Source organism: Shewanella sp. 10N.286.51.B8 (assembly GCF_041469325.1).
GTDB lineage: Bacteria > Pseudomonadota > Gammaproteobacteria > Enterobacterales > Shewanellaceae > Shewanella.
Map to the genome: position 1 here is coordinate 88,028 of NZ_JBFRKG010000025.1, position 49,181 is coordinate 137,208.

The following is a 49,181-nucleotide window of genomic DNA, read 5'->3' on the forward strand; positions in this document are numbered from 1 at the left end:
GCAATCAGAAACAAATGGGCGGCATTACTGCCGCTGCAATACCTTATTGATATCAAAGCTGAACACTTGATTGCCATTGCAAACAAAACGTCATAAATCTTTTGAGTAGTGGGCTTTGGTATTTGTCTTTATGTACCAGCAGCCAAAAGCTGCGCGGCATTTCAATTGGTTGTTTGAGTAAACTAACTCGACCACTTTCTATAGCATATTGCGCGGCTAAGGTGGATAAGCAACCTAAGCCCAGCCCTGCTGAGACACTGCTAATTAACGCCTCTGTGGTATTAAGCTCAAAGGCCAGTTGCCAGTGTTTAAGTTGTGGTGCCAGCGTATTGATAAAGCATTCTCGCGATCCGGAACCTGGCTCTCTTAACACCCAATCATGATTGTCTAAATCGTTAATAGTTACCTTTTCAAGCTTAGCTAGAGGGTGCTCAGAAGCACTAATAACACACATGTTATCGGCACTGAAGGGCACAGAGAGGAGATCAGGGTGGTAATTATCTCGTTCAATTAAGGCGACATCTAGTTCAAAATCAAGCAGTTTTTGGCAAATAGTAGCGGAGTTTGAAATGAATAAACTTTGGCTGAAGTGTTGCTGTTGCTGGCGAAACTGGCTCAGTAAATAAGGGCTAACATGGTTGCCTATGGTGTCACTACTACCAAGCCTGAGTTTACCGCTATTGGCGTGCTCATCATCAAAGAGGGTATTGATTTGCTGGGCGCGATCCAGTAATTCATCGGCCAAAGGCAGCAGTTTTTGACCTTCTTGATTAAGGATAAGTCGATTATTTACGCGATCAAATAGTGGCTGTCCTAAGTGTTTTTCAAGCTCTGCTAGCGCCATGCTTACCGCCGCTTTTGATAAGTATAGTTTTTCAGCTGCTGCAGTTAAGGTGTTGTGCTGAGTAATAGCGTTAAATACATTGAGCTGCCGCAAAGATATCAGTATCGCCATGGTGTTATCATCCCCGCTTTTCATGGTTATCATTAGCGCTGACTTAGGTTTAACGCCAGTTTGCTTTTATTGTCAGTTGTTTTGTTGATGGCCTAATTATACGTTCAATTAAACTTAACGCATGTTTTAAATAATTGGATATATCTGAACAATTAGCAAGAGTAATATCAACTCAAGCTAAAAAGTTGAAACTCTTTTATTGCAATCTCTTTGATTGCTAACAAAGGGGTTTATCCGAGAGTTAAGTTGAGGCCACCATGATAAACATCGCTAAAGCTAAATTAATGACCGCTCCAACCCCTATGGCAGGCTTAGCATTGGCGATTGCTAGCTTAGGTTGGTGCTGGGAGAATCTCGCCGATTTTCAGGGTTATGGTCAATGGGGCAGCGCTGCTATTGCGAGCCTATTATTACTGGTGTTAACGCTGAAGTTTTTATTGCTGTCTCATACCTTAAAGGCAGATTTAGCGCACCCTGTGGTTGGCAGTGTAGTACCGACCTTTGCCATGGCCACCATGGTAGTATCTAACTCAGTTGGGCATTTTTACCCTCAAGTCGGTGATGCTTTATGGTTATTTGCAGTAGGGCTTCATATCGTATTTTTGATTAGCTTTTTATATCACCGCGCTAAAGCATTTGAGCTACATCATATGGTGCCAAGTTGGTTTGTGCCGCCGGTGGGGATTATCGTGGCCGATGTGTCTTTTTCAGGTAACCCGCAATTGACATTAATCGCCCATATCGCCTTGGTATTTGGCATGCTTGCCTATGCCTTGATGCTGCCGGTGATGATTTATCGTTTGATATTTACCCATGAAGTGCCTGATGCGGCTAAACCGACCATGGCAATTTTAGCGGCGCCAGCAAGCTTATCACTAGCGGGTTATTTAACGGTAACGGCTACGCCATCACCCATTATCATTGCCTTACTATTTGGCATTGCAGTGCTGATGACCAGTATTATTTATTTAGCCTTCTTTAAGTTACTAACCCTCCCTTTTAGCCCTGGCTATGCCGCGTTTACTTTCCCTATGGTCATAGGCGCGACAGCATTATTTAAAATGATCAGCTGGATGCAAAGCATTAATATGGCTGAGCAATACATTCAGCAAGTGCGGATACTGGCTATTATAGAATTATCGATAGCCACCGTGGTAGTGGTGTATGTGGCCGCGTGCTATTTACACTTTTACCAACCCCGAAGGGCAAAATCCGCGCAAGTTTAGCGCGGCTTAATGGTTAATGTGTGCTCAATAGTTTGTGGCAATAATGGCGTAGCTTGATTATTAACATATTGCTGATAGCCACTACGATAATAAGGCGATAACGGGTGGCCAGATTGCCCACCAGGAATGCTCATGATGGCATCTTGCTCATTGCCCGGTTGTACAATAAATCGCTGTGAGGCGCCAAATGAGGCACCTTGCACCGCTGGCATAAAGCTGTCGCCATAACCTTGTGCAGCAGGCATATCTAACCAATGGCTCAGTAAGGGCATCTGTTTTGAAAATGGGTGCTTAATGTCGAGCTTATTTACCTCACCCCAGCGTAAATCAGCTAGCTGACTATCTTGACTGTGCTGTTTAAGTAAGGCGGTTTTAGCCTGTTTGTAGGCGCTGATGGCAAATTCATCCCAACTTTGGAATTGCTTAGGTAGCCAGCTTTTAGGCTGCTGATTGATCAGTTGCCACATAGGCGTTTCTAAATAGCGCTTAATCACAGCTAAGCTGCTGCCTTGGCTTGTTAGATTAGTTTCAATCGGCGCAAAGCTTTGATCTATCATGGCGGCGCGAAAATGTTTTACTAAGCTATAGCCCACCGAGTCTGCACAGGCACAATCGCCCCATTGATTGATGAACTTAACATCTTCAGCGAACCGTTTGGGTTGTTGGCTTAGCAGATTAAGTAGGTATTGCTGCCAAGGCTGTAAAAATCGTGCTTGATTATCTAGCTGCAAATTAAAAAAATCAGTTTCAGTAAATTGCTCTTGCTCATGTAATCTGTCCCGAATTTGCGTAGCGCGGGCCCCAAGAGCATAGCCGCCATCACCGAATTGGGCTAAATCTTGGGTGGAGAGCACCCGTGAATTAGCGGTCCAAATACGATGGCTGAGTGGGTTAATGACACTTGGGACATTGGGTTGGGGTTGCTGCCAAGCTTGGGTTTGCACTTCAGTTGCTGTTTGAGCGACATTGGCAGGATTACTACGACTTGGTAGCGCGCCAGCTATCTTCCAGCCCGCGTTACCTTGGCTGTCTGCTAACAACATATTTTGTGCTGGAATACCGATACTGCCGGCTAATGCCATGGCTTGATCGACTGTGGTTGTTTGCTCTAGTTCAATTAAGCCCATATTAACCGCATAGTCTTGATGGGCGACCCATGATAGTGCGTAGTTTTTATCATTAACGGTTTTTACCGGGCCATATTCACTGACTTGTACTGTATGCATCACTTCTGAGCTGGGCAGTTTAATCGGCTCATATTCAAGCGCTATTTCAGTGTTGGCGTCAATTTCAACCCAGTCAGCGGTGTCCACATAACTGTTGGTAAATCCCCAAGCGAGCTTGCCATTAGAGCCCACAACAATGGCTGGCGCGCCGGGTAATGAGACGCCAGTTATTTGCGCCGATGGATTGGTATTATTTGGGACATTATTGGTTTTAGCATCGCTAATGCTGGGGTAATTTAATTGCGCTCGATACCAGATAATAGGTACGGCAAACGATAAGTGCATATCATCAGATAACATTGCCCGGCCAGACTTGGTAAGCTCTCCGGTCACTGCCCAGTTATTGCTGCCGACCTCTAATGGGGCGGTGGTTGTGCTGCTGTTTGCTTGAGCCAAAAGCTGGGGCTCAAGTGTTGGGATATCGCCGTCAAAGTAGGGGATTTGGCTATCATCAAGAGCTGCCTGATGGTGGCTTGTTTGGGTTAAAAATGCCAGCATATCGGGGCCAAAGGTCTGTTTTATTTGGGTTAAGGCCATATCTCGCTTAATGGTATTGCCTTGTAAATCAAGATACATACTAAATATGACCAATAAGCTGTCGGTTTCATGCCATGGTTGAGGACTTGATTGGGTGAGTAGGTATTCAAATGAGGACAGAGTTTGCGCCTTCAGTGCGGCATTTACCCCTTTAGTGTAAACCCTAAGGGTTTGCTTTTCTTTTGTGGTTAAGCCATCAAATATCATTTGTGCCCGTTTGCGTAGCTGATGAAAGCGGCGGTTTTTATCGCGCTCAAGTGCCTTTTCACCAAATATTTCAGCCAGTTCACCTGCGGCATTGCGTCGTAATAAGTCCATTTGAAAAAAGCGGTCTTGGCTGTGGGCATAGCCAAGGGCATAAGAGGCATCAAGGCGGTTGCTGGCGCTGATAATCGCCGTGCCGAGTTCATCACGTTCAATGGTGACAGGCGCTGTTATATCTTGGCTATTAAAGCTTGTATTTAAGCTGGGCATACTTAGGCGCAATACACTATAAATGGCTAATAACACCAGCATGAACAGTACGACTAGGCTGGTGAGCGTGTATTTGGTGACGTTAGATTGCAGCACCTTGGTAAAGCTAATAGACATGGTTATGACCCTAAAGAATATTCGAGTCTATGATAACCAAGGTTACTAGTTTGTTAACAGCATTTTGTTGCTTATAGCAAAATAACTTAACGTTATAAAATAGCGTTTATAAATTAGGGTTAGTTAATCATTGCTGATTAATTTTGGCTTTAAATTTAGCGCGAGTTTCTTGATTGGCTTTACTGTACCAATAATCGAGCATTTCAGTGATTTCTGCCTGATCTTGAGCAATTGTCTTAGGTGTCATCGCTGTCGGAGCTAATGCTGGCGCAGCCGCGACAGTGGCAGGTGCTGCTGTGGTCGTTGACGCAGGAGTTATCGTTGCTGTCGAGGTTATTGTTGGTGCTGCAGTTAACGCTGGCTTAGTCGCGAGATTGGCGTTGTCGACACTTAGCGGCGTAAAGCTCATGGCGGCAGGTTTATTGCTAAGGTTGTACTGGCTGAGCTCAAGCTCAAAATCGCGGCCTAATTGCAGCCCATCTTTTAGGAGTAAATCTTGTATAAACTCCACAGGTAGACCTTGGCTATTGGTAAGGGTTAATTGGGGCGATTTATTAAAGCTATTGGCGGCATTTCGATTGCGTATGCTTGGCAGTTTAAGGCGATAGGTATCATTACTGGCGCTAAACTTTACGATCACCGCTTCAGATTTAAATTGCGTTTGCATGCCGCTATCACGGTAATTAACCTGATAGCGAAATAGCAGCTGATTGTCACCTTCAACCAAAGTCACTTCATCAGTATCCAATTGTTGGCCATTCAATAGCAATACATCAACACTACTAGGAATATCTAATACGCTAGCGGCAAAGCTTGCAGGGCTGGTGATGACGACGAGGAGTCCGATGATAAGTGGATGTAATTTCATGGTGTTCTCATTATGGCTAGAAGTGGGTATGGTCACTATTGGCATTGAATGATGCTGAGCGAGCAGTGACTATTTGTTCAAAACAATGCTTAATCGTTCCATTAAGTTATAGCAAAGCTCGCCTGAGTTACAACTTAGGCATAACTAACTTTTAGGAATTTGATAATCAAAAAACTTGCGATGTTCAGGGCCTGCTAAGTTGGTGTTCACTTTATTAGGGTGCTTATATTCGCCCCAGCTTGCCACATGGGTGCCAACATTAAGCTGTGGAAACTCAGCAGTGGGGCTGTCATGTATACCAATGAAGTTGAGTAAAGTTTGCAGGCTATTGTTATCGCTAAGTTTTATCGATAGAAAGTCATCTCGATGCTTAAAGTAATGGTAAACAGCTTGTTGATGCGCAAGGTAGCAAGCTTTTAAACGCGCTTCATCTAGCAGATTATCAGCGTCTAACGGGCCAAAAGTTTGTTTGAAACAGCGCTTAAGGATCGGATGGAAGGTGCCGGTTTTATCGGCAAGGTTTGGCCTCATTTTTGTGAGCAGCATTTGTATTGACGCAACCCAAGTGTCGATAGGTCGGTCGATGTAGACAAATTTGGCATCGGGAAATAACTGATCTAACTGTGGGTAATCACAAAAACAGGGCACATCTGAAACCACATCGGCCACTTCAAAAGCGCGTTTGGTTAAACCGATATGGGCGACTTTTAATCCCTGTTCAAGTAAGGCAGCACTCACGCTGGTGGTGCCAGTTCTGGGCAAACCAATGATAAACACTTTGGACATGATTGCTCTCGATTAATACTCAAGAAACAATGATGTTAGGCTTGGGTATGGTGAGTTAAATGTGCGCCGAAAACGCAATAAACTAAGGTGGCTCCTTAGGTGCGGTACAAAATTTTTATCACATGCCAACCGAACTTGGTTTTAACTAAATGGGGGGTAATAAGCTCACCAGTAAAACAGACTCTATCGAATTGTGGTACCATTTGACCTTTTTTAAATTCACCTAAGTTACCGCCACTTTTTCCTGAAGGGCACGATGAATGTTTTCTTGCTAGCACATCAAATTTAGCGCCATTATCAAGTTGCTTGATTAAGTCTTCTGCTTGGGTTTTGTGTTTAACTAATATGTGCAGTGCTGCAGCGGTTCTGGCCATGGGGACTCTCCAATCAATAATGGCCAGATTATACCTTGTTTAATGGCAAAATTTGAATCGAATTTAATCGCCCGAGTTTGACTCTGATTTTTAGTTGAATTGATGGTATAACAGCTAGCTTAGTCCCTTTAAAACAGATGAGTGATACATGCCTCAACGACTCAGCAGCCCGTTAGTGGATCAGCCATTAGCCCGTAAGCAAGTGCAATTGTTTTACGTTTACGACCCTATGTGCAGTTGGTGCTGGGGATATCGCCCCACTTGGCTGGCATTAGCTGAGCAAATCAAGCTGCAGTTGCCTCAGGTGCAACTGACATACCTGTTAGGCGGCTTAGCCCCAGACTCCGATGTGCCAATGCCACTAGAAATGCAGCAATTTTTAGCTAACACCTGGCAAAAAATAGCGACGCAGCTAGGAACCCAATTTAATTTTGATTTTTGGCGTCAATGCAAGCCAAGGCGTTCGACTTATCCCGCCTGTCGGGCTTGCCTTGTGGCAAGGCACTATGGTTTAGAGCAGCAAATGCTGTTTGCCATTCAACAAGGCTATTATTTGCAGGCGCAAAACCCCTCAGATGACAGCACACTCATTGCATTCGCAAGCCAACTGGGTATTGATGAAGCAGACTTTAGGGCGAAATTAACCTCCAGTGCCACGCAGCAGCAATTACTGTCTGAGCTTAATGTTGCTCAGTCTTTACCTAATGAGGGTTTTCCGTCACTGGTATTGGCGATTGATCAGCAAAGCTATTGTGTTCCATTGGATTATAAAGACGTTAATGTCAGTCTAAAAGCGATTAACAAGCTGTTAGCTGAGTAACTATCAGTTATTTTTGGTTAATGACAGGCACAAAAAAACCAGTTGCAAGGCAACTGGTTTTTATTGCTCTTTATAGAGCGCTTACACTTGATTAACTAGTTTGACCAAATCTGGATTATGGACAATCTACATCAAGACTAAGTTAGTTATTCTACTGTGTGACAATCAGCACAATCAGTAATAGTTAGATCTGATGTGTGTAAATCAGTATCTAATTCGTGATGGTCAGTAAAACCATGACAATCATCACAAGTTGCGATGGTTGCTTCCATTTCTGTATGCTCTTCAACATTAATAGTATTGTGACAATCAACACAATCAACAGCAAAAGCAGAACCTGCAAACATAAGTGCAGCAATCATAGATAAATATTTCATAGTAACTCCATCATCAGTTAAGGGGCTTAATCGCCCATGCTAAGAACCTAAGTTGGCCTTAACAAACTGCGCATACTCAATGAACCAATATCTTAATGAAAATAAATCCGTTACTTTAAAACTAAGAACACTGAAAATTGGATAGCACATTTTTTAAATTAGTCTTTGTAATACAGCCTAAACTGCCTTACTCGAAGACTATCTTATCGATTTATGTTAATTGAAACTTAAAATTGCCCTTAAAGCTACAGTTTTGCATTTTCTAGCTTAGTTAATTCTCAAGGTTGTGATCTGCTTAATAAAATTCTAGAAAATTAAAATGTGTTAACCCTATCCGAGTTCAGAATTAACAGGGGGAATTTTTTGGAGAAAGCGGCTTAATCATTTAGGCGCGACAGATCTTAATCCATTTATCTGGTAGTGGATTAAGTAATGGCTGGAGCTGCGAAACATCGTGATAAAGCCAGTTGTTAATCTCGGTAGACGGAATAAACAATGGCATGCGGTGGTGATACTGAGCGCATTTATCATTAGGGTTAATGGTAAGTGTAACCAGTTGATTTTCTTCAGGGTACAGTATGCCAGCCATAAACAATGGCTTATTAGCTGCGTGACTGAAGCGATACTTTTGTTTTTTAGTCTGGCGTTCATCGCGCCACTCAAACCAAGCACTACAAGGGATGATACAGCGCTGCTGTTTAAAGGCATTGGCAAAGGTTGCTTTGTCGGCCGCGGTTTCTCCTTGGGCATTAATAATGATTTTTTTAGACCAATTAGGTTTTATCCCCCAAAGGCTATTTATGACAGTTAAAGGCGGAATATTTGCCGAGTGACTTATTGTTGCAATTGCAGTGCTACTAGGGTCTGCGGCATTTATTGATGGGGTTGTTTCAGGGCAAGTACGAGTGATGCAGGTAACAGTATCTGTTGGGCGTAAATCAAGGTTTGTTTGTATCGACAGTGGCATATCAAACAAGTCATCAAGTGTTTGCTTCATGCCATCAAATAGCATTTCAATTCTGCCACACATCATTTCGGCCCCTTTTTATTTCCATTCACTTAAAGTAGCATTTTTTCCCATGAGTTTGACTAATGATTTGTGTCGAGTAGCTTTGAAAATTTGCTTAAATAGCATTCTCGACTTTAAAAATTCAAACGAGCGTATAAATTTTTTAAAAATTTTTTGCTTCAGCGCACACGTGTAAGTTTATGAAATGCTGGTATTATTTTTTAAATGTTACTTTGTCGTTGTAATTATTGGGTTTATTTTTAATTAGAATGTTTGATCTAATTTAATTTTTGTGACGTAATGCACACTATTAGTCTGGTCTGATGAGTGTAAAACTATGAGCTTAAGAACAACATTTAAAAAAGTATTGCCAAGTATTTCGACGACAGAACAAGAAGCGTTAGATGCCGGAGATGTTTGGTTAGAAGGGTCTATTTATCAGGGCATTCCTGATTTTGCCGCCTTACGTGACATTCCTGGGGCAACGCTGTCAGCTGATGAGCAAGCTTTCCTCGATGGCCCGGTGCAAACATTAATCGAAATGGTTGATGATTTTGAGATTCAAAATGGTAAACACTTACCAGACAATATTCTTACTTACTTAAAAGAGAACAAATTCTTCTCTTTAATTATTCCTAAGTCTTACGGTGGACTTGAGTTTAGCCCTTATGCTAACTCAACTATCGTAGCGACCATTGCTGCTAAAAGTTCTGCGGTTGCTGTTACGGTCATGGTGCCTAACTCTTTAGGTCCTGGCGAGTTATTAATGCACTACGGTTTAGATAGCCAACGTGACTTTTGGTTGCCTCGTTTAGCTAACGGCCAAGAAATTCCATGTTTTGCGTTAACAAGCCCTGAAGCGGGTTCTGATGCTGGTGGTATTCCTGATATTGGTACCGTCACCATGGGTGAGTATCAAGGCGAGCAAGTACTGGGTTTATCAGTAACTTGGGATAAGCGTTATATCACCTTAGCGCCAATCGCTACGGTACTCGGTTTAGCGTTTAAAGTTGAAGATCCACAAGGTTTATTAGGTGGCAAAGAACAGCTTGGTATTACTTGTGCGCTTATTCCTAAGGCGCACCCTGGTGTGCAATTAGGTAACCGTCATGATCCTATGGGCTGTCGTTTTTATAACGGTACTACCCGTGGTGAGAATGTGTTTATTCCAATGGACTTTATTATTGGTGGTCAAAGCAACATAGGTCGCGGCTGGCAAATGCTGGTTAGCTGTTTAGGCGCAGGTCGGGGTATTTCTCTGCCGGCTTTAGGTGTTTCAGTTAGCCAATGTTCATTTAAGTCTTCTGCTGAATATGCCGCTGTGCGTGAACAGTTTGGTTTATCAATTGGTAAGTTTGAAGGTATTCAAGAAAAGCTTGCAGATATTGCCGGTAAAACTTACTTGCAAGAGGCGATGCGAGTGCTAACCACTGAAGGATTAGGTTTAGGCTTAAAACCTTCTGTAGTAACAGCTATTGCTAAGTATCACATGACAGAGCTTGGACGTGATGTTCTTGATTCTGCTATGGATATTCAAGCTGGTAAAGCGATTCAACGTGGACCACAAAATACCTTAGCATCAGGTTATGTGGCGCAACCTATTGCAATTACCGTTGAAGGTGCCAACATTCTAACCCGTAACTTGATGATTTTTGGTCAAGGGGTGATGCGTTGTCATCCTCACTTACAAAGTATGGTTGAATCAATTCATAGTGATGCAAGTGATGCTGATAAAACCTTTAACCGTATTTTCAGACAAACCGTAGGTTACAGTGTTGGTAATAGTTTACGCGCATTCAAATTAGGCGTATTGCCATTTACTGCTCCAGCTTCATCTGCATTGCCTGAAGTTATTGGTTACGAAAAATCAGTACACAAGCTTGCATCTAAACTGGCTGTTTATGCTGACTTCTCGTTGCTTGTATTAGGCGGCAAGCTTAAACAGGCTGAAATGATCTCAGCACGTTTAGGTGATGTAATGAGTTACCTTTATGCGGCGATGGCATCGATTCGTTTTTACGAGCAAAAAGTGTCAGCAGATGAGCGCACGCAAGCTAAGCCATACTTTGATTACGCAACTCGTTGGGCGCTATGTAAAGCTGAAGAAGCACTACTAGGCTTCCTAGAGAACTTCCCATCTAAGCCGACTCGTCAGTTCATGCGTTTAATCACCATGACTTACTCAGCTAAAATGCCAAAAGTGAATGATGATTTGGTCAGAGAGCTTGCCCATCAAGCCCAGCTTGATACCACATTTAAAAAGCAGTTAACTCATTTAATTAAGCCTGTTGCTGGTGATGGTAACTACATTAATGAGCAAGCTTACTTAGCTAAAATGGCATGTTTACCTATGCTAGCTAAAGTGAAAAAGGCCCTTAAACAGCGTGTATTTAAAGCTGGGGTTCGTTTCTCGTTAACACTGGATGCCGCGCTTGAAGCTAAGGTTATTACAGCCGATGAGCATAAGCAGCTGCAAGATTACAACTTAAAGCGTGAACGTGCGATCCGAGTTGATGAGTTTGATTTTGATATGAACATAATTACCGATAAAGCGGATTTAAAAATCGCTAACTAATATCGCTAAAATCAGCCTTGTTTAGGATGTTAAAAGCCGCTTTTAAGCGGCTTTTTTGCGTTTAGGGCTTATGTTGGCAAGATTAATGTTTGATTAATTGTCGATTAAATTGTAACCGGCTCACAATTTTGTATTAAAGCTGTATTTTAAGCGCGTCTTAATCATCAAAGTTTGATCTTAGTTCGTTTTTTGCTCAGCGCTAGGGCGTATAAATTAATGATGGTCACTAACTTTGTGGAGGAATAATGACTCGTGCTTATAACAGCAAATTGGCGTTAATACTCAAGGTGACTTTTATTTGCTTGCTGCCCAGTGTTGGTCATGGTGCTGAGGCCATTGTGGGCGGCGTTGTGGGTTATGCCGATTATAGCGCTTCTTCTGTGGGGCTTTCTGATACTCAAGAAAGTGGCATTAATTACCAATATCGAAGTAGCATTAAACTTAACCCCAGTAATCGACTCTATGGCGCTTATTCCTATAACTCTGATGATATGAATCAACATGAAGGGATTTTAGTGTCCTATGACAAACTATTTTCTATTGACGATGCACATCATATCAATTGGTTTATTGGGGCATCGGCGGGATTAAGTGGTAACCAAATTCAACTCACCAATTTAGATAGCAGTTATCAAGACAGCAGTAGCAGTTACGTTTTTGGTGGTCAAACAGGGCTATTGTTTGATTTAGGCCATGACTTTAGTTCTGAACTTGGTTTTCGCTATTTAAAACATAACTTCAGTTCCAGTGCTGGTAACGACAACAGTTTGTCATTGTCCCTAAATGATAGCGAGCAAGTGTATTTTGGCATTGATTTTCGTTTCTAGTCCTAGGGAAAATTTACGCTTGAAAAAGTTGGATAGAAAAAAGCCCGCTCAATACTCAATTGTTCGGGCTTTTTTATGTGGTGAAATCAACTTAGCAAGGTATTAGCTATTACTTTATCATTAAATAACGGGATTAATTTGCTGCTGAAGATGTGAATAGCTTGTAAACACGCCTGTGGTTAGGCATGTTAATACTCAGGAAATTAACTCATAAGAAGCAGGGAATTATGACAAGGTTTAATTCAAGACTCACAAATGCGCTTTCTAACAAAAAGCCTTATCAAAAAGCCTATAAACTGGGATTGCTGGTGAGTTTATGCAGCACACCATTTGCGCTTCAAGCAGCAGACTTTACCGTTATCCATGCCGGGGAGTTACTTGCTGTTGCAGGTGAAAAGCCGACAACTAAGCAATCGATAGTGATTAAAGATGGTCAAATCAGCGCCATTAATAGTGGCTATATTGAGCTTCCATCCAGCCAAATAACTGAAGCAGATACCCTTGAATATATTGACCTCAAAGACAGCTTTGTCATGGCGGGTTTAATGGATATGCACGTGCATTTACAAGGGGAGTTAGGGCCCAATAATGACAGCGAAGCATTACGCATGTCAGATGCCGATGTGGCAATGAAAAGTGCTTATTTTGCAAATAAAACACTGTTAGCTGGTTTTACCACAGTAAGAGATTTAGGCGCCAAGCCTGAGCAGATTTATGCGCTTCGTGATGCGGTTAACAAAGGCTGGTTGGCAGGCCCTCGAATTATTGCCTCAGGCGGCGTCTCTGTCACTGGTGGTCATGGTGATGTGGATGGGAAAAGCCCTGACTTACTGGATATGCTAACCTCTAAAACCATTTGTGATGGTCCCTTTGATTGCCGCCGTGCTACGCGTCGAGCGATAAAATATGGCGCTGATGTGATTAAGATTACCTCTACAGGTGGCGTGTTGTCAGATACCAATACTGGCACAGGCCAGCAGATGGCCAATGACGAGTTAAAAGAAGTCATTGATGCAGCGCATGCATTAGGGCGTAAAGTCGCCAGCCATGCCCATGCGGCTGAAGGGATTAATGCGGCTCTGAGAGCAGGTGTTGATAGCATTGAACATGGCAGTTACGCCAATAAAGAATCGATTAAGCTATTTAAAAAGTCAGGGGCTTACTTAGTGCCAACCCTGTTAGCGGGTGACACTGTGGTTCAAATGGCTAAAAGTGATGGCAACTTTATGTCTGAAGCAATTAAAGCCAAAGCGATTAGGGTCGGTCATGATATGCAAAACAACTTTGGTAATGCCTATAAAGCGGGGGTTAACATTGCTTTTGGTACAGATAGCGGCGTATCACGCCACGGCGATAACGCGAAAGAGGCTGTGCTGATGAGTCAGGCGGGGATGAGCAATCAAGATATCTTAGTCAGCGCGACCATTAACGCTGCTGACCTTATTGATATGAGCGATACTCTAGGCACGCTAGCACAAGGTAAGCATGCTGACATTATTGCAATGAAAGCGAGCCCCCTTGAAAGTATTGATGCCTTACTTGATGTTCATTTTGTCATGAAATCAGGTAAAGTACATAAGCAATAACCTTGGCTAATCATTATCACCAAGGCTCCCGAAGGAGCCTTTTTAATGGATGGTTAATTTAGTCAACCCAATGCAGTACATCACGAATAATCGACCATCGCGGCACTGGTGTGGTTGCGCCTTTTCCTAGCATCCAATAATCATAAAATTGTTGCTGGTGGCCATCGACTCGGCGCAGTTTTTGCCAGTTATTAATGTAGTTTAATAGTGACTGATTAGTTTGTGCGACAGCATAAGCCACAGGATAGCGATTTTTACCTTCTAAAATAGCAATGCCGTAACCTGGGAAGAATAATGTCCAAGCTGAACCTGCTTCAGCGCTGATCACCACCGCATCGTATTTGGGCTCTTTTTGCCTAAAGAAATCTTTATAACCGTCAATTTTAACAAAATTAATATGAGGCAGTTTTTTCTTGGCATCGGCAATTTTATCATCATGTTCAACATAGGCGATGGTGGTATTTTCCATTTCGAGAATGGACTCATCAGTTTTGAAGCTATTAACCCGATGATCTTGAGTGGCAATGGCGATGTTAAGCTCTAGCACTGGTTCGCCATAACTAAGCCTGTCCATTTGTTTGATATCCATTGACAGCCCCGACATGGCGACATCAAAATAGCCAGCCTGTAATGACGCTGCGAGCTTATCTTTTTTGAACGGGATAAACTCTACCTCGACTTTCAAGTCCTCCGCCAACTTAGTGGCCATTGCAATATCAAAGCCCACTAACTGGCCGGCATTATTGTAGTAACTAAAAGGCACATTACTGGGAATGTAACCGACTCTTAGTAAGCCACGTTGGCGAATGGAATGGACGCTGGCGATTGCTTGAGTGGGCGTTTTACCGATTTCAGGGTATTGGCGAGTCACTTTCGTGGGCACTTTGTCAGCCACTTTCATGTTGGCGATCACCTCACTGGTGATATCAGGGCTATGTATAAATAATCCCATACCTATGCGGCAAACAACAATGGTGACCGCGGTACTGGCTAAAAGCCCAACCGACATTTTAATTAATTGCGGTGGTCGAATTTTCAGTGTCCCTTGGAATAAGCACACGGTTAATAACGTAAGGACAAACAGGTTCATCACAGCTGCAATAGAGTTGAACTTGCCTGTGATAAAGCCTGACATGACAAATAGTTGGAATAAGTCTGAAGGTAGTTGCACTAAGTCCAACATAAAAGGAATTGCGACATACACACTACCAAATAATGATAATAAGCCACTGACAGACAACGACGGCATAGCGCTGATATCAACAGGGGTGCCATTAAACCAACCCGCAAAGTACACAAATAAGATAACGGTTAATTTACCAATATTGGGGAAGGTAAATGCAATTGGCACCAAAATCTCAATTAAGGTGACGCCATCTTCAGTTAAGTTATTATGCTCACGCATAATTTGCTTACACTCAGCAATAATCACCGGAATAACAATAAAGATATTACCGGTTGCAAAGGCGGTGACCAAACTGGCTTTACTGATATTAATCGTCTGCCTATAAGTAATTGGCGTTAACGACGAGACAATCCAAGGTAGCACTGCGAATGTGAGTAATAAACACAGGGTAAAATAGCTAATAAGATAAACCTGCATACTGGCAAACTCATCCACTCCCATAGTGCCTGCTGCCGATGCTGACATGGCAAAAATACCAATAGGCAACACTTTAACTAAGCCTTGGGTTATCCGAGAAAAGGCTTCAGTGATGGTATGCATAAAGGTTAATACCAGTTTTTTATTATCACCCTCCATACCGATCAACGCTAAGCCTAAGGCGATACTAAATACCACCATCGCAGGGACATAGCCTGCTGCCATTGACTCAAACGGGTTTGAAGGAATATACAGTTTAAAATAATTAATCGGCTGGGCAGGTTCGATAATACTGGTACTGAAAAATGAGGCAGATTCAATAAACGGAAAAGACAGTGGCATTAAAGCGGTGAGTGCTAGGCCGACTAACCATAGCAGTAACATGATGGCGCCAGCGCGGCTAAAAATTAATATGGCAGTGCTTTTTTGCAGCTTGCCTATCCCGCCAACTAGCGACACCACAATGTAAGGTAATACGGTCATTTGCATTAATAAGATAACGCCATTACCTATCGTGCTAAGCCAGCCAACAGACTCGCCAAAAAATAGTCCCACAGCAAAGCCGACAAACATAGCCACTAGCATTTGGGTTGAACTGGTCATCGCAAGTAATTTTTTAAACACGGTTATGTTCCATCTATTATCTGGACTTGAGGGTAAACTCACATCAACCATTAGCAGGCTAATGTTTTGATAATGCTACAAAGTTGTTGCTCAAGTTTAATATTAACAGTGTTAGTTTGGATTAGGGATAATTTAAATATAAATGTTCTAGATAATTTGTCGTTTTACGGCTATAGGGTAATAAAAAGCCACTGTGAATACAGTGGCTTGAAAGTGCATTGGGAATTTGAATCGCTATTAAAGCGGTTTTAATTTGCCTTTAGCGTCATTAATACATTGATAGCCTTTACCTTGCATAAAATCAGCGAGTTCAGCTTCAATACGCTCAAAGCAAGCTTCGCCTTCTTTTCAAAACTGGTGGCTATTTGTATAGCATCAGCACCCGCGAGCAAGTATTCAAAGGTATCATTAAAGCGGTTTTAATTTGCCTTTAGCGTCATTAATACACTGGTAACCTTTACCGCGCATGAAGTCAGCGAGTTCTGTTTCAATACGCTTAAAGCAAGCTTCACCTTCTTTTTCAAAACAGGTCGCGATTTGTACCGCATCAGCACCGGCGAGTAGGTATTCAAAGGCATCGATTCCGGTTTTTATCCCGCCAACGCCAATGATTTGTACGTCATCATCCAGCAGTTCACGAAAGGCGCGCACATTGGCTAAACCGACAGGTTTAATATAATCACCACACAAACCACCAAAGCCGCCTTTAGGCTTGATTATGGGTTGCTCAGTGTACGGGTCGATAACTAAAGTGTTGCCGATTGAGTTAATGCAGGTGATAAATTTTACTGGATATTTTTTGATGACATTGGCTGCTGCCACAAAATGTGACATATCAAAATAAGGCGCCAGTTTAATCCCAATTGGTTTATTGCCTAGCGCTGTTAGGGCAGCGAGTGCTTTGTCAGTTTGTTCAAAGTCATAGGCGACCTGCGCTTTACCGGGGATATTAGGGCAAGAGAAGTTAACTTCAATTAGGTCAACATCACTGTTTTGAAAGGCGCTGACCATTTCAATATTATCTTCAATGCTAAAGCCTGAAATGCTTACAACAACAGGTTTACCTAATGCTTTTAATTGAGGCACCATTGCTAAATAAGCTTTATAACCTAAATTGGGTAAGCCCATCGATTGAATCGAACCTAATGGTAAATCTTTATAGCGTGGCTCAGGATTGCCTTCGCGCGCTTCCATGGTACAAGATTTAGTGACCACAGCAGCCGAATGAGATTGGGCAATCGTGTGCAGTTCATCCCAAGTGGTGCACTTGGGGCCAGAGGCATTCATTAAGTAACTGTCTAAGCTAATACCAGCAATTTCAGTGGATAAATCGATTTTCATGAAGCGTCCTCTTGGTGGAATAAACAATAAAAAAGCATGTGTAAATTGCGAGGTAGTTTATGCAGCGGGACAATAGAGGTATTGATTAAAAACAATAAATATGACAAATGTGTGATTATTTTTTAAGAGTGTTAACTAGAGCGCATAAATGCTGCTGTTCTTTATGCGCTGTTCTTTATACCACCGAGTAAGGCGGCGATGAACTGTTGCTGTTAATCGCCACTTACGTTTATAGCTATTTTAATTTGTAAATGACCTCAACACGCTCCTCGACACTGACTTGACCGTATTGATAGCTTTCGGCCGTGTCACTTTGCATTGCCGCCATACGCATCATCACAGGTTGTACCGACTGCTGAGTTAAGTAGCTGATTTTCCAAACACCATCGAGCTCACGTTCAAAACCTTGGGCCAGTGATTTAGCTTTTTGCTTGGCATCTTTAATGGCTGCTTGTCTTGCTTTTTCGACCGCTGCAGTTTCGTTTGATGATTTCAAACTGATATTTTGCACTTGATTAATGCCTTCTTCTAATGCGGAATCTAAAATGTCATTAAGCTTAGGCAGCTGCTTGATGGTAACAATCACTTGTCTGTTAGCGCGGTAACCCACTAACTCTTTAGGTTGTTTCGAAGGGTAATGGTATTGCGGTTGGATGCTCAAATTAGCGCTAGATATCGCATTTTTATCGACTCCAGCATCCTTGAGTCGCTTGATGAATTTAGCGACGGCTTGATCAACAGCGACTTTAGCTTGCTTGGCATCATCTTTAGTTAGGCTGACTTGAACTGAAATTACCGCCATATCAGGGGCTATTTTTAAATGGCTCGTACCAACCGTTTCAAGATGTGGGAAATTATAGTCAGCAGCAATAGCATTTTGAGACAGTGAGCCAAATAGTAATCCTGTTGCTAGCAAACCATTCATTAAGGTTGTTTTTATAATGCGATGTGTTGATGTTGTCATGTCGTGCTCCAAACAATAAATGAGGTTGGTAGTAACCTTGTTATAGCTATAAACGAGAGCAAATTTGAAAAGGGTTAATTTATTGAATTTTATTTTTGACGCGATAAAACCTAATTATGAAAAGTCAGTTTTTACTAAGCACTTTTTAGGCGTTTAATGCAAAATATGGGCGTAAAAAAGCCTAGTTAAATTAATCGCTAGGCTTTTAGGTTAGGCATATCGACAATGATTGCGGCGTTATTCTACTCGCTCACCATCAACCCAAGTTTCCAGCACCTTAGTTTTCCAAATATCTTCAGGGTTAATAGCGAAAATATCTTTATCAATCAGAATAAAATCTGCTTTGTGCTTAGGGGCAAGTTGGCCAATCATTTGCTCTTGATGGGCGGCAAAAGCGGCGTGGGTGGTAAATGTGGCTAGGGCTTCGGTTAAATTCATACTTTCGCGGCGATACCAGCCATCAACAGGTTGGTTGTCGTGATCTTGACGAGTTACCGAGGCATGTAAGCCATAAAAAGGATTTGGTGACTCAATAGGGAAGTCAGAACCTGCGGCGATAATCGCATCGGCTGATAGTAACTTACGCCAAGCATATGCACCTTTTATGCGGGCATTGCCAATTCTATCTAATGCCATATTTTTATCACTGGTTGCATGAGTTGCTTGCATTGATGCAATGACATTGAGTTGAGCAAAACGCGGGATATCACTGAGTTGTAAAACTTGGGCATGTTCTATGCGATGGCGTAAATGACGGCTGTTACTTGTGGCAATATTCGCTTGGTAATGATCCAATACTATTTTATTGGCATGATCGCCAATGGCGTGAGTATTGACCTGAAAGCCTGCATCCATCGCCTGTTGTATGGTATCGCCGAGATCTTTTTTTGAATAAAGTAATAAACCTTTGTGGCCAGCTAAATCGCTATAGTCTTCAATTAACGCAGCGCCGCGACTACCAAGGGCGCCGTCGGCAGAAATTTTCACACTGCTGATGTGTAACTTATCTGAGCCTAATGCCATCGGACCTGCTTGCATCATCTTGTTAAATTCAGGATCTTCAGCATCTATCATGGCGTAAACGCGAATTGGCAGTTTATTGGCATCATTAAGCGCTTTATAAGCTGCGATAGTGTCACTGCCAATACCAGCATCATGGACACTTGTTAACCCCTGCTTAGCCAGCGAAGTAAGGGCTGTTAGCAGTACTTCTTGTTGCTCGTCGATAGAAGGTTGTGGGATTTTAGCGGTAATAAGACTCATGGCATTATCAATAAATACCCCTGTCGGCTGGCCATCAGCATATTTGATAATTTCACCACCTTCAGGGCTGATGGTGGCAGAAGTAATACCGGCTATTTTCATCGCAGCGCTATTTGCCCAGCCAGCATGACCATCAATGCGGATTAACCATACTGGGGTATCGGGAAATACTTTATCCAGTGAAGCTGCAACGGGGAAGTTTTGTTGTGGCCATAACACTTGGTTCCAGCCGCGTCCTTGTATCCATTGCATTGTTGGTTGTAATTGCCTAAATGCTACAACAGTTTCAACGGCTTGTTGTTCAGTCACGCTGCCACGTAACTGGGCTCGCATCAGGCTTAATCCATAGCTTAAAACATGACCATGCGCATCGATAAGGCCTGGTAGTAAGGTTTTGCCTTGTCCATCAATTCTTACAATACTGGTGTTAGTACTGTAGGGAAGATGTTCATTTTCAAGGTAGATTTTTTCAATGACATCGCCGTTAAATTGTAATGCCTTAAACTCAACTAATTTACCATTACTGACAGTGTAGCCATTGATATTATTGATAAGTTTACTTTGGGCAAGGCTTGTTAACGGGGGAAGGCAAAGGCAAGTAAGTAATAGTAATTTATAGTTCTTAAGCATGATTAAACCGGTCCATGTTCTTATTATTTGTGTTTTTAGCGTATCTTAAATACAAAATGCCACACTGTTACCAAAATGTTAACTGCTTTGTTTTGAAAAGAGACCTTTGATTCTAGGGCTGTAGCACTTTGGTGGTTAATATTCATCTCGAAAGCGCAATGCTCCCTCTTTATTTAGTAGGCCGTTGGCTAAACCTTGAATATCGATGGTTGCGATGAACTGGTATACTTTAAATTATGTAATAGGTTAATATATAACAATATTTATATTAATTAACCTTATCGGTTTCAGTGAATTCCAACGCCAATGTCTTTTATGGCAAAGAGCTTCGAGAACTGAATAAAATGAATCGAATGTGATTTTGACAACTGTTTGGGTGTGCTATGGATTATGTTGCTTTATTTTTGGTGCTGGTTGGAAGCATCGGGCTGGTGTTATCGTTACGCCCAGCTTATGCCATCTGTGCTTATTCTCAGTTTAGTAATAAAGGCTGGTTGACGCTGTTATTGTTAATTGGATTATTTATTGTCAGTTACCTCAGTTATTTATCTTTATTATTTAGCTCTACCAGTGAGATTGATTTTATACAATTAGTAGTGGCTGGTATTTTCTTCGCTGGCGGCGGGTTTGTGTACTTGGTGACGAACCTAAGTAAGCAAACAATTATGGATATTGATGTGTTATTGCAGCAAAAGCACCATCAAGCGAACCATGATTTGTTAACCACATTAGCCAATCGTCAGCACTTTTATCGCCATATGGATCAAATGTTAGCGCTAAAAAGTGAAGGTTTTTATTGCTTAATGTTAGACATTAACAATTTTAAAATGATTAATGACACGTTTGGGCACCCAGAAGGGGACCGAATTTTAACAGTGATTGCCCAGCGGATCTTGCAAGTCGTACCTGAAAATAGCTTAACGGCCCGTATTGGCGGTGATGAATTTGCGATTATTATTCCTGATACCGCCACTCTGAATATTTCTGATGTGGCGAAAGATATTGAAACTGCACTATTAATTGACATTCCTTGTGCTGGACATTTGATTGTCATTGCCGCCAGTATTGGAATTTCTCAGTATCCAGAGGATGGGCAAGATAGCAAAACCTTAATTAAGTATGCCGATATCGCCATGTATCACGCAAAAAAGAATGAAATGCCCCATCAGTATTATCAATCTCATCTACCGACAACCACACTACCTGAATCTGTTTTAGATGTTGAAAAGAGTTAAGGGATCATTATTCTTAAAACTAGAATCGCGAGTGGTGAATATCGCTCATTCTGAAGAACCTAGGGCTCCTATTAACCAGATATGTATTTACCAAGGTTTTTAAATTATTGCGGTTTTTTGTTGTTAAGGCTTTAATTGGATTAAATCTACCCGCTCAAGCTGATTTGCTCTCACATTGTGGTTAATGAACTGCTATTCTAGTGACGAGATCATTGATAGAGAATTACTATGGAAAAATCAGCTTTTTTAGATGCCATGGGCGTAACCCGTTGGCGCAGCGCTGATAGCCAAGGCAAGCCGTATTTAATTATTCATGATGACGGTGATGATATTAGCCAGCATAGTTTGGTTAAAAGCGTGTTGTCGCTATTACATATTGATGAGTCACAATGTGAGTTTGATACTGAAATGGTCAAAGGCATGCAGGTGATTTGGGATATGCGCAAAATGCGCGTCCGTCCACGAGTGGCTTGGATTATTACCGATCCTATTGAGGCGTTATTGCAAGGCCATCAAGGTAAGAGAGACCTGTGGCAACAGCTTGGTTTGCAGCTTGATAAAACGGCTTCGATTGATACAGATAAGTCAGCTTAGAATTTAGTTACTGACATTGACGATATAAAACAGTGATTATTTAAAGCTTCGATTATTTAAAGCTTCGATTATTTAAAGCTTCGATTATTCAAACTTCCACTATTGAAGAAACCTTATGACTTCAGCTTCTCCTCAAACAAGTTTAACAATTTCGTTATTATCTCCTGAAAACACAGCTGCAATGTTTGAAATTGAGTCTGCTGCACATTCTCACCCTTGGAGTTTAGCAAGCTTAGAAGACTGTTTTGGCCGCTTATATCGCGTTTATGGAGTCTTTGATAAAGATGAGCTTATTGGTTTTGCCATTGTGCAGCAAATTGTCGATGAGCTGACGTTATTAGATATTTGTATTGCGCCGAATCAACAAGGAAAGGGTCTAGGAAAGCAGCTACTTAATCATGTTATCTATGATGCTAAAGTGAAACAGGCAGTGGTGGTGATGTTGGAGGTTCGACAGTCTAATCTTGCTGCAATTGGCTTGTATAATACATTAGGTTTTGTTGAAGCAGGTCGCCGCACGGGTTATTACCCAAGCGTAACTGGCCGTGAAGATGCTATCTTGATGGATTACAGGTTATTGCCAGAATAAATGACTGAATGAATCATATGCTGAGTAAATTAATATTGTTAAACCAATAAAGAGCGTTAAATGAGAGAGTCGTTAAGAGCCAAAATAATCCAAGTGTGCGATAAAAAAATTGCCGCCAAAGGCGATAATGTTGGTTTATCATTTTATGCCTTTTTTGCCAATAAGAACGATGACCCGATATTATTGATGGAAGCTGCGACTTGGTGGATTGAAACTCATCAACTTGATCATTTCGTTAAAGCCCATGTGATTAAAGCAATGGTTCAAGCTGGTAAGTAATACTATTAATAACAGACATTAAAAACGGCGCTCTAGGCGCCGTTTTAGTCTCTTAGGAAGCAAATAAAGCTTACTTCACTTCTTTACCTTGCGCTTGTAAATCCGCATGGTAGCTTGAACGTACAAGCGGGCCACAGGCTGCATGGGTAAAGCCAATCTCGTCAGCTAATGCTTTTAGCTCATCAAACTCTGCTGGTGGCACGTAACGCTCAACCGGTAAGTGGAACTTACTTGGTTGTAAGTATTGACCTAAGGTTAACATCTCGACGTTATGAGCACGTAAATCACGTAATACATCGGCGATTTCTTCGTTTGACTCCCCTAAGCCCATCATTAAACCTGACTTAGTTGGAACATCAGGGTGACGGTCTTTAAAGCGTTTTAGTAAATCCAATGACCACTGGTAATTTGCCCCTGGACGCGCTTTACGGTAATGCATTGGCGCTGTTTCAAGGTTGTGGTTGAACACATCTGGTGGCTCAGTGGCTAAAATATCTAAAGCGGCGTCAATACGGCCACGGAAATCAGGCACTAAAATTTCAATTTTAATTTCAGGATTTAAGATGCGGATTTCACGAATACAATCAGCAAAGTGCTGTGCGCCGCCGTCACGTAAATCATCACGATCTACAGAGGTGATCACCACATATTTAAGCTTCATATCTTGAATGGTTTGCGCGAGTTTCTTAGGCTCAGCTGCATCAGGCTTTAGTGGACGGCCGTGGGCAACATCACAAAAAGGGCAACGACGAGTACAAATCGCCCCTAAGATCATAAAGGTGGCAGTACCGTGGTTAAAGCATTCAGCAAGGTTAGGGCATGAGGCTTCTTCACATACTGAGTGCAAACCGTTTTTACGCAGTGCTGATTTTATATCAGTAATTCGCTGGTTTGATGCAGGGAGTTTTACTCTTAACCAATCTGGTTTACGCAACATGGTTTCACGTTCAGATGGAACCACTTTAACAGGGATACGCGCGACTTTTTCAGCATCACGCAATTTAACACCGGGTTGTAATCTTTCAGGCCTATTCATTTTATTCTGCTAATCCTTGATGATGTACAAGTTCTTGGTAGCCTAATACTTGGCTTAATGTTTGAATCAGTTTGTCGCCAGCTTCAGTCACGGTTTGTGGGCCGCCTAAGGCTTTGCATTGCACCATTTCAAGTCCGGCATAACCACAAGGATTAATGCGCAGAAATGGTGCTAAATCCATATCGACGTTGAGGGCAAGGCCATGAAAAGAGCAGCCTTTACGAATGCGTAACCCTAATGACGCGAGTTTTCGCTCGTCAACATAGACACCGGGTGCATCTGCTTTGGCGTAAGCATTGACATCGTACATGGCGAGCATATCAACGATGCTTTGCTCGATATTATTCACTAATTGTCTCACACCGAGTTTACTTCTTTTTATGTCAATGAGTGGATAGACAACCAGTTGGCCGGGGCCGTGATAAGTGACTTGTCCGCCGCGATCCACTTGGATCACTGGGATATCGCCAGGATTGAGAATGTGTTCACTTTTGCCTGCTTGGCCTTGGGTGAATACCGGTGAATGTTCAACTATCCATAGCTCGTCGTTGCTGTCACTGTCGCGATTGTCAGTGTAACTTTGCATGGCATGCCAGACCGACTCGTAATCTTGGCGGCCAAGATGCCTGATATGTAACGTCTGAGTTTGCAAGGGCAAGCTCTCCCTCAAAAAAGTTGGCTTATTATACGCACCTATCACTGAAATAACATCAAAGTGATAGGTGGATCACGTTTTATACCATTTTGAGCGGTGTTAAAGTACGCGGTTTACACCTTCAATTGCAGCAAGATCTGTATAAACTTGCTCAATATGTTCTTTACTGGTAACAGTAATACGAATTGATACTGCGTAGTAGGTGCCTTTGCTTGATGCTTTGACTGTTGGCGCATAATCGCCAGGTGCGAGTTTTTGCGCTACAGCAACGATGCGATCAGCTAAGGTATCGTCAGCATTACCGATGACTTTGAATGGGCATGAATTTGGAAAATCCATTAGTTCGCCAAAGTTTGTTTCTAACATGTGTTTGCTCTCTACGGTTGAATGCGCCTGTTTGTAGATATTACAGCAGGTACAGTTGAAGCTGTTATCACTTCTATATGGGGTAATTATACTGTAATACAAGTCTGCGAGCAGCGTTTGATGGTCATTTTTACTGCGCCATTGTAATTTATTACCTAAGGCGTTAGTTTTGCGCTGCTGCTTCGATAACAATAAAGCCACCCGAAGGTGGCTTTATTGTAGATATCAGTTTGTTTAACTGACCATTTTACTAATTATTTAGAAAATAGCTTAGCTTATTATTCACCAAACCAGCCTTCAAACATTTGCTTGAAGTAATCCATCAATTTGCTAAACCAGCTGCCTTCATTGACTTCATTTAAAGTGACTAATGGGAATTGAGCTATGTCTTTGCCATCTAATTGGAAGAAAACACGGCCAACAGTTTCGCCTTTCGCTAACGGCGCCGTTAGTGGCTTAGTTAGCTCAAAGTTTGCTTGTAAGTTTTTAGCTTGACCGCGATTAATGGTAATAGGCGTGTCGGTAACGACACCTAAATCAACCGTTTCACGATCACCATACCAGATTTTTTGGGTAACAAAGGTGTCGCCAGCTTTATATGGGGTAATGGTTTCAAAGAAACGGAAACCGTAGTTAAGCAGCTTTTTGCTTTCAGCTTTACGGGCTGACTCGCTGTTAGTACCCATCACCACGGTAATGAGACGCATACCGTCATTGGTTGCTGAAGACACTAAGTTGTAACCCGCACCTGATGTATGGCCAGTTTTGATGCCGTCAACATTAAGGCTGTTATCCCACAATAGGCCGTTACGGTTATATTGTTTAATGCCGTTAAAGGTGAAAGATTTTTCTGAATAAACACGGTATTCATCTGGCACATCACGAATTAACGCTGCGCCTAGCAATGCCATATCATAGGCGGTGGTTTTGTGATTATCAGAATCTAAACCATGTGAGTTTTCAAAGTAACTTTGGGTCATGCCCAGTTGCTTTGACCATGAGTTCATTAAGTCAACAAAGCCATCTTCGGTGCCGGCGATATGTTCTGCCATTGCCACACAGGCATCGTTACCTGATTGAATAATAATGCCGCGGTTTAAATCTTCGACCGTGACAGTTTTACCCACTTCAATAAACATTTTTGACGAATCTGGGAAGTTTTTAGACCAAGCTTTTTTACTGATGGTTACTTCATCATCTAAAGAAATATTACCGACTTTAACTTCATGACCAATAACATAACTGGTCATCATTTTAGTTAAGCTAGCAGGGTTAAGTGATTCATAGGCATTGCTTTCAGCAATCACGCGCCCTGAATTGTAATCCATTAGAACATAAGCTTTAGCGGCGACAGTCGGCGCATTAGGCATAACCATAGGTGCATTAGCTGCGTTGGCTGCTTGAGATGAAAAAGATACCGCAGAAAGCAACAGCAAAGATTTTAGGGGAGTGTTAACAATATTCATCATTAAATTGGCACATCTCTGGTCAATGTAGAAGGTGACGTCGTTTAGGGTTTATTTTTAACTTACCGTGTTTGATGTGCTAGTGAAAGCACCAACAAACGCATTTATCAAAAATAGCATAAAAACCAAGCAAGATTATTACTTTAAAGCATCTTTAGTAGGTTTAAATGAATAAACGACATAATTAAAAACATTATATCATTAGTCGCTGACAATTTGACATTAAGCTTCATTAACATAAATAAACTGTCAGGCAGGTTAATTTATTATTTTTCAAAAACTGGTTATTTTTTAGGGTACATCATATAGCTATTAGGGTGGCCATCTTGTTTTAGCTGCACTAATACTTTATTCGCTAAATAACGCTGTCCAATTGGTCCGAGTTGCAGGCGATAAAAGCCATTAGCCGCTTCAACTTTTGCCGGCACTTGGTACTTTTGTTCAAGCTCTTTTGCCAGCACATTAATCCGCAGCAGATCTTTAGAGGCCACCACTTGAATAAAATGCACGCTGGAGTCTTTTAGTTCATCTAGTGCCATTGATTCTGGTGACTCAATATGAATGGCTTCAATGCTGACTTTAGCGGTGCCTTGCTGCAACATACCAATTTTGTAGGCCGCTGCGTAGGATAAATCAATGATGCGCCCTTCATGGAATGGGCCACGATCATTGACTCTGACAATCACTTGTTTGTTATTAGCCTCATTAGTGACTCGCACATAACTTGGTAATGGCAAGGTTTTATGGGCTGCTGACATGGAGTACATATCATAGGTTTCGCCGTTTGATGTTAGGTGACCATGAAACTTTGACCCATACCAAGAGGCGCCGCCCGTTTGTTTAAAACCTTTCGCGCTCGACATCACCTGATATGACTTGCCGCGCACAGTATAGTTTTGCTGGTTTCCTTGGCGACTATAGGGCTCATACTTTGGGTGGGCATCTTCAACCTTACTGACATCGGGGGCACTTTTAGGGGCGCGATCATCTTTGAGCTGATAGCGGTCATCTTGGCTAGTTGGCGTCGGTGAACTTGAACACGCAGCCAATGCACCGCACAACCCAACCACGGCGAGACTAATGAGTGACTTTTTTAGCATGTCATATTTAATGTGACAGTTTATTTGACCGTTCATGTGAGTGCGCATCTTATTTGTTGTCATGTGCAGGGGCTGCACCTGAGTGGTACGCAGCTGCTAATTGCTGGCTAAATTGATATACCGCCATGGCATATAGTGGGCTGCGATTGTAGCGGGTAATCACATAAAAGTTATTAAGCCCTAACCAGTAGTCTGTTGCTTTGGGTTGCTCAAGTTTGATCAGTAATGCAGATTGCGAAGCATCAATATCTTTGGCAACCGCTAGGGATAAACTTGGGGTCAAGATATCAGCCACAGTTTGTGTCGGCTTGCCTTTAAGCCATACCTTGGCTTTAGGCGCGGTTTCAACGGTGTGATTTAATTTAAGGGCAACAGGTGCGCCTTTTTTCCAGCCGTGTTGGTGGAAATAATTAGCAACACTACCAATAGCATCCGGCTTACTATTCAATAGATCTCGGCGGCCATCACCGCTGAAATCAACCGCGTAGTGACGATAGCTTGAAGGAATAAACTGGCCATAACCCATAGCGCCAGCGTAAGAGCCTTTAAGGTTGTCATTATCTAATTGCTCTTCTTTAATTAATGACATCAGGTTGCCAAATTCTTTCCTGAAAAAGGTGGCTCTAGGAGGATAGTAAAAGCCTAATGTATACAGCGCATCTTGTACTTTATAGTTACCCATGTAGCCGCCGTAGTAGGTTTCGATACCGATAATGGCAACAATGATTTGCGGGTCAACTTGGAATTTTTCTGAGGCCTGCTTGATGGTTTCAGCATTTTGTTGCCAAAAGGCTAAGCCTTTTTCTAAACGGGAGTCAGTTAAAAAGATGGGATAGTATTGGTGCCAAGGTTTGGCTTCCCAAGGTTTGGAAATAGCATCAAGTACGGCTTGATTATGATTAGCAGATGATAGGAATTGCTGAACTTCTTGTTCGGTAAAGCCCTTGCTCACTTGTTCAGTGATAAAAGCCTGTTTTAGTGCGCTGACTTCTTGCTCTGTTGGCGGCGTTGGCGCCGCAAAAAGTGTTGTTGAACTGAGAAGTAATGCCAGCGCTGTTGCGATTTTAGTTGTTATTTGCATTTAAGGTCCTGTGTAATTGGACTACCGCTAAGTGATGTCAATTCAGCTGTGCGGCAGTTTTCCTTATTAAGTTATTTCATTAGGTTTGGCTGGGATTACCTATCCACAAAGCGTCTATGGGTTTGAATACTCATCAGAATGCCAAAACCTATCATCAATGTCATCATCGAGGTGCCGCCATAACTGATTAAAGGTAAGGGCACTCCCACAACAGGTAAGATGCCAGATACCATACCAATATTGACGAAAATATAAACAAAGAAGGTTAAGGTAATACTGCCTGCCAGTAAGCGAGCAAAGGAGGTTTGCGCTCGCGATGCGATCACCAAGCCGCGGCCGATGATATACATATACAGGGCAAGTAACAGTAAACTGCCGATCAGGCCAAACTCTTCACCGATAACAGCAAAGATAAAGTCGGTATGGCGCTCTGGTAAAAACTCAAGTTGTGATTGTGAGCCTTGCAGCCAGCCTTTACCCCATAGACCACCTGAGCCAATGGCGATTTTCGATTGAATAATATGATAACCCGCGCCGAGAGGGTCGCGCTCAGGATCAAACAAGGTCATCACCCTAGTGCGCTGATAGTCGTGCATTAAGAAGTACCACAGTACCGGTAAAAAGGCTAAAACCGCGGTCACACAACTGCCGACAATTACCCAGCTCATGCCTGATAAAAACAGCACAAAAATCCCCGAAGCGGCGACCAAAATTGAGGTGCCTAAATCAGGTTGCTTAGCAATCAGTAACGTAGGAATTAGCAGAATAACCAAACCACCGGCTAAATAACGTTTTTTCGGTGGTAGCGGAAATTTACTGATGTACCACGCCATAGTAATAGGGAAGGCGAGTTTGATAAGTTCTGATGGCTGAAACTCCATAAAGCCTAAGTTTAGCCAGCGCTGTGCGCCCTTATTAATGGTGCCAAAAAAGTGTACCCCTAGCAGTAGGATGATACCTGCCACGTAAATGGGTAAAGCCCAGCGCCTGAGAATTTCAGGGTTTATTTGGGCAAAGATAAACATGACAAATAATGACAAGCCAAAGCGGGTTAATTGCCTTTCCATCATGGCAAAGTCTTCACCGCTGGCAGAATAAATCACAAACAAGCCAAAAATCATTAGCGCGAGTAGGCCCAACAATAACGGTAAGTCTATGTGTAGTTTTTGCCAAATAGTCTGTTTGTGTGGGTGGTGTGAGGTATTCATTGTTCCACCATCCATTGATCTCGTAACATGTATTCATCCAATAGCGCCCGGGCGACAGGTCCAGCATTGACTCCGCCCCAGCCAGCATTTTCAATAACCACCGCGAGAACAATCTTAGGGTTTTCATAAGGCGCGTAGGCAATAATTAAGGCGTTATCTCGTAAAAACTCTGACACGGTATCAGCATCGTATTTTTCATCTTGGGCAACACTAAATACCTGCGCAGTACCGGTTTTCATTGCTGCGGTATATTTGGCATCAGTAAAGCGAGACTTATCAGCCGTTTTTCGCATCGCTTCGTTAATGATTTCCCAGTTATTATCATCGTTTAATTTTATTGGTTCACGCTCATCAATCGGGGTATCGATTTTAGCGGTGTCATCTTTAAATGATTTTAATAAATGCGGCGTATAACGGGTGCCGTGATTGGCTAAAATGGTGGCGGCATTAGCAAGCTGTAATGGTGTAGAGGTCCAGTAGCCTTGACCAATACCCACCGAAATCGTATCACCAATATACCAAGGCTGATTGTAACGCATGCGCTTCCAATCTTTTGATGGCATGATGCCGTTGGCTTCTTCGTAGATATCAATGCCACTTGATTCGCCAAAACCAAATTGGTTCATGAAATCAGCAATCTTATCGACACCGACTTTATAGGCTAAGTCATAAAAGAAGGTATCACAGGAGTCCATGATGGCACTGTATACATCAACCCAGCCGTGGCCCCAGCGTTTCCAGTCGCGGTATTTACGTTCGACATTGGGGATTTGCCAAAAGCCTGGATCCCAGATGCGGGTTTTTTCGCTAATGGCTTTTTGTTCTAAGCCCAGTAGTGCAATATGCGGTTTTACTGTTGATGCTGGTGAGTATTGGCCTTGGGTTGCACGGTTGATAAGAGGGCGTGATTTATCGTTTAGTAGTGCGTTATACGCCTTGCTGCTAATACCGTGAACAAATAAATTAGGGTCATAACTTGGGCTTGATACCATCGCAAGTACGCCGCCATCTTGTGGATCGATTGCAACCACTGAGCCGCGGCGACCATCTAATAGTTCCATAGCTTTTTGCTGTAGTTTTAAATCTAAGGTGAGGTAAATATCTTGCCCAGGCGTTGGCGGGGTCACCTTCAAGGTGCGGATCACGCGGCCACGGTTATTCACTTCTTCTTCAAGGTGACCAGGGGTGCCTAATAATAGGCTCTCATAGAACTTTTCAATCCCCTGTTTGCCAATATCATTAGTGGCGGCGTAATTTTTCCAGGTACCCGATTTTTCAAGAGATGCGCGATCACGGGTGTTAATTTTACCCACATAACCCAATACGTGAGTCATCAAATCTTCATAGGGGTAATGGCGTTTAAGGCCTGCTTCGACTCTAAAACCGGGGAATTGATGTTGGTTAACACTGAATGCGGCAACTTGCTCTTCAGTTAATCGGCTTTTGATGGTTAATGGTTTAAAGCGGCGATGATAACGTAATCTTTCAGTGATACTTTCACGCTCTTCTTCAGTAAGGGCAATAACCTCATTGAGTTTATCTAGGGTCGCAGTAATATCTTTAGACTTTTCTGGGATGACTTCTAGGGTATAAAACGGCTGGTTTTCAGCAAGCAGTTGGCCGTTACGGTCGTAGATTAAGCCGCGACTCGGGGCTACGGGCACAACGCGGATACGGTTGTCATTAGAGCGGGTTTCATAATCAGTGTATGAGACAACTTGCAGTTGATAAAGGTTAGACAGTAAAACACTGATGAGAATAAACACGCACAGGAAAGTGAACAAAGCACGACGTTTGAATAGCGACGCCTCGGCAGCGTGGTCGTGCATGGCAATGCGCTTTTTTGGCGACACTTAAGCTTTCTCCGATGAGATTCAGGCTAATAAATTCAGATTTGTTATATTAGCTGAATTAGCTTTGCTTTTACCAGAGCCTTGACCAATAAGGTTTACTCTCTATGGTAGGGGTGGTTGTTATTTATACTCCATGCTCGATAAAGGCTTTCGGCAACCAGTACTCGAACTAATGGATGGGGCAAAGTGAGGGCGGATAAACACCAGCTTTGGCTTGCAGCAGCTTTGCATGCTGGCGCAAGACCTTCAGGACCGCCAATCAATAAACTGACATCACGGCCATCAAGCTGCCATTTGCTGAGTTGCTCGGCAAGTTGTGGGGTTTCCCAGTTCTTACCAGGCAAGTCTAGGCTTACAATGTGATTGCCTTTGGGTACTGCTGCTAGCATTAGTTCGCCTTCTTTTTGAAGAATGCGTGCTATATCAGCATTTTTACCGCGCTTTCCTGCGGGGATCTCAATCAACTCTAACGCCATATCACGAGGAAAACGACGTTGGTATTCTTCAAATCCGCGGGTTACCCAATCTGGCATCTTGGTGCCAACAGCAATCAGTTGTAACTTCATTATGCGTTGTTTTCAGACCATAGTTTTTCTAGATCATAAAACTCACGTGTTTGGTCTTGCATTACATGTAAGATTACGCCACCTAGATCAACCAGTACCCATTCACTGCTCTCACGACCTTCAACACCTAATGGTTGTAAGCCTGCAGTTTTAGATTCAACGATCATATTTTCCGCAATTGCGCGAACGTGTGTTTTTGATGTGCCAGAGCAAATAACCATAAAATCAGTGATTTGTGATTGTTCTGCAACGTCTAATACCACAACGTCTTTGGCTTTCAGGTCATCGATTTTATCGATAACAAAATCTTTTAATTCCGTGCTCTGCACGTCACTTACCTCGATATATAAAAATAACGGGGCATTATACGCAAAATACCTATGCGAGCGCAATTGAAGCTGAAATTGATTTTAACAGCAGCGATTTTTGAGTCGGGAATTACGAGGGGTTAACGGTAAAGTTGATGTTGTAAAATATAGGCTTGGATGCACGCTGGGAGTTTTTTATTTAATGAGCCTTTTGCTAATTTCAAAGAGCCATCAGCGGAAAAATGAGTGCTTTGTGCGAGTAGTTTAGTGCTTTGGGTGGGTAAGTGAGTTTCGTTAGCCATTAACTGAGTCAGCTGCGCCCTTATTTCAGTAGAGGAGATATCTTGCAAGGTCACTTCAACTGGGAATATATTGCCAACTTTAGCCTCAATCGACTCAGCTTGCTGACAATCTACTTGCTTTTGTTTAAGCAGTTGCATCATCGGATGGTCATGGCTCGCTGACCAACCAGGGCGGCGACAAACCACCAAATGGCACAGGGCAAATAATTGCTGCCATTGATACCATGACGCTAGCTGAATAAAAGAGTCTGTGCCCATTATGAAATAAAATTGATGCTGGGGATAACGCTGGGTTAATAACTCAAGAGTGGTCACAGTGTAAGATGGACTATCACGATTAATTTCGATATCACACACTTCAAGCTCATCATATTGCTGACAAACTAACTCAGCCATAGCTAAGCGTTGCTCACTGCTAACTTTAGTGGTTTGTTTGTGAGGCGGGATATGATTAGGCATTAGCCAAATTTTGTCTAAATTGAGCTGTTGTTTTACTTCAATGGCAGGTTTGATATGACCATAATGAATGGGATCAAAGGTGCCGCCTAAAATCCCAATCTTCATGTTTGCAGTTCTATATGGGCTAATCGTCTGTGGGCATTAGGATCAAATAACAGACTTAAATGGCTGATAGCGGTCCAATCTTCTACCCCATGCTGCTTGAGGTTGCGCTCAATTTTTGAGGCAAAGGCTAGCATGTGTTCGATTTGACTGAGGCTCAGTCGGGTTAATGCCGCTTGATAAAAGGGTTTACGCTTATCCCAAATACGATGTTTAGACCATAAACTATTCAGTTGCTCGCCTTGCTCTACTGCAGATTTTAAACTGAGTAATACATTTAACTCTTTAAACAATGCCCACATTAGAATTGGCATCGCAGTGCCTTCAGCATTAAGCTGTACCAACATATGCTGGGCATGTTTTTGGTGGTTTCCTAGTAGCGCATCGGTTAACTGAAACACAGTAAAGCGCGACTGATCTTCAAAATAATCGTTTAAATGATCGCTGTGGATTGGCTTATCAGGGCTGAGTAATTGCAATAATTGCAAGGCTTGCTCAGCAGCCAACAAATTACCTTCAAACAAGTTAAACAGCATGGCTTTGGCGTCCATCTGCACCTGTAACTTGTAAAAATGAATGCGATTATCTAACCAGCGCTGGAACTGTTTCCCTTCAGGGGTAGCGCAAGGTAAATAAATACCGTCGTTATCAAGGGATTTAAACCATTTGCTTTTGGTTTCAGCAGATATCTTTGGCCCATGGATAATCAGAATAATATCCGGATTAGGATTTTGCATCATGGCTGTTAACGCTGCCGAACCTTCGGTGCCAGGTTTTGCTTGGGGAAGCGTCAACTCGATGATGCGGCGACTGGCAAATAAACTCATTGATTGCCACTCTTGTTGCAAATCATTCCAGCTAAAGCTGTTGTCTTGAGTTAAATGTACCCGCTCTTCAAAACCTTGTTTTTTAGCCGCGCTGAGAATTTGTGCTTTGCAGTTTTCAATTAACCATGGGTCGTCACCAAAGAGTAAATAACAACCATGGAGTGTTTTGAGATGCTGATTTAATTGATCTGGGTAAACCCGCATCAATTCACCTCGATTGAGGCCAGAGTTTGGATAATATTATCAGCCGCTTGAATACGCATTTCTTTGACTAACATTTCCATTTCTCGGCTTTTTGCTAGTGCTGTACGCGGATCGTCTTGATAATCACGGCGAATTTCAGATACGAATCGCTGTGGCTCGCTGCCTGGGAACATAACAGTGTAATTAACCACATAAATAAGCTCATACTCAGCTACGTTACCCGTAGGATATAAAGACAGGGTAGCACGCTCTAGTGAGTCATTGATGAGGCTTAAAGTGGGTGTTTCATCTGATGCGGGTACTGTTGCCACACGGTGAATACGTAAGCGTTCATTAACTAGACGGGTCAGTTCACTGTATTGGTCATTGGAACGCAGGTGCAATTCTTCAAGTTCGGCAGGAATTGAATAGCTACGTTGTAATTTAAAGCCGCAACCAGCACTGGTCATAATGACGAGCGCCAACAAGGCCAAGTTAATGCGTTTAATTAGCATCACTGTTTTTGGCATCCTTTAACTGTACATGCATAAGATGGGTATTAGGTTACATCTTTAACTTTATGAAGGCGACGAATGACGAGGCTAATTGCTTGTCATTTGTCACCTTCAAGCTATCGTTACTTATAAATGATTAATTAGCAACGATGTTTAGCAGTTTGCCTGGTACATAAATCACTTTGCGTACGGTGACGCCATCAGTGAATTTTTGTACGTTTTCATCAGCTAAACCTAGGGCTTCTACTTCTTCTTTAGCAGCATCTGCAGCTACTGTGATTTTAGCACGCAGCTTACCGTTAACTTGCACGATAATCAGTTTGCTGTCTTCAACTAGTGCTGACTCATCAACTGTTGGCCATAGGCTATCTTCGATATCAGTTTGGTTACCTAAGGCTGTCCACATGCTGAAACAAGTATGTGGGATGATTGGGTAAAGCAAACGTGTTACTGCTGATAATGCTTCTTGCATCAGGGCTCTGTCTTGCTCATTAGCAGACGGGGCTTTTTGCAACTTGTTCATCAGTTCCATGATAGCGGCAATGGCGGTATTGAACATTTGACGGCGTTCAACATCATCACTGACTTTAGCAATGGTTTTATGTAATTCACGACGAAGTGCTTTTTGATTGTTATCAAGTGCTTTAGGGTCAAGTTCAACCACATCACCTTGAGCGATATGATCATGAGCTGTTTTCCAGAAACGCTTAATGAATCGATGTGCGCCTTCAACGCTTGATTCTTGCCACTCAAGGGTTAACTCAGGTGGGGCTGCAAACATCATGAATAAACGCACGGTGTCAGCACCGTATTTATCAACCATTTCTTGTGGGTCGATACCGTTATTCTTAGACTTAGACATCTTGCTCATGCCGGTATAAACCAGTTCATGACCTTCACTGTCTACCGCTTTTACTACACGGCCTTTATCGTCAGTTTCTTGTACTGTAACGTCAGATGGTGAAACCCAAACGCGGGCGCCTTTCTCGTTGTTATAGTAATAAGCATCAGCCAATACCATACCTTGAGTCAGTAAGCGTTTGGCTGGCTCATCAGAGTCAACTAAACCAATATCACGTAGCAACTTGTGGAAGAAGCGGAAGTATAGCAAATGCATACAAGCATGCTCGATACCGCCAATATATTGATCCACTGGTAACCAGTAGTTTGCTTTAGCAGGATCAAGCATTTGATCTGCATGGGGGCTACAGTAACGGGCGTAATACCAAGATGATTCCATAAAGGTATCAAAGGTATCAGTTTCACGCAGTGCTGGCTGGCCATTTACCGTGGTTTTAGCCCACTCTTTGTCAGCTTTTATCGGGCTTTGAATACCATCCATTACCACATCTTCAGGTAATACAACCGGCAGTTGCTCAGCTGGTGTTGGCATTACGGTGCCATCTTCAAGCGTAACCATAGGGATAGGAGCGCCCCAGTAGCGTTGACGCGATACCCCCCAGTCACGCAGACGGAAGTTCACTTGACGCTTACCTTTACCTTCAGCAGTCAGTTTGGCATCAATAGCATCGAATGCAGCTTGGAACTCTAAACCGTCAAACTCACCTGAATTAAATAGCACGCCTTTATCAGTAAAGGCAGCTTCACTGATATCCACATCGCTATCAGCAGGCTTGATCACAGCTTCAATGGTTAAACCGTATTTTTTAGCAAACTCATAATCACGTTGGTCATGGGCTGGAACTGACATTACTGCGCCAGTACCGTAGTTCATTAATACAAAGTTACCGACCCAAATAGGCACTTCTTTGCCGGTTAATGGGTGGATTGCATTAAGACCGGTCGCAACGCCTTTCTTTTCCATTGCAGCCATAGCCGCTTCGGTAGTATCAACGTTTTTACATTCTTCAATGAATGCAGCAAGCTCAGGGTTATTCTTTGCTGCAGCTTCAGCAAGAGGGTGACCACTGGCAATTGCAACATAGGTTACGCCCATCACGGTATCAGGACGAGTGGTATAGATATCAAAGCTATCGTCACTGCCAGCAACACCGAAAGTCATTTCAATCCCTTCACTGCGGCCAATCCAGTTACGTTGCATCGCCTTAACTTGCTCAGGCCATTCATCTAACTTATCGATATCGTTTAATAGCTCTTCAGCGTAATCGGTGATTTTAATGAACCACTGAGGGATTTCTTTTTGAACCACCTCAGTGTCACAACGCCAACAGCAACCGTCTTGTACTTGCTCGTTAGCCAGTACTGTTTCATCGTTTGGACACCAGTTAACTGAGGCGGTCTTTTTGTAGACTAAGCCTTTTTCAAATAACTGGGTGAAGAACCATTGTTCCCACTGGTAATACTCAGGGGTGCAAGTCGCGATTTCACGACTCCAATCATAACCAAAGCCTAATAGCTTAAGTTGGTTCTTCATGTAGTCGATATTTTCATAAGTCCATGGCGCAGGCGCAGTCTTATTATTGATTGCGGCATTCTCTGCAGGTAGACCAAATGAGTCCCAACCGATAGGTTGTAACACATTTTTACCTTGCAAACGTTGGTAACGAGCAACAACATCACCTATGGTGTAGTTACGCACGTGTCCCATGTGAAGTCGGCCTGATGGATAAGGGAACATAGAGAGACAGTAAAATTTCTCTTTGTTTGCATCTTCAGTTACTTCGAAGGTTTTTTTGTCTTCCCAGTGCTTTTGCACCAAGGCTTCAATTTCTGAGGGATTATATTGCTCTTGCATCACTCTATTCCGGCCAATGCCGCCCATTGTTTGATCTAGCGCTAAAAAGCGCGAGTAAGATCTGCATAGAATAAACTAGAAGTGATGCATTAAAAAGGTTCAGATGAAGGAGTATTTACTATGAGTGGACGAAGTTCAGCGTTATTAGCACTATATAAGACGCTTTTTGAGCAAGTTAAGAAACAATATGATGAAGATAACTCATTGACGGCAAAGAGCCTTTTTGCTTCTGTGACCCAGTGTAAAGATTATTTGCAATTAAAGTCAGCCGCCGATGCCGAGGAGCTTGCTTTAGCAGAAGATTTTTTAAAGCGTGACATCGCCAGCTACATAAAAGAGGAAAATGCCGATAACCTCAGTTTTAGCCCAACTGTCATTGGTATTGAAAACACCTTATGGCACTGGCTGGGTGAAATTACTGATCGCAGCCAAGTAGAGTGGCATGAAATTGCCCAAGACTTTAAGCATCAGGGTTTTTATATGTCAGGGGAGGTGATTAACCAAGGTAAAGTGATTTGTACTGAGTGTAATCATGAAATGAAAATTGAATTCCCCAGTATTATTCCAGATTGCCCACAATGCGATAATGAAATGTTCACTCGAGAAGCGCTAACGCCTTAAAGCGCTGCCTATTTCAAACAATAGCACGATTTTAGAGATTGTTTGAGACAGCAACTATGCTAGCTGACTTAAGTGGCATAGTGTTTTACGTTTTATGTTTATGTAATAGTGCTTTACGTCTTATGTTTATGTAATAGTGTTTTACGTCTTATGTTTATGCAATAGTGTTTTATGGTCAATTTTTTATCGATTAACTGAGTTTAAAGCGCATATTTAGCAACCCGAGGTGCTAACTTGGTATGTTGGCGGGTTAGCTTCACTACTGGCCTGGGTGTACAAAAAATAGCAGTTGTCATCACGCACTTCACCATCGTCATTGAGATCATATCCAATATAGGTTTCAGGTGCACCTCGATATTGGATTTCCCAATCGTCCATCGACACAATCCATTTTTCGATATCAGTATTATCAAGATAACCGTTTATTAAACGGGTATTGAAACTGCCATCGCCTTCTAAATCGATATCGGTTAAATCATCACGACCTGGAACACTTCGGGTAGAAATACTGGGCATTTGCGTGCGTGCATAAACGAGGGTATTAGCTGCTTTAACGCTGCTCTGTAATTGTGATAATGCGTTAATTCGGGCTTCAGTGGCAAAGTTGATAAACTTTGGCGCAGCAATAATGGCAATGACGGCCAAAATGATAATGACCACCACTAACTCAATTAATGTAAATCCATTTGGATTGAATATATTTGGCTTAACTGGCAATGCTTGCTGCAATCATGGCCTCCTTGCTATTTTTTTCTGCCTTTGTTTAATAATAGTTGATATATAAAACTAAATAAAATTATCAAGCTACATAATATGAGTAACGGTGTTTGGCCTATTCGCTTAAACCAAGTTTCACCGTCATATAAGGCAACGTCAGCCACTAATACTCCAGATTTGAACTGTGGCAGTTGGTGAGTAATACGGCCTTTAATATCGACCACAGCGGTAACACCGTTGTTGGTGGCTCTGACTAAGGGGCGCCCCAACTCAATTGCGCGCATTTGGGCTATTTCCATGTGTTGCAGTGGCCCGATAGAGTCACCAAACCAGGCATCATTAGACACTGTGAGTAAAAAATCAGTGTCTTTATTCACATTGGCGCGTAATTGCTCAGGAAAGACGATTTCGTAGCATAAAGCCGGTGCCACTTGATAGCCTAAAGCATTAAGGTTTTTTTGCTCATAGGTGCCACGTGCAAAAGATGACATGGGTAAATTAAAAAACGGGGCTATTGGGCGTAAAAGGCTTTCAAAAGGGACAAACTCACCTATTGGTAATAGATGATGTTTCTTGTAATCATTAATGCCACTTCCAACGTAATCGCCCTCAGTCTGCTGAGGATGATAGGCATTGCCCAATACAATTAATGAGTTATAAAAGTCATTTTGTTGCATGCTAATAATACCGGTAATGATGGCGCTATTATTTAAATTAGCCACCTTGTCGGTATTATGTAAAAAGTCTGCCACCATAGCTTCAGGCGCTGGAATCGCGGCTTCAGGCCAAATGATGATATCAGCATCAAAATTAGGCCGACTTAAATCCATATACTTGAGTAAAGTTGGCCATAGTGCGTCAGGCTCCCACTTCATACTTTGCTCAATATTGCCTTGTACTAAAGCCACTTTAACCGTTTCATTTCGTGGGCTTATGTCGGAGATGTGCGGCGCAAGGTAAGTGCTGATAAATATCAAAGAGAATATGATGATAACACTGGCAAAACGTTGATATAACACCAGTGCGATACTGCCACAAACCAGTGCGATAACATAACTTAAGCCTAATGCGCCAATTATACTGCCAAGCTCTGACAATGGCCCTTGGGTTTGACTGTAGCCTGCCCATAACCAAGGGAAACCTGTGAGAACCCAACCGCGCATCCACTCGGTAAATACCCACAGTGCGGGGAATAACCCTAAGTAACGAAAATAAACTTGCCAGCCTTGAGTTTGCTGATATTGGGACAGTTTCGCAGTGAGATAACCTGCTAGCGCTGGAAATAAGGCCAGATAAAGCGCCAATATTGCCATTAATGCCATTGATACTATTAGCGGTAAACCACCAAAGGTATCAATGCTGACATGTACCCAACTAATGCCAAATGCAAAACAGCCAAAGCCGAAGCTTAACCAATGAAAGAAGTTTTCTTTCGGGGTTAGGCTGCGACTTTGCCATAAAACAAACAGCATTGCTGCGGGGTAAAAAGCCCAAATAGCGTAGGGGGCAAAAGCAAGTGTGGTTGAAGCACCTGCAACAAATGCAGTCACCATTTTAATCACTGATGACTTGGAAAGTTTATTTTTTAGCACAGAGTTAGTCGTCGAGTTCTTCTAGCAGTTTTTGATCGGGTAACTTCACACTAAGTTGAATTAAACGTCTGGTGTCAGCATTGGTGACTTTAAACTCGATATTATCGATAACGACAGTTTCATTTCGCTCTGGTAAGTGACCAAATGCGTGTGAAACTAAGCCGCCTACGGTATCAAATTCTTCGTCGCTAAATTGGGTGCCACAAGCGTCATTAAATTCATCAATCGGTGTACGTGCTTTAATCATAAACACGGTGTTACTGATCTTTTTGATTTCGGTATCTTCTACTGAACTATGATCGAACTCGTCTTCGATTTCACCGACGATTTCTTCTAAGATATCTTCAATCGTCACTAGACCGGATACACCGCCATATTCATCGACCACGATGGCCATATGATATCGCTGGGAGCGGAATTCTTTTAGCAGTACATCAACGCGTTTGCTTTCAGGCACAACAACCGCAGGCCTGATGACTTGATGCAATGAGAAAGGTTGAGCTGATTGTTTGAAACCATATTTAAGTAAATCTTTTGCAAGCAAAATACCTTCAATATGATCTTTATCCTCGTTGACCACAGGAAAACGGGAGTGTGCAGACTCAATGACTGTTTCTAGTAGCTCTTCAACAGTGCTATCGATTTGCAATGTGACTATTTGGCTTCGAGGGATCATGATGTCGCGTACCCGCAACCCTGATACTTCTAATACGCCATTCATCATTTCGCGGGTGTCTTCAGTAATTAAAGAGCGCTCTTCTGCGCCAGCAATTACATCAACTAAGTCTTCGCGATTTTGAGGTTCGCCCTGAAACATCTGACTAATTTTGCCAATCCAGTTCTTCTTACGGGCGTTGGTACTCGGTGGGATGTCGTCACTCATAATATTTTACTAAATCAAAATCAGCATGTTATATGCAGTCGTCTGATTTATTTACGCTTCCTTATATGGATTTGAAAAACCTAAGCCTTCAATGAGTTGAGTCTCTAATGACTCCATTTCTTCAGCTTCATTATCGATAATATGGTCATAGCCTAGTAAATGCAAGCAGCCGTGAATAACCATATGGGCCCAATGTGCGACAAGGGGCTTATTTTGTTGATTTGCTTCAAGTTCTACCACCTCAGCACTAATGATGAGATCGCCTAATAGCGGTAACTCAATCCCTGGAGGCGCTTCAAAGGGGAAAGACAATACATTAGTCGGCTTGTCTTTACCACGGTAAGTATTATTAAGTTGCTGGCTTTCAGTATTTTCAACAATTCTGATGGTCAGTTCAGCTTGCGCCATAGTGTTACCAAGGGCTGTCGCTACCCATAGCTCAAATTCACTTCGGCTGGGGAGCTTACTGCTGTCAGTAACGGCAATTTGCAGATCTAAATCAAGTTTAAGACTCATTATTTATTGCTCCGTCTTTACTGATCTCGTTGGCGTTAACGTCCACATTGGCCATTTGTTCATTAAAGGCCGTTTGACGTTGTTTATACTGGCGCTCTTTTTCAGCTTTTTGTGCTAGCTCTTTTGAATCAAAGGCTTCATAAGCTTCGACAATTCTTGCCACAATCGGATGACGCACCACATCTTGAGACATAAAGAAGTTGAAGCTGATTTCATCGACCTCACTCAATACTTCAATGGCTTGGCGAAGCCCTGATTTTTGACTGCGAGGCAAATCTATCTGGGTAATATCACCGGTGATCACCGCTTTCGAGTTAAAGCCGATACGGGTTAAGAACATTTTCATTTGCTCAACAGTAGTATTTTGGCTTTCATCCAATATAACAAACGCATCATTTAGGGTTCGACCACGCATATAGGCTAAAGGCGCGACTTCAATAATATTACGTTCAAGTAGCTTTTCAACTTTCTCAAAGCCCATCATTTCAAATAAGGCATCATAAAGCGGGCGTAAATAGGGATCGACTTTCTGACTTAAATCCCCTGGTAAAAAACCTAATTTTTCGCCAGCCTCAACAGCTGGGCGGGTAAGGAGTATTCGTCTTACTTCTTGTCTTTCAAGGGCATCAACAGCTGCGGCAACTGCTAAAAAGGTTTTACCGGTACCGGCAGGTCCCACACCAAAGGTAATGTCGTGTTTGGCCATATTCGCCACATACACAGACTGGTTTGGATTGCGAGGTTTGATGATGCCGCGTTTAGTTTTGATATGCAGGGTGTCATCTTCAGCCGATGATTCAGCTTCGAGGTTAATGACCTCCTGAATGGCTAAATGCACTCGCTCTGGCTCTAAATCTGGGGTGCTACCTTTAACAGTTTGGGTTTCAATGTATAGCTGTTTCAGTAAATTATTAGCATTAAAGGCATGTCTTGGCAGGCCAACGATTTTGAAATGATTATTCTTATGGATAATCTCAACACCTAAACGACGTTCAAGCTGTTTAATGTTGTCATCATATGGACCACATAATGAGGCAATTCTTCGAGTTTCAGCAGGCTCGAGGTATAAATTCATGGTAGTAACTTTAGTGGACAAAAATAATGCTCCAAAAGAAAAAGAATGCGAATAGGTATAAAAGTTAAAATACCACGGTATTAACTGAAAAGCACAATAAAGGCGGCTCGAGGCCGCCTTTATTAAATAATGATAAACCCGTTTTATGGCTAAATTAGCTGCCTGGGGTAAATTGGCTTACACCAATATCATCATCAGTTTTGTGTTTGGCTACGATATCTGACGGACGTAAACTTCGACGTAAATCCATCTCGTCTTCGCCACGAATAAATACGCCGCGCAGCGAGTTTGTATATACATCAACAATTTCAACATCCACAAAACCGCCAATACACTTAGGATCAGCTTCAAAGTTCACTACGCGGTTATTTTCAGTACGGCCGCGAAGCTCCATAGGGTTCTTAACTGAAGGGCCTTCAACTAAAATACGTTGAACAGTGCCTAACATTTGGCGGCTGTAGCGCATGGCTTGTTGGGTAATACGGTCTTGTAAAATCGCTAAGCGCTTTTTCTTTTCTTCCATGGTGACATCATCTGGCAAATCAGCCGCTGGTGTTCCTGGACGGGCGCTGTAGATAAAGCTAAAGCTGTGGTCAAAACTGACATCTTCAATCAACTTCATGGTGTCTTCAAATTCAGCATTTGACTCACCAGGGAAGCCGACAATGAAGTCGGAACTGATTTGGATATCAGGGCGCGCTTTACGTAAACGACGAATAATTGATTTATATTCAATTGCCATATGACCACGTTTCATATTAGTTAGAATGCGGTCTGATCCCGATTGCACTGGTAAATGTAAGAAACTCACCACTTCAGGGGTGTCTTCATAAACATCGATAATGTCTTGTGAAAACTCAATGGGGTTACTCGTTGTGTAACGCACACGGTCGATACCATCAATTGATGCCACTAGACGCAATAACTCTGCGAAGGTGCAAATATCATCATCATGGGTAGCACCGCGAAACGCATTCACGTTTTGACCAAGCAGGTTTACTTCACGTACACCTTGTTCAGCAAGTTGTGCGATTTCTAAAATGACATCATCAACCGGGCGGCTAACTTCTTCACCGCGGGTGTACGGCACTACGCAGAATGAACAGTATTTACTGCAGCCTTCCATAATAGACACAAACGCCGATGGACCGTCAGCGCGAGGCTCAGGTAGGCGGTCGAATTTTTCAATTTCAGGAAAGCTCACATCAATAACTGCTTTATCGCCATTATTAATTTGGGTGATCATCTCAGGTAAGCGATGTAAGGTTTGTGGGCCAAAAATAATATCAACGCACTGAGCACGTTCTTTAATGGCTTTACCTTCTTGTGAGGCAACACAACCACCTACACCGATAATTAGATTAGGTTTTTTGTCTTTGAGGGTTTTCCAGCGACCAAGCTGATGAAACACTTTTTCCTGCGCTTTTTCGCGAATTGAACATGTGTTTAGTAGCAGTACGTCTGCTTCTTCAGCATCCTCAGTCAAGGTATAACCTTGATAATCGTCCAGCAAGTCAGCCATTTTAGATGAATCATATTCATTCATCTGACAGCCCCAGGTCTTTATGTGTAGTTTTTTACTCATCAGTTACGCCGTTCTATTACCACAGAAAAATAGCCGAGTATTTTAACTGCACAAAGGCTCGCTGGCTACCCTTTGTGCACACTTAAGCGGCATTATTCTGAAATGACTAATACCCCTATATTTTCAGGGTGTTTATCTATTTGGGCTAACTCATTTGATTGATTGGTAAAATAGCCAAATTGTTTCGCCATTGTGACGTTATCTTGTCTTGCTTGAACAATTATTTTTTGCGCTAGCTCTCTATTAAACTGCGTAAGCATTTCCGTGGTTTGTTGATATAAGGCATAATCGAAGGATGAACGGTGAATAACCGTAATGGTTTCCATCGGTTGTACTTCGGCTTGTGCTGTCATTGGCATAATGGCTGCGCCAGCAACAAGCCCTGCAAGTAGCGGCATAGTATAGAGTGACTCAGTAAACTTTTTTACATAACTCATTAACGTATTACGGCTGCTTGTTAGTGATTTAAGGGTTCCATTATTAGATTGTACATAGGTGCTTTGACTGAACATACTATCCTCTCTTACCTTGGCATTTAAGGGGTTGGTTGCAAGGCATGTCATACTAGACAGTCTCAGTATAAGGTAAGGTTTGGTGGTCAAAGTTTAATCAGTGTAAGCAAGTGTTGCTCAAACTCAAGATAGCAACATATCGATACGATTGAGGCGTTACAGACATCTTTGTACATAGTTTAAGTGACGCTTATTGGCACATAATAGTAGCCGCTGTCATGGCGTTTCAGTATTACAGCTTTTTATTAAGGTAAATAAACAATGCATCAAGCATCGAATGTAGTTGAACATGATGTCGTCATCGTTGGCGGAGGTATGGTGGGCGCAGCTGTAGCTGTGGGGTTAGGTCAGCTTGGCTTAAATGTTGCCATGGTTGAAGCATTCGCGCCTAAAGCCTATTTACCTGAGCAGCCCTTAGACTTACGCGTATCAGCTATTAGTGTGGCCTCTGAGCAATTACTTGAACGCTTGGGCGTAATGGAGCAATTACGCACTATGCGTCATGTGGCCTATAAAGGTTTAGAAACCTGGGAGCTCGATGATTGCATTACCCGTTTTCATGCTGATCAGATCGATGAATCACATCTGGGCTATTTTTTTGAGAACCGCTTAATTCAACTGAGTCTGTGGCAGCAAATTGAAAAGATGGACAATGTGCATTGTTATTGCCCTGATAGCGTTGCTAAGTTCGAGCGTATTGAAATGAGCAATAGTGACGTAAAATCATTGTCTCAAGGAATTAAAGCGACCCTTAAAAGTGGCGTTGAATTACATGCATCATTATTAGTTGGCGCAGATGGGGCTAACTCACAAGTAAGACAATGGGCCGGTATTGGTATTACTGGCTGGGATTATGCTCAGTCAGCCATGCTCATTAATGTTGAAACTGACACCGCGCAGCAAGACATAACTTGGCAACAGTTTACCCCTCAAGGGCCACGCTCATTACTGCCATTACCGGGTAATAACGCCTCATTAGTATGGTATGACAGTAATAGTCGCATTAAGCAGCTTATGCAGCTCAATCATAAACAACTGGCTGAGCAAATTAAGCTTAACTTTCCATCAAGGCTTGATGAGAACTTTACCGTTATAGCTAGAGGCAGTTTCCCGCTCACAAGACGTCATGCCCAAGATTATTGCCAAGATAATATTGTGATTTTAGGTGATGCAGCCCATACCATTAACCCGCTTGCAGGGCAGGGCGTCAATATTGGTTTTAAAGATGTCGATGTATTGATTGCAACCATTGCCGATGCAGTAGGCAATGATAAACCTTGGTGGACAGCATCTTGTTTAAAGCAGTATCAATGCAAACGTTATAGCGATAATTTATTGATGATGTCAGCAATGGATGCATTCTATGCAGGCTTTAGTAATGATTTATTACCAATAAAACTGTTAAGAAATGGGTTGTTGAAACTGACAAACTACGATAATCCGATCAAACAGAAAGTGCTTAAATACGCATTGGGTTTAGCGTAACTTATTCTATTTAATCAGCAATCACGCCTTCCCCCACCACGCAATTTCTAATGGCGGTTAACTATATTCACTGTGAACTTTTTCACAGTGAGGTTATCCCCATTCTGTCTAATTATCACAGTGTATTTGTTGAGTTCAGTTTTGAGTGTTAAAATGCCGCGCTTTAGCGCCTTCAAATCACAAAATCTTAGTCTATAACTATTAAGATGGATAAATGATATTGAAGATAACGCAGTCATTTAACCACTGAAATTGAGTGCTAATGAGTCAAATAAAACTAATTGTCGGCCTTGCTAACCCAGGTGCAGAATACGCCCACACTCGTCATAATGCGGGTGCATGGTATGTACAAGAGTTAGCGCGTTTATGTGGCGCCACCTTAGCGCCAGACAGTAAATATTTTGGCTTAACCGCCAGAGTCACTATTGATGGTAAAGATGTGCGTCTACTTATACCTACTACGTTTATGAATTTAAGCGGTAAGTCAGTGGGCGCATTAGCGAACTTTTTTCGTATTTTACCTGAAGAGATATTAGTGGCCCATGATGAGCTTGATATGGAGCCGGGCGTTGCCAAGTTTAAATTGGGCGGTGGTCATGGTGGTCATAACGGCTTAAAAGATATTATTGCTAAGCTTGCCAATGAAAAAGGCTTTTACCGATTACGTATTGGTATTGGTCACCCTGGAGATAAAAACCGCGTCAGTGGTTATGTCTTAGGTAAAGCGCCAGCGAACGATCAAGAAAAGATGGACGCAGCAATAGATGAAGCGGTGCGTTCAACTGAAATATTGTTTAAACAAGACATGGCGAAAGCGATGCACCGATTACACACATTCAAAGCGCTCTAAATTAGCCGCGCTTTGATTATTGATTTGACACAACTTACCACTTCCTAGGTGAGTTTAATTATATAAAGGTAAAAATATGGGTTTTAAATGCGGCATTGTGGGTTTGCCAAATGTTGGTAAGTCAACACTATTTAATGCGTTAACTAAAGCAGGAATCGAAGCTGCTAACTTCCCGTTTTGTACCATTGAGCCAAATACGGGTGTGGTTCCAGTACCTGATCCACGTTTAGATGCATTAGCAGCGATTGTTAATCCAGAACGTATTTTACCGACTACAATGGAATTTGTGGATATTGCAGGTTTAGTTGCTGGCGCATCAAAAGGTGAAGGTTTAGGTAACAAGTTCCTAGCTAACATTCGTGAAACGGATGCCATTGGTCACGTTGTACGTTGTTTTGAAGATGACAACATCGTTCATGTTGCTAACAAGGTTGACCCTGCAGGCGATATTGATGTTATCAACACTGAACTTGCGTTAGCGGATTTAGACAGCTTAGAGCGTGCTATCTTCCGTCAGCAAAAGCGCGCTAAAGGCGGCGACAAAGATGCTAAGTTTGAAGTAGAAGTACTTGAAAAAATGCGTCCAACTTTAGATGAAGGCCAAATGCTGCGTTCATTAGAGTTAAGCAAAGAAGAAATGGCTGCAATTGCCTACCTTAACTTCTTAACCCTAAAGCCAACCATGTACATTGCTAACGTATCTGAAGATGGATTTGAGAATAATCCACATTTAGATGCTGTTAAAGCCATTGCCGCGACAGAAAACGCCGTGGTGGTTGCAGTATGTGCTGCTATTGAGTCTGAGCTTGCTGAGATGGACGCTGAAGAGCGTGATGAGTTTATGGCAGACCTTGGTCTTGATGAGCCAGGGCTTGATCGCGTTATTCGTGGTGGTTATGAATTATTGGACTTACAGACTTACTTTACTGCAGGTGTAAAAGAAGTAAGAGCATGGACTGTGCCAGTAGGCGCCAGTGCGCCACAAGCTGCTGGTGTGATCCACACCGACTTTGAGCGTGGCTTTATTCGCGCCCAAGTAATGGCCTATGATGACTTTATCGAGTTTAATGGTGAAGCAGGTGCTAAAGAAGCAGGTAAGTTACGCGTAGAAGGTAAAGCTTATATCGTTAAAGATGGCGATGTAATGCATTTCTTATTCAACGTATAAATAGTATTTGCAGACTTTAATTAGTCAAACAAGCGGTCGAGGTTAACTTTTTTGGTCAAATATGCCGATTTGCTACGCAGTTTGGTGAACTTATAGCCGAACAGTGCCAATTGATGAAAATAGCTAAAAAAAGCAGTTGACCTCGATACGCTGAATAAGCATAATACGCCCCGTCCTCACGACGAGGGCAACGAAAGATAAAGTGGCAATGTAGCTCAGCTGGTTAGAGCACAGCATTCATAATGCTGGGGTCGCAGGTTCAAGTCCCGCCATTGCTACCATCTTCTCAAGATGTCAAACTAGAGATTCGCTGGTTAGTTAAGGCCGCAAGGTTTTAGAAATATGACTGGCTACCTTCTCAAGGTTAAATGAGCATCGTGTTCTGGATGTTAAACAGAGTCAGTGCGGGAGTGGTGGAATTGGTAGACACGCCAGATTTAGGTTCTGGTGCCGTAAGGTGTGAGAGTTCAAGTCTCTCTTCCCGTACCATTATATAGAAAGGCTGGCATTAGCGGGTTTTTCGAAAAAGCTTTAGATTGGGATATCGCCAAGTGG

The 49,181-nt window shown here is 42.4% G+C and carries 45 protein-coding genes and 2 tRNA genes; 15 read left to right on the top strand and 32 right to left on the bottom strand.

All coding sequences use genetic code 11. The annotated features are described in order from the left end of the window. Positions 1 to 52 precede the first annotated feature (52 nt). Positions 53 to 979 carry a LysR substrate-binding domain-containing protein gene (locus tag AB4160_RS10175; protein ID WP_372004499.1) on the bottom strand — a complete coding sequence of 309 codons (927 nt, stop codon included), beginning with the start codon at positions 977 to 979 and terminating at the stop codon, positions 53 to 55. A 233-nt stretch (positions 980 to 1,212) separates the two neighbouring features. Here AB4160_RS10175 and AB4160_RS10180 point away from each other — a divergent pair, with 233 nt between their 5' ends. Further along, positions 1,213 to 2,181 (top strand): TDT family transporter, encoded by a 969-nt coding sequence (locus AB4160_RS10180; RefSeq protein ID WP_102477072.1) that lies wholly within the window; start codon positions 1,213 to 1,215, stop codon positions 2,179 to 2,181. Here AB4160_RS10180 and AB4160_RS10185 read toward each other — a convergent pair. From AB4160_RS10185 to AB4160_RS10200, 4 genes are all read right to left on the bottom strand, one after another. Further along, the gene (locus AB4160_RS10185; RefSeq protein WP_372004502.1) at positions 2,178 to 4,535 is read right to left on the bottom strand and encodes a penicillin acylase family protein; all 2,358 of its coding nucleotides are present in this window, start codon (positions 4,533 to 4,535) and stop codon (positions 2,178 to 2,180) included. The two genes, AB4160_RS10180 and AB4160_RS10185, sit on opposite strands and share 4 nt — an antisense overlap. Before the next feature lie 127 nt (positions 4,536 to 4,662). After that, entirely contained in the window at positions 4,663 to 5,403 is a 741-nt protein-coding gene (locus tag AB4160_RS10190) for a DUF2057 domain-containing protein (RefSeq protein ID WP_157937405.1), read from the bottom strand. Between the two features lie 144 nt (positions 5,404 to 5,547). Beyond that, entirely contained in the window at positions 5,548 to 6,189 is a 642-nt protein-coding gene (locus tag AB4160_RS10195) for a sulfotransferase family protein (RefSeq protein WP_102439029.1), read from the bottom strand. Between the two features lie 95 nt (positions 6,190 to 6,284). Beyond that, positions 6,285 to 6,563 carry a peptidylprolyl isomerase gene (locus AB4160_RS10200; RefSeq protein WP_102439027.1) on the bottom strand — a complete coding sequence of 93 codons (279 nt, stop codon included), beginning with the start codon at positions 6,561 to 6,563 and terminating at the stop codon, positions 6,285 to 6,287. Between the two features lie 148 nt (positions 6,564 to 6,711). Here AB4160_RS10200 and AB4160_RS10205 point away from each other — a divergent pair, with 148 nt between their 5' ends. Beyond that, entirely contained in the window at positions 6,712 to 7,383 is a 672-nt protein-coding gene (locus AB4160_RS10205; RefSeq protein ID WP_102477075.1) for a DsbA family protein, read from the top strand. A gap of 146 nt (positions 7,384 to 7,529) precedes the next feature. Here AB4160_RS10205 and AB4160_RS10210 read toward each other — a convergent pair whose 3' ends face one another. After that, on the bottom strand, positions 7,530 to 7,760 hold the full coding sequence (locus AB4160_RS10210; RefSeq protein WP_303458974.1) for a hypothetical protein: 231 nt from the start codon (positions 7,758 to 7,760) through the stop codon (positions 7,530 to 7,532). A gap of 385 nt (positions 7,761 to 8,145) precedes the next feature. Continuing rightward, the gene (locus tag AB4160_RS10215) at positions 8,146 to 8,793 is read right to left on the bottom strand and encodes an SOS response-associated peptidase family protein (RefSeq protein WP_102439021.1); all 648 of its coding nucleotides are present in this window, start codon (positions 8,791 to 8,793) and stop codon (positions 8,146 to 8,148) included. Positions 8,794 to 9,106: 313 nt separating this feature from the next. Between AB4160_RS10215 and AB4160_RS10220 the strand changes: the two genes are divergently transcribed. The 3 genes from AB4160_RS10220 to AB4160_RS10230 all read left to right on the top strand — a co-directional run bounded on the left by AB4160_RS10220 (position 9,107) and on the right by AB4160_RS10230 (position 13,757). Next, positions 9,107 to 11,344 carry an acyl-CoA dehydrogenase gene (locus tag AB4160_RS10220; RefSeq protein ID WP_102439019.1) on the top strand — a complete coding sequence of 746 codons (2,238 nt, stop codon included), beginning with the start codon at positions 9,107 to 9,109 and terminating at the stop codon, positions 11,342 to 11,344. A gap of 245 nt (positions 11,345 to 11,589) precedes the next feature. After that, on the top strand, positions 11,590 to 12,171 hold the full coding sequence (locus AB4160_RS10225) for a hypothetical protein (RefSeq protein ID WP_303445458.1): 582 nt from the start codon (positions 11,590 to 11,592) through the stop codon (positions 12,169 to 12,171). A gap of 227 nt (positions 12,172 to 12,398) precedes the next feature. Further along, entirely contained in the window at positions 12,399 to 13,757 is a 1,359-nt protein-coding gene (locus AB4160_RS10230) for an amidohydrolase family protein (RefSeq protein WP_303445457.1), read from the top strand. 58 nt (positions 13,758 to 13,815) lie between these two features. Here the strand turns inward: AB4160_RS10230 and AB4160_RS10235 are convergent, their stop codons facing one another. The 4 genes from AB4160_RS10235 to AB4160_RS10250 all read right to left on the bottom strand — a co-directional run bounded on the left by AB4160_RS10235 (position 13,816) and on the right by AB4160_RS10250 (position 20,182). Beyond that, the gene (locus AB4160_RS10235; RefSeq protein ID WP_372004506.1) at positions 13,816 to 15,984 is read right to left on the bottom strand and encodes a cation:dicarboxylate symporter family transporter; all 2,169 of its coding nucleotides are present in this window, start codon (positions 15,982 to 15,984) and stop codon (positions 13,816 to 13,818) included. Positions 15,985 to 16,392: 408 nt separating this feature from the next. After that, on the bottom strand, positions 16,393 to 17,325 hold the full coding sequence (locus tag AB4160_RS10240) for a dihydroorotate oxidase (RefSeq protein ID WP_372004508.1): 933 nt from the start codon (positions 17,323 to 17,325) through the stop codon (positions 16,393 to 16,395). 235 nt (positions 17,326 to 17,560) lie between these two features. Next, positions 17,561 to 18,265 (bottom strand): oxidative stress defense protein, encoded by a 705-nt coding sequence (locus AB4160_RS10245; RefSeq protein WP_102477109.1) that lies wholly within the window; start codon positions 18,263 to 18,265, stop codon positions 17,561 to 17,563. A gap of 261 nt (positions 18,266 to 18,526) precedes the next feature. Continuing rightward, positions 18,527 to 20,182: an amidohydrolase family protein gene (locus tag AB4160_RS10250; RefSeq protein WP_372004511.1), complete on the bottom strand. Its 1,656-nt coding sequence runs from the start codon at positions 20,180 to 20,182 to the stop codon at positions 18,527 to 18,529. 383 nt (positions 20,183 to 20,565) lie between these two features. On the opposite strand from AB4160_RS10250, the gene AB4160_RS10255 reads away from it, so the two are divergent. From AB4160_RS10255 to AB4160_RS10270, 4 genes are all read left to right on the top strand, one after another. Next, a complete protein-coding gene (locus tag AB4160_RS10255; RefSeq protein WP_303458965.1) occupies positions 20,566 to 21,417 on the top strand; it encodes a GGDEF domain-containing protein in 852 nt (283 codons plus the stop codon). Between the two features lie 228 nt (positions 21,418 to 21,645). Then, positions 21,646 to 22,011, top strand: a complete 366-nt coding sequence (locus AB4160_RS10260) for a hypothetical protein (protein WP_102439005.1) — start codon at positions 21,646 to 21,648, stop codon at positions 22,009 to 22,011. Between the two features lie 115 nt (positions 22,012 to 22,126). Further along, positions 22,127 to 22,600 carry a ribosomal protein S18-alanine N-acetyltransferase gene (gene rimI / locus AB4160_RS10265; protein ID WP_102439003.1) on the top strand — a complete coding sequence of 158 codons (474 nt, stop codon included), beginning with the start codon at positions 22,127 to 22,129 and terminating at the stop codon, positions 22,598 to 22,600. Positions 22,601 to 22,660: 60 nt separating this feature from the next. Continuing rightward, on the top strand, positions 22,661 to 22,879 hold the full coding sequence (locus AB4160_RS10270) for a DUF6500 family protein (protein ID WP_076543093.1): 219 nt from the start codon (positions 22,661 to 22,663) through the stop codon (positions 22,877 to 22,879). 70 nt (positions 22,880 to 22,949) lie between these two features. On the opposite strand, the gene lipA is transcribed toward AB4160_RS10270, so the two are convergent. The 14 genes from lipA to leuS form a co-directional block, all read right to left on the bottom strand. Next, positions 22,950 to 23,915, bottom strand: a complete 966-nt coding sequence (lipA, locus tag AB4160_RS10275; protein WP_076543094.1) for a lipoyl synthase — start codon at positions 23,913 to 23,915, stop codon at positions 22,950 to 22,952. A gap of 1 nt (position 23,916) precedes the next feature. Next, positions 23,917 to 24,567, bottom strand: a complete 651-nt coding sequence (gene lipB / locus AB4160_RS10280; protein ID WP_076543095.1) for a lipoyl(octanoyl) transferase LipB — start codon at positions 24,565 to 24,567, stop codon at positions 23,917 to 23,919. Positions 24,568 to 24,669: 102 nt separating this feature from the next. After that, a complete protein-coding gene (ybeD, locus tag AB4160_RS10285; protein WP_076543127.1) occupies positions 24,670 to 24,936 on the bottom strand; it encodes a DUF493 family protein YbeD in 267 nt (88 codons plus the stop codon). A 278-nt stretch (positions 24,937 to 25,214) separates the two neighbouring features. Continuing rightward, positions 25,215 to 26,405, bottom strand: coding sequence for a serine hydrolase (locus tag AB4160_RS10290; RefSeq protein WP_076543096.1), 1,191 nt, complete (start codon positions 26,403 to 26,405; stop codon positions 25,215 to 25,217). A 281-nt stretch (positions 26,406 to 26,686) separates the two neighbouring features. Further along, on the bottom strand, positions 26,687 to 27,502 hold the full coding sequence (locus tag AB4160_RS10295; RefSeq protein ID WP_102439167.1) for a septal ring lytic transglycosylase RlpA family protein: 816 nt from the start codon (positions 27,500 to 27,502) through the stop codon (positions 26,687 to 26,689). 49 nt (positions 27,503 to 27,551) lie between these two features. Then, complete coding sequence (mltB, locus tag AB4160_RS10300; protein ID WP_102439001.1) at positions 27,552 to 28,583, bottom strand: lytic murein transglycosylase B; 1,032 nt, start codon at positions 28,581 to 28,583, stop codon at positions 27,552 to 27,554. Between the two features lie 95 nt (positions 28,584 to 28,678). Beyond that, positions 28,679 to 29,791 carry a rod shape-determining protein RodA gene (gene rodA / locus AB4160_RS10305; protein WP_102477087.1) on the bottom strand — a complete coding sequence of 371 codons (1,113 nt, stop codon included), beginning with the start codon at positions 29,789 to 29,791 and terminating at the stop codon, positions 28,679 to 28,681. After that, positions 29,788 to 31,644 (bottom strand): penicillin-binding protein 2, encoded by a 1,857-nt coding sequence (mrdA, locus tag AB4160_RS10310; RefSeq protein ID WP_102477088.1) that lies wholly within the window; start codon positions 31,642 to 31,644, stop codon positions 29,788 to 29,790. Before mrdA ends, rodA begins: the two co-directional genes overlap by 4 nt. Before the next feature lie 95 nt (positions 31,645 to 31,739). Beyond that, positions 31,740 to 32,210, bottom strand: coding sequence for a 23S rRNA (pseudouridine(1915)-N(3))-methyltransferase RlmH (gene rlmH, locus AB4160_RS10315; protein ID WP_076543100.1), 471 nt, complete (start codon positions 32,208 to 32,210; stop codon positions 31,740 to 31,742). Continuing rightward, positions 32,210 to 32,539 (bottom strand): ribosome silencing factor, encoded by a 330-nt coding sequence (rsfS, locus tag AB4160_RS10320; RefSeq protein WP_076543101.1) that lies wholly within the window; start codon positions 32,537 to 32,539, stop codon positions 32,210 to 32,212. Before rsfS ends, rlmH begins: the two co-directional genes overlap by 1 nt. Positions 32,540 to 32,658: 119 nt before the next feature. Next, complete coding sequence (gene nadD, locus AB4160_RS10325) at positions 32,659 to 33,384, bottom strand: nicotinate-nucleotide adenylyltransferase (protein ID WP_102438995.1); 726 nt, start codon at positions 33,382 to 33,384, stop codon at positions 32,659 to 32,661. Continuing rightward, entirely contained in the window at positions 33,381 to 34,412 is a 1,032-nt protein-coding gene (holA, locus tag AB4160_RS10330; RefSeq protein WP_102438993.1) for a DNA polymerase III subunit delta, read from the bottom strand. Before holA ends, nadD begins: the two co-directional genes overlap by 4 nt. Beyond that, positions 34,412 to 34,906 carry an LPS assembly lipoprotein LptE gene (lptE, locus tag AB4160_RS10335; RefSeq protein ID WP_102438991.1) on the bottom strand — a complete coding sequence of 165 codons (495 nt, stop codon included), beginning with the start codon at positions 34,904 to 34,906 and terminating at the stop codon, positions 34,412 to 34,414. Before lptE ends, holA begins: the two co-directional genes overlap by 1 nt. Before the next feature lie 136 nt (positions 34,907 to 35,042). Continuing rightward, entirely contained in the window at positions 35,043 to 37,622 is a 2,580-nt protein-coding gene (gene leuS, locus AB4160_RS10340; protein ID WP_102439165.1) for a leucine--tRNA ligase, read from the bottom strand. Positions 37,623 to 37,742: 120 nt separating this feature from the next. Here leuS and AB4160_RS10345 point away from each other — a divergent pair, with 120 nt between their 5' ends. Continuing rightward, positions 37,743 to 38,243 (top strand): zinc ribbon-containing protein, encoded by a 501-nt coding sequence (locus AB4160_RS10345; protein WP_076543105.1) that lies wholly within the window; start codon positions 37,743 to 37,745, stop codon positions 38,241 to 38,243. A gap of 213 nt (positions 38,244 to 38,456) precedes the next feature. On the opposite strand, the gene AB4160_RS10350 is transcribed toward AB4160_RS10345, so the two are convergent. The 7 genes from AB4160_RS10350 to AB4160_RS10380 all read right to left on the bottom strand — a co-directional run bounded on the left by AB4160_RS10350 (position 38,457) and on the right by AB4160_RS10380 (position 45,123). After that, positions 38,457 to 38,972, bottom strand: a complete 516-nt coding sequence (locus tag AB4160_RS10350) for a prepilin-type N-terminal cleavage/methylation domain-containing protein (protein WP_102438989.1) — start codon at positions 38,970 to 38,972, stop codon at positions 38,457 to 38,459. 14 nt (positions 38,973 to 38,986) lie between these two features. Beyond that, positions 38,987 to 40,513: an apolipoprotein N-acyltransferase gene (gene lnt / locus AB4160_RS10355; protein ID WP_102532072.1), complete on the bottom strand. Its 1,527-nt coding sequence runs from the start codon at positions 40,511 to 40,513 to the stop codon at positions 38,987 to 38,989. Positions 40,514 to 40,556: 43 nt separating this feature from the next. Then, entirely contained in the window at positions 40,557 to 41,435 is an 879-nt protein-coding gene (corC, locus tag AB4160_RS10360; protein ID WP_102438987.1) for a CNNM family magnesium/cobalt transport protein CorC, read from the bottom strand. Between the two features lie 51 nt (positions 41,436 to 41,486). After that, positions 41,487 to 41,951, bottom strand: a complete 465-nt coding sequence (gene ybeY / locus AB4160_RS10365; protein WP_102477091.1) for an rRNA maturation RNase YbeY — start codon at positions 41,949 to 41,951, stop codon at positions 41,487 to 41,489. Then, positions 41,941 to 43,047 carry a PhoH family protein gene (locus AB4160_RS10370; RefSeq protein ID WP_102438983.1) on the bottom strand — a complete coding sequence of 369 codons (1,107 nt, stop codon included), beginning with the start codon at positions 43,045 to 43,047 and terminating at the stop codon, positions 41,941 to 41,943. Before AB4160_RS10370 ends, ybeY begins: the two co-directional genes overlap by 11 nt. 133 nt (positions 43,048 to 43,180) lie before the next feature. Next, positions 43,181 to 44,611 (bottom strand): tRNA (N6-isopentenyl adenosine(37)-C2)-methylthiotransferase MiaB, encoded by a 1,431-nt coding sequence (miaB, locus tag AB4160_RS10375; RefSeq protein ID WP_102438981.1) that lies wholly within the window; start codon positions 44,609 to 44,611, stop codon positions 43,181 to 43,183. A 92-nt stretch (positions 44,612 to 44,703) separates the two neighbouring features. After that, on the bottom strand, positions 44,704 to 45,123 hold the full coding sequence (locus tag AB4160_RS10380; protein WP_372004515.1) for a hypothetical protein: 420 nt from the start codon (positions 45,121 to 45,123) through the stop codon (positions 44,704 to 44,706). A 261-nt stretch (positions 45,124 to 45,384) separates the two neighbouring features. Between AB4160_RS10380 and AB4160_RS10385 the strand changes: the two genes are divergently transcribed. From AB4160_RS10385 to AB4160_RS10405, 5 genes are all read left to right on the top strand, one after another. Then, complete coding sequence (locus tag AB4160_RS10385; protein WP_372004518.1) at positions 45,385 to 46,608, top strand: FAD-dependent monooxygenase; 1,224 nt, start codon at positions 45,385 to 45,387, stop codon at positions 46,606 to 46,608. 262 nt (positions 46,609 to 46,870) lie between these two features. Beyond that, a complete protein-coding gene (pth, locus tag AB4160_RS10390) occupies positions 46,871 to 47,458 on the top strand; it encodes an aminoacyl-tRNA hydrolase (protein ID WP_372004521.1) in 588 nt (195 codons plus the stop codon). A 76-nt stretch (positions 47,459 to 47,534) separates the two neighbouring features. Next, positions 47,535 to 48,626: a redox-regulated ATPase YchF gene (gene ychF / locus AB4160_RS10395; protein ID WP_102438973.1), complete on the top strand. Its 1,092-nt coding sequence runs from the start codon at positions 47,535 to 47,537 to the stop codon at positions 48,624 to 48,626. 204 nt (positions 48,627 to 48,830) lie between these two features. Then, positions 48,831 to 48,907 (top strand) — tRNA-Met (locus AB4160_RS10400). A 123-nt stretch (positions 48,908 to 49,030) separates the two neighbouring features. Beyond that, positions 49,031 to 49,115, top strand: a tRNA-Leu gene (locus AB4160_RS10405). The last annotated feature ends 66 nt before the right edge of the window (positions 49,116 to 49,181 follow it).

Excerpts from the sequence above, each read along its gene's own strand:
- AB4160_RS10290 (WP_076543096.1), bottom strand. The coding sequence starts at position 26,405 with ATGATGAATATTGTTAACACTCCCCTAAAATCTTTGCTGTTGCTTTCT.
- AB4160_RS10190 (WP_157937405.1), bottom strand. The coding sequence starts at position 5,403 with ATGAAATTACATCCACTTATCATCGGACTCCTCGTCGTCATCACCAGC.
- lptE (WP_102438991.1), bottom strand. The coding sequence starts at position 34,906 with ATGCTAATTAAACGCATTAACTTGGCCTTGTTGGCGCTCGTCATTATG.
- lipA (WP_076543094.1), bottom strand. The coding sequence starts at position 23,915 with ATGAATAGGCCTGAAAGATTACAACCCGGTGTTAAATTGCGTGATGCT.
- miaB (WP_102438981.1), bottom strand. The coding sequence starts at position 44,611 with ATGAGTAAAAAACTACACATAAAGACCTGGGGCTGTCAGATGAATGAA.
- AB4160_RS10260 (WP_102439005.1), top strand. The coding sequence starts at position 21,646 with ATGGAAAAATCAGCTTTTTTAGATGCCATGGGCGTAACCCGTTGGCGC.
- AB4160_RS10385 (WP_372004518.1), top strand. The coding sequence starts at position 45,385 with ATGCATCAAGCATCGAATGTAGTTGAACATGATGTCGTCATCGTTGGC.
- lnt (WP_102532072.1), bottom strand. The coding sequence starts at position 40,513 with ATGGTGACTGCATTTGTTGCAGGTGCTTCAACCACACTTGCTTTTGCC.
- mltB (WP_102439001.1), bottom strand. The coding sequence starts at position 28,583 with ATGCAAATAACAACTAAAATCGCAACAGCGCTGGCATTACTTCTCAGT.
- rlmH (WP_076543100.1), bottom strand. The coding sequence starts at position 32,210 with ATGAAGTTACAACTGATTGCTGTTGGCACCAAGATGCCAGATTGGGTA.
- AB4160_RS10225 (WP_303445458.1), top strand. The coding sequence starts at position 11,590 with ATGACTCGTGCTTATAACAGCAAATTGGCGTTAATACTCAAGGTGACT.
- AB4160_RS10200 (WP_102439027.1), bottom strand. The coding sequence starts at position 6,563 with ATGGCCAGAACCGCTGCAGCACTGCACATATTAGTTAAACACAAAACC.
- AB4160_RS10185 (WP_372004502.1), bottom strand. The coding sequence starts at position 4,535 with ATGTCTATTAGCTTTACCAAGGTGCTGCAATCTAACGTCACCAAATAC.
- rimI (WP_102439003.1), top strand. The coding sequence starts at position 22,127 with ATGACTTCAGCTTCTCCTCAAACAAGTTTAACAATTTCGTTATTATCT.
- pth (WP_372004521.1), top strand. The coding sequence starts at position 46,871 with ATGAGTCAAATAAAACTAATTGTCGGCCTTGCTAACCCAGGTGCAGAA.
- AB4160_RS10195 (WP_102439029.1), bottom strand. The coding sequence starts at position 6,189 with ATGTCCAAAGTGTTTATCATTGGTTTGCCCAGAACTGGCACCACCAGC.
- ybeY (WP_102477091.1), bottom strand. The coding sequence starts at position 41,951 with ATGAGTCTTAAACTTGATTTAGATCTGCAAATTGCCGTTACTGACAGC.
- leuS (WP_102439165.1), bottom strand. The coding sequence starts at position 37,622 with ATGCAAGAGCAATATAATCCCTCAGAAATTGAAGCCTTGGTGCAAAAG.
- AB4160_RS10380 (WP_372004515.1), bottom strand. The coding sequence starts at position 45,123 with ATGTTCAGTCAAAGCACCTATGTACAATCTAATAATGGAACCCTTAAA.
- corC (WP_102438987.1), bottom strand. The coding sequence starts at position 41,435 with ATGAGTGACGACATCCCACCGAGTACCAACGCCCGTAAGAAGAACTGG.
- holA (WP_102438993.1), bottom strand. The coding sequence starts at position 34,412 with ATGCGGGTTTACCCAGATCAATTAAATCAGCATCTCAAAACACTCCAT.
- AB4160_RS10240 (WP_372004508.1), bottom strand. The coding sequence starts at position 17,325 with ATGAAAATCGATTTATCCACTGAAATTGCTGGTATTAGCTTAGACAGT.
- AB4160_RS10345 (WP_076543105.1), top strand. The coding sequence starts at position 37,743 with ATGAGTGGACGAAGTTCAGCGTTATTAGCACTATATAAGACGCTTTTT.
- AB4160_RS10205 (WP_102477075.1), top strand. The coding sequence starts at position 6,712 with ATGCCTCAACGACTCAGCAGCCCGTTAGTGGATCAGCCATTAGCCCGT.
- AB4160_RS10210 (WP_303458974.1), bottom strand. The coding sequence starts at position 7,760 with ATGAAATATTTATCTATGATTGCTGCACTTATGTTTGCAGGTTCTGCT.
- ybeD (WP_076543127.1), bottom strand. The coding sequence starts at position 24,936 with ATGTTAGAAACAAACTTTGGCGAACTAATGGATTTTCCAAATTCATGC.
- AB4160_RS10180 (WP_102477072.1), top strand. The coding sequence starts at position 1,213 with ATGATAAACATCGCTAAAGCTAAATTAATGACCGCTCCAACCCCTATG.
- AB4160_RS10270 (WP_076543093.1), top strand. The coding sequence starts at position 22,661 with ATGAGAGAGTCGTTAAGAGCCAAAATAATCCAAGTGTGCGATAAAAAA.
- rodA (WP_102477087.1), bottom strand. The coding sequence starts at position 29,791 with ATGAATACCTCACACCACCCACACAAACAGACTATTTGGCAAAAACTA.
- AB4160_RS10295 (WP_102439167.1), bottom strand. The coding sequence starts at position 27,502 with ATGCTAAAAAAGTCACTCATTAGTCTCGCCGTGGTTGGGTTGTGCGGT.
- AB4160_RS10230 (WP_303445457.1), top strand. The coding sequence starts at position 12,399 with ATGACAAGGTTTAATTCAAGACTCACAAATGCGCTTTCTAACAAAAAG.
- ychF (WP_102438973.1), top strand. The coding sequence starts at position 47,535 with ATGGGTTTTAAATGCGGCATTGTGGGTTTGCCAAATGTTGGTAAGTCA.
- AB4160_RS10250 (WP_372004511.1), bottom strand. The coding sequence starts at position 20,182 with ATGCTTAAGAACTATAAATTACTATTACTTACTTGCCTTTGCCTTCCC.
- nadD (WP_102438995.1), bottom strand. The coding sequence starts at position 33,384 with ATGAAGATTGGGATTTTAGGCGGCACCTTTGATCCCATTCATTATGGT.
- AB4160_RS10175 (WP_372004499.1), bottom strand. The coding sequence starts at position 979 with ATGAAAAGCGGGGATGATAACACCATGGCGATACTGATATCTTTGCGG.
- AB4160_RS10220 (WP_102439019.1), top strand. The coding sequence starts at position 9,107 with ATGAGCTTAAGAACAACATTTAAAAAAGTATTGCCAAGTATTTCGACG.
- AB4160_RS10215 (WP_102439021.1), bottom strand. The coding sequence starts at position 8,793 with ATGATGTGTGGCAGAATTGAAATGCTATTTGATGGCATGAAGCAAACA.
- AB4160_RS10255 (WP_303458965.1), top strand. The coding sequence starts at position 20,566 with ATGGATTATGTTGCTTTATTTTTGGTGCTGGTTGGAAGCATCGGGCTG.